We start from the raw sequence: 53,126 nt of genomic DNA on the forward strand, positions 1-53,126 counted from the left end.
TAAAATCACAAAAGCCATCAGAGTTAACTGATGGCATTCGCACAATAATTATTTATTTAATTACATCATGCCCATTCCTGGAGCTCCACCGCCCATTGGCATTGCTGGTTCATCTTCTTTTATATCTGCAACAACTGATTCTGTTGTAAGTAGAGTTGAAGCTACTGAAGTAGCATTTTGAAGAGCACTTCTAGTTACTTTTGTTGGGTCAATGATACCTGTTGCAACCATATCAACATATTCTTCAGTTAGAGCATTGAATCCAATATTATCATCTGCTTCTTTTACTTTATTTACAACTACAGATCCTTCAAGTCCTGCATTAGTAACAATTTGACGAAGTGGAGATTCTAGTGCTTTAAGGATAATATTGATACCTGTCTTTTCATCACCTTCAGCATTATCTAATAATTTAGCAACTTCTTTTGAAGCGTGGATATAAGAAGTTCCACCACCTGCAACGATACCTTCTTCTACTGCTGCTCTTGTAGCTGCTAAAGCATCTTCCATACGTAATTTCTTTTCTTGCATTTCTGTTTCTGTTGCTGCTCCAACTTTAATTACAGCAACTCCACCAGCCATCTTAGCTAATCTTTCTTGTAATTTCTCTTTATCAAACTCAGAAGTTGTTTCTTCTATTTGAGCTCTGATTTGGCTAACTCTAGCATTAATATCTTCTTTAGCGCCATCACCATCTACGATTATAGTGTTTTCTTTTTGAACTTTAACAGATTTTGCTTTACCAAGCATCTCAATTGTAGTTTCTTTAAGATCAAGACCTACTTCTTCTGAAATAACAGTACCACCTGTTAAGATTGCTATATCTTGAAGCATTGCTTTTCTTCTATCGCCAAAACCAGGAGCTTTAACAGCTACAACACTGAATGTTCCTCTTAAACGGTTAAGAACTAATGTAGCTAATGCTTCGCCTTCTACATCTTCGGCGATGATTAATAACTTAGATCCTGATTGGATTATTTGCTCAAGAATAGGTAATATCTCTTGAATATTACTGATTTTCTTATCTGTAATTAAGATATATGGATTATCTAAATCAGCAACCATCTTATCCATATCTGTTGCCATATAAGGTGATAAGTAACCTCTATCAAATTGCATACCTTCAACTAATTCAAGTTCAGTTTCCATTGTTTTTGATTCTTCAATCGTGATAACTCCATCATTAGAAACTTTTTCCATTGCATCAGCAATTAATTGTCCTACTTCTTCATCACCAGCTGAAATTGCAGCAACTTTTGCAATTTGGTCTTTACCAGTTAATGCACTGCTCATTTCTTTGATAGCTTCAACTGTTTTCTTAGTAGCTTCTTTCATACCTCTTCTAAGAATAATAGGATTAGCTCCTGCTGCTATATTCTTGATTCCTTCTTGAATCATTGATTGTGCTAATACTGTAGCAGTAGTAGTTCCATCACCTGCAACATCATTAGTTTTAGTGGCAACTTCTTTAACAAGTTGTGCACCCATGTTTTCAAAAGCATCTTCTAATTCAATTTCTTTTGCTATTGTAACACCATCATTAGTAATAAGTGGTGTACCGAATTTTTTATCTAAAACAACATTTCTTCCTTTTGGTCCTAGTGTTACTTTTACTGTATCTGCTAATTGGTTAACTCCTGCTTCTAAAGCAGTTCTTGCATTTGCACCAAATTTAATTTCTTTAGCCATTATGTAGCCCTCCTTGTTTTCTTTGTTTTTATTTTTATTTCAATTCAATGATTATTCAACTATTGCTAATATATCACTTTGCTTAACAATGATATACTCATTATCTTCTAGTTTAACTTCTGTACCAGCATATTTTGAATAGATAATCTTATCTCCTACTTTAACTTCCATCTTAACTTCTTTTCCTTCAACCATTCCACCTGGTCCTACAGCAACTACTTCTGCTTCTTGTGGCTTTTCTTTTGCTCCAGTAGGTAATACGATACCTGATTTAGTTACTTGTTCAGCCTCTAATTGTTTAATTACTACTCTGTCTCCTAAAGGTACTAATTTCATGTTTATTTACCTCCTTATAATTATCTTTCATATTTTCTTTTTCTGTTGTTAGCACTCTCTTCAATCGAGTGCTAATCTCAAGGTATATATTATTAAAATAGGCAATTAATTGCAAATGTTTATTTTAACCATTTTCATCCATTATATAATGTTAACTCTTCTTACCTTTCGCATACTCTTGTTTTCTTCAATTTGCTCCTATTTTCGTTATATTATAGTTTAGATTCATATATTCCTTGATTATAATAGCATGGGATATATTTATTTTATTTTTGTATTATAGTTTATAATTTGTTTATAGCTAATATATATTTTCACCATTAGTACTAAGGTTTATACAACTTGATTATCATTTTTTGCCAATCTTGAAATCCCTGGCATAATAAAATAGGAATTGCTGTGCAAATCCTGCTAAAGTTCCATAATGTTCTACCGCAAATTCATGTATAGCTTTTATTTTTGTATCCTTATTAAAATAATAATGCTCCATTATTCTTTTAACCCAAACATCAGTAGGGAATACTTCGTATCTCTTAGCTCCAAAGAGTAATACACAATCTGCTACTTTTGGGCCAACCCCTTTGATTTTCATCAACTCATTCTTTGCTTCTTCAATTTCCATGGAAGCTAAGCTAACCAAATCTACTTCCTTATTGATAACTTTTCTACACGCATCAACAATATATGGTGCTCTAAAACCAACTTTCAGATCTCTTAGGTCTTGTTCACTTGCAGCTGATAGTTGTTCTATAGTAGGAAAAGAATAGTATTTAACATTATCTTCTTCCCCAATGTAAGTACCGTATTTTTTAGAGAGCTCTTCTATTAATATTTTAATATGTGTAATGTTTTTATTTTGAGATATGATAAATGAGATAAGAGTTTCCCATGTATCCTGTTGTAAAATTCTTATACCACCTTTTTCTGAAACTGCCTTATGTAAATGTTCATCTATGTTACTAAGTACTTTCTTAATATTTCCATAATCTCTCCCCAAGTCAAAATAATTTGTCCATATTGTATCAAAATCATTTGTGTTTGTATTATGGAAAATGATTTTATTATCTCCTTGAGTGACTCTTAATATCTTGTCATAAGCAATTAACAGATAATCTTTATCCGATTGTTTATAGAATCTAAAACATTGACCACATTCTAAGATATGTTCAATATCAAAATCAATATAATCATTAACTAGTATATTATTATTTTCTACAATATATTCCATTATTTACCCTCCTAAGATAATCTATATATATTGAACTTAAACTTCTAACACCCATTTCAATAAGTTCAATATATTTCCTTAATTCAAATTATATATCTAATAAACTCTATCACTTATCCCTTATTTATGCTATACTCAATATATTCCATATGCTTATAAAGAAGTTCCAGCTTCTATATCATAGAATATATTATAAAACAAGTGGGTGTAAAAATGAAAGAAAAAATATATACAATTCCTGTAATCGATTCATTTAAAGAAGAAGGTGAATGTCCTTTTTGCAATATGTACAAGACTCTAGAGGAAAATACAATCCAATTTGTACTAGGTCCATCTTATATGGAAACAGATGTAAGGGAAAAAACTAATAATCTTGGATTTTGCAAAGAACATTTAACTAAAATGTACACTAACAAAAACAGATTAGGTCTTGCTCTTATGCTTAACAGTCATCTTGATAATTTACAAAAAGAAGTTGAAAGTCTTATTTCATCTGGCAATCCAAAATCAAAGAAAAAGCTATTCTCCAAAAATGATAAAAGTGATACAAAACTATTTACCTATCTAAAAGAAAAGGAATCAAGTTGTTACATATGCGATAGAATAGAATCTACCTTTCAGAAATATACTGATACGTTTTTCTATCTACTAAAAAAAGATAAATCTTTTATTGATTTACTCAAATCAAGTAAAGGATTCTGCCTAAACCATTTTGCATTACTTTATAATGAAGCACCAAAATATCTAAATGATTCTCAGCTTGAATCATTCATTGATATCATTGTATCTGTTGAAATTGATAATCTTAACCGTTTAAAAGAAGACTTAGATTGGTTTATTCAAAAAAATGATTACAGATTTGCAGATGAACCTTGGAAAAATTCTAAAGACGCTCTAATAAGGACTATGTTAAAAATAAACAGCCTCAATGTTAATTGATTCAACTATCTTAAAGTATTCTTGGATATATAGTTATAAAACTTTGGAAGATAGACTAGCTTTAGCCATTCATAGCTTTTAACCTTGTCTATCTTCCTTGATATTAACGTAAAATATATAATCCTATTTAATTTTCATATTTAAATTTAATCATCAATTTCAATATTATTTCTAGCATTTATCCTTTTCTGTTGTTTAACAAGATTTTTAATATTTCTAGCTTTATCTTTTAATCTTTCATTAGCTGTTTTTGATACTATCACTTTTGATACCCATTTAGTTGATTCATCCAATTTTCCTAATTTTCTAGCTAAATCACCAATTAAATACATTACTGTCATTTCCTGCATACCACATACTGGAAAGTCTTCATTTTCATATGTATTAATAAATCCTTCATATGCCTTTTCTATAAAAATCATTTCATATTTATGGTTTTCTTCTATCAATTCATGAGAAGGATTCTCATTTTGTAATAACTCCTCAGAATAACATCTGTATAGCCAAGCAATCTTAAGACATATATAAGCTTTTTCACTTGCTTTCACTTTTTTCACTACGGCATTCAGTAAAGCTAATTTGTACCTTTCAATAGCTACTTCGTATGTATATTCATCTGGATATTCTCTTCCTCTATAGGTGTTGGATATTTGTTTTTTAATCCAATCTGCTTGTGTGCCTGTTATTTTTTTAAAAAATTTACTTAGAGCTGCATACCCACAGCAATTACAAAGGATGACATCATACATATAAGGAGTAATAATATCATATTTAGGTCTTAGATCAGTATCAATAGACAATAATTTAGCTTTACCTGCTCTTACCGTTCTAGTAATAAATTTTTCACCACAAACGGGACATAATACTTTCCTATCATAAAGTAAATCTTTTGCTGAAATTTTAGACATTTTTTTTATTTTCATTTCCGCTCTCTTCTTCTTTTCATCTTCAAATATATCCATTGCTTTAATATTGTTAAATCCTAATTTCTCTAGTCCAGAAAATATATCACTCATAAAATTACACCTTTTCTATTGTGGTATATTAGAATCAATTGAGTATTTCTTATGTATAATCTTTTATTAAGATATGTTTTAATTATAATCATAAGAAAAAATACATTGCGAAATGTAATATTATATTTATTGTTCTACCTATTTTTTCCTATTATTAGTATATAATATCATAATATGTAAAAATTTCATAGACCTAGACATAATAATTTAATAGTATTTTAGAAAAAAAATATAAATAAATAAAATATTGTCTATTTATAAGGACTATCAATCAATCTGATACTAGCTTCTTGTGAATCTATTCTAATCTTACAACCTAAAGGTAATATTATTACCATAATATTCTGCATATTGAATCAAAGTTTCTTTTACTAACCAATTTTATAACCATGAAACCATTTTCCATAAGACATATATAAAACCTCCTATAAATGTGATTAGAAATATATTATCACTTTATAAGAGGTTCTACACCTGTATATATTATAAGTTATTTTATGTTTAAGATATTTAAACTAGTCTCTTTAGAAAAATTAAGTATATCATATAAAAATAGTGTTTCAGTTATATTGTTTTCACTGATGTAATCATATATATTCATTTTAGAAAATCTTAGATCCAAAATATGAATCTCTTCATAATGATTGACCAAGAAAGGTATTAAACAATGGGCATAGGAATTCTTGAAAATCATAAGCTTTCTACCATTAGAAACATCTGATTTTATAGTAACTATAGGATGGTTACCATCCAGGAAATATGAATATTTATCTTTTGTAACCAAATGTTTCTCTTCATATAAAGAATTAGAAGATTTGTTCTCACTTACATAATCAACTTGAACATTAGTATTATCAATAGGTGTAAAAACTTCTATATAATCAGGTTTAACATGATAGTTGTTAGCCTTAGAATATAATGTTCCATAGAATTCTTCTGTTACAATCTTAGAATGAAATTCATTTAAAGGAATAGGTGTTATACCCATCTCTTTTGCTAATACTTCATAGGCATAATAAGCACCTCTCATTGTCCAATGATGATCTGTTCTAAAGTATAGATACTCGTTATTTTTATCTTTGAGAGATTGATATACATCCACAAAATCTACATTCAACAGATTGTTATTCATTCTATTAATAGTCAATAGTTCATCATATGGTGTTGCAAAAGGTGGTAATCTACTCTCATTTACCTTAATCGAAGTTGGTGGAAATAATACATATGTTTTCATGTCTTTCAATTTACTTGCATAATAATTAATATTAGCGATATTTCTATCTATAATCTCTTCTTTGGGTTTATTAAAATCCTCTAATAAATAATCATCCTTACCAAAGAAAACATCATTATTGTCTTGCTTCAAAAGTAGCCTTTCACTATCTGATTTCAATCCAACCCAGAAATCCCTAAATATGAATTGATCAGTTACATAGTCTTCAAATCTTTGAGTAAATCGACCATTTTTTATAGATTTCCATGTTAAAGAAGGCTTTTTAGCAAGTATTCTGTTTTCAGCTTCTGAAAAATGTTTATCTTCTGTAACAAGATTCAATACATTGATTGTCACTACAAATACAATAAACATTACTATAATAATTATACTTGACTTTCTATTCACTACTGTCCACCTCCTGTAAGTTCATCAAAATCTAAAGTATAAAAATGGATTGTATGTTGAATCCACTAAGTAAGCAGTTGATATAAAAAGAATTAAAAATAATATACTTGGTACTACTATAGTCTGCAATTTTGAATTGGCATTCCCTTTAACTTGCATTTCATATTTCTTTTTAATGATAGGTGTTGATAAAAAAATTAGTGTAATAAACAATATCAGGTTAGTATACAAATAATATACAAATTGATTATTCAATATAGGAACACCACCCAAACCAAACATTATCTTTAAATATTGTATACTGTCAGTCAAATTATCAAAGGAAAATAGAACCCATCCAATTAATATTAACAGCAAAGCATATACATGTCTTATCGGTTTCCATAATCTATTAATAAACTTTAGTAGGAATGCTTTTTCTAGAGCAATTATCAAACCAAAATATAATCCCCATAATACAAAATTCCAACTGGCTCCATGCCATAAACCTGTTAAAAACCAAACAACAAATAGATTCCTGTATACTTTCAATTTACTTACCCTATTACCACCAATAGGTATATATACATAATCCCTGAACCAGCTGCCTAGAGATATATGCCACCTTCTCCAAAATTCAGTAATACTAGTTGATATATATGGATAATTAAAGTTCTCTAGGAAATCAAAACCAAACATCTTACCTAGTCCAATTGCCATATCCGAATACCCGCTGAAATCAAAATATATCTGAAATCCAAAAGCAATTATACCTAGCCAAGCAGTCAAGATAGTCAAGTCATCAAAACCAGTATTTTGAACTTGGTTCCACAATAAGCCAATGTTATTGGCTAATAGAACTTTTTTTCCTAGACCTAATATAAAACGTTCCAATCCTGCTGCAAACTTATCTACAGTTTCTTTACGATTGTTAATCTGATCGGCTATTGTTTGATACCTTACAATAGGTCCTGCTATTAGCTGGGGAAATAATGTAACATAAGTTGCAAGTGCGATAGGATTCTTCTGTACAGGAGCTTGTCTACGATAAACATCTATAGTATATGACATTGTTTGGAATGTATAAAAAGAAATACCTATAGGAAGAGGGAGATTCAATTCACTAAGAGTAGTACCAAATATATTATTTATATTCAGTATCATAAAATCAGCATATTTAAAAAACCCTAGTAAACTCAAATTGATAATTACAGATGATAAAACTACTAATTTTGCCTTCTTATCTTGCTCTCTAAACTTTTCAATTAACATACCATGAGTATAATCGACTATGGATGAAAATATCATAAGTATAATATAAATAGGTTCACCCCAAGCATAGAACACAAGACTAACTACTAGCAAAATAACATTTCTGATTTTTCTAGGAGCTAAAAAATATAATAATAAAGTTATTGGTAAAAATATAAATAAACAAACTAAACTGCTGAATACCATATGTTCTCTCCTATTAAGCCAATTTGTTAAAATTAAGGGACTACCCCTAATTCATTTTATATTACGCCTTAATGAGATAAACTCTATCTTACTAATGCCTAAAGTATTAAAATGCATCAAGAAAGCAGTCCCTTCTATTCTACTATTATTTTAATAAGTTATCAAAAATTTCTTCTATTTTTTCTGGATTATCATATGTTACATATAATAAGTATTTGCCATTAGTTTTGATAATATTATTTTTAACTTTTTCATATTGATCTGGTAAATATTGTTCCCATACACCTACTTGAGATTCTTTTACTGATTCTAGTACTGCTTGCAAATCACTTACTTTTGACTCTTCTGATGCCTTTAAAATAATTATCTGATTAGAATTAACATTAATCATTGGTGCAACCAATCTACCTTGTTCTATATCGTCTTTATTAATATCAATTGCTACCATAGGATTTTCTTCTTCTACCTTAAGATCTCCATCAATATATCCAGGTATAACTCCTTCTTCAGTGAAATCTTCTTCTGATCTACCCTGTTCAATCATATCATTCTTTATTTGCTCTTTAATTGCAGCAGCAATATCATCTATTGAAACATTAACTTCTTCTTCCTCTTTATCACCATCGCCATTGTTATCTCCTGAATCAGGATTTTCAATATTGCTTCCATTATCTTTGCCCACATCTTTACTACATCCTGCAAATACTACTGACATTGCCATTATTATTGTTATTATCGCTATTATTTTCTTCATTTTATTTACCTCCGTATAATTGTTTGTGTCATTTTTTATATAGTTAATAAGTTATAATTTTTGTTTTATCAATTCCTCCCTTATTTATTATTCCTTTATTAAACGAACTAACCCAAAAAAATGTTCCAATAAAATATAAATAATTTTTATTGAATATTTATTACAAAATATGGAACTTTTAAAAATTTAGTTCGTCTAATAAACGTACAAACAATGAAAAGAAGGGAAGATTATAATATGAAATACAAAAAAAATTATGTTGCATTGGCTTTGGCAGGAGTATTGACACTAGGAACAGGAATGACTTCACAAGCTATGACAGATCAAAAAATAATTTGCTATAATAATGAGGTGACACTGGAAAAACCTGTTCTAATTAATACTAATATAGGAGTAGAAGGATTATCATATCAAAAAGATGGTTATTTAATGTTACCACTTAGACTTACATGTGAAAGATTAGGCTATGATTTAAAATGGAATAGCAAGACACGTTCTGTAGAGGTTTCAAAAGATAATATATGGACATCTATATCAATAGGTAAAGATTTATATTTCAAAGGTAAAGTAGCTCCATTTCCACTAGGTATGGCTCCTGAAATAGTAAATGATTCAACTTATGTACCTGTAGAATTCTTTGAAGAAATATTTAACCAAGACGCTTTTGATATTTTTGAAAGAAATAAAGTAGATGGTAATGTGAGTAACATTCTAGAAACAAAAAATGGTCATATGATTACTGTTAAATATGGAGAAAACAGTATAATATTCCTTGTTAACAAAGATACTAAAATCGTTGATCCATCAACTGAAAAAGAAGTAAATGTTGAAGATATAAAAGAAGAAGACAGATTAGTAGTTTTACATGATTCAAAAATGACTAGGTCCTTACCTCCTCAAACATATGCTTATAGAATAAATGTAATGAAAACCGATCAAGCAGAAGAAACTAAAGTAGAAGGAAAAGTATCTGAAATAAAAGAAACTAAAAATGGTCATATGATTACTGTAGGATATGGAGAAGATGAAACTATTATCTTCCATATAAACGAAGAAACAAAAATAACTAATCAATCAACTGGAAAAAAAGCAAGTATAAAAGATATAGCTAAAGGAGATAAATTGCTTGTAAAACATAGTAATATTATGACTGCATCAATACCACCTCAAACAACTGCTTTTGAAATTGAAATTTGTTCATCAGATAATACTAAATAATAAACATATAAAATAAAAGGGGCTTTTATATCAATATAAAAATAGACTCAGTTTAGATCATGCAGTTTCTAAACTGAGTCTATTTCATTATATATACGTCTAAATATAAAGCCCTAATACAGGGCAAAAAAAAAGCTGAAGAGCAGACTTGAACTGCCGACTTCTTGCTTACCATGCAAGTACTCTACCTACTGAGTTACTCCAGCATACTGACTAATTTTATAACAAGTTATAAATTTTGTCAAGTATTATTATACTCCCTTTTCAACTAAAATAAGTTCAACTTTTTTCTTTATTCTCTGCAATGCATTATCTATTGATTTTACTGGTCTTTTTAGATTTACAGCAATCTCAACATAGCTTTTTCCATATATATAACTTTGCAAAACTTCTTTTTCCAGTTTACTAAGTCTCTCATTGAGTTCATGCTCAATAATGCTTAGATTCTCTTGTCCTATCAATAAATCTTCTGGATTGATTATTTTTCTAGAAGGCATCTTATCTATTAAAGTGGTTTTATCATTCTCTTCTTCATAAGAAGGTTTGTTCAATGATATATATGAATTCAATGGAAGATGTTTTTGTCTTGTTGATGCTTTTACAGCTGATATAATTTGTCTTGTTACGCATAAATCTGCAAAAGAATAAAAGGACGCAGTTTTTTCTTCTTTAAAATCACGAATTGCTTTAAAGAGTCCAATCATGCCTTCTTGAATAATATCATCTCTACTAGCACCTATCAAAAAATATGACTTCGCTTTTTTTTCAACTAAAATTTTGTACTTGTTCATTAAATAATCAAGTGCTTCATTATCCCCATCTCTCACTAATTCCACAAGTTGTTCATCTGAATACGTAACATATGAATCGTCGTACCAAGTAGCATAATCCAACTACATCAACCCCTCTATCATTTTCTACGCATCTTTTCCATCCACTCTAAAACTTTAGGGTCTAGGTGACCTTCTAAACGATTATTATCAATTTGAACTTTTTCAATGAAATTCTTACGAATATCACTTTCTATCATATTAACTTCATTATGTAATTCCCTAGCTGATATACGACTTGCACCTTTTCCTAGTATTATAGTTTGTTCGAGACCATCTGATGTAGCAACTCTTACTCGATAATCTCTGCCTATTGAATGAGCAACTTTTTCAATATAATGATCCGCTGTCTCAACTTCCTTTGTAAATACTACATCTATATTATTATATTTCTCTATATTCCTAGTTCCTTTTACTCTATGTGCGTCAAATACAACTATGACTTCAATTTTTTTATATCCCTGATAATTGGACATTATATCCAGTAATTTTTTTCTGGCAATTTCTAAGCTTTCTTCTTCTACTGCTTTTTTTAGCTTGTCCCAAGCATAAATAATATTGTAACCATCTACTAATAGAAATTCTCGTGTCAAAACATATCCGCCTTCCTTTAATTTGAAAGCATATTTAAGTATACTATATAATTTCTAGTTTGTAAATGTAATTACAATATTATTTCATGGCAATCATTTGAAAACTTTAAAATCTCTAATACTGGCCCACGCATTTTTTTCTAGACCAGTTATTGTAATTTTAACATAACGTACATCGTTACTTACAAAATCATCTTTCTGTATTTGATCACTAATGCTATTATCTGTTTTGTCAACTACAGTAATCCAATTATTCTTATCTGATGATATTTCAACCTTATATTTATAAACAGTATCACTTTTTTCCCAAGTTACCTCTGTCCCCTGAATATTGTAGGTATCTCCTAAATCAATTGTACACCAATGATTAGCATCCCAATCATTAGCACACCATCTTGTGTCAAAGCTATCATCATTTATATAATAAACTCTATTACCTGACTGCTCACTATCCGATGAGACAAATCTATTAAAGGCTATGTTCTCCCCTTCTTCAGGTATAACGCCATTACCATTGTCTGTTATTGGTACTACAGGCTCTGTCATATCTACAACAGAAAGACTGATATTTGATTCTATGAGTCCATCAGAAGTTGCTTTACAGGTTATTGTACCAGTTTCATTTAAAATAGTCTTAACAAAGAATCCCCCTTTGCCATCTTCCAATATAAAAGGTGATTCACCGAGAAAAGTTCCTGCTCCTGTCACCTGAAACTCTACTAAATTATTCGATAAAGGTACTATTTGATCATATTCATCCAGTGCCGTAACTGTCACCCTTGTCATATCACTACCATCTGCTATCAAGGTATAATCATCAGCCTTCAATAATAATTTTACAGGTTGACCTGGAGTATGTCTAACATGGCTAGCAACCACTTCTCCATTGATTCGTGCCTCTGCTCTTATTTCACCAGAAACGTAGTCTATATCCTTAAATTCAAATAGGGGATGGTTCAAGCTGGTATATAGATTTGGTTGCTTAATTCCCTGGGAAATACCATTGACAAACAATTCTACTTCATCACAATTACTGGCTACAGTTACTGTTGCTGGTGAATTTTCTTTCCAATAGTTAGCTATATATACTACAGGACCATAATGTTCTCTACTCTGTTGAGAAAGATAAAAATAGGCTACATGCTTAGGCATCCTGAACATATCAAAGGCACCATGATATCTAATATTATTATTGCTATAGGAATCTGCAAGAGGTGTATTATAATCAAATGCACACCATCCCAAAGCACCTGATACATTTTCTCTCATTTGAGCTTCATTCTGTACCTTAGCATGTCTTAATAGATTCTCTAGCAATCTGTCTTCGTTATCAAAAGACTTAACTGGAAACTTGTGTCCTTCATATTCGGTAACTAGCCAAGGTAATACTCTAGGTTCTTTTATTCCTTCAGTAAAATCATTATACCCAAATAAGTCTTCATAAAAAGCACTAAGATAATTAGCAACGAATCGAGAACCAGTTGTTGGTCTTGTAGGATCTAGTGAACGAGCTTTTGCATTAGTATTCTTGTAAAAACTATTATCATCAATAGATTCATTAATTCTCACTGCCCAAGCAATAATACTTGGATGATTTCTATCCCTTACTATCATCTCTTCAATATTGTCTAAAACAATATCTTTCCAGCTGGATAATCCTATATTGAACCAGCCTGGAGTCTCCTCCAGAACCAATAGACCTATTTCATCACACCTTTTCAAAAATTCAGGATCTTGTGGGTAATGAGAACATCTAACGATATTACATCCCATTTCATATTTTATGATATCCGCATCTCTAGCTTGAAGTCTATTAGCCGCAGCTCTTCCTATATATGGAAAAGTCTCATGTCTATTAGTACCTCTTAGCTTCATATATTCTCCATTAATATAAAACTTCCCATCATTCTTGTTGAAATTTATCCACCTAAGTCCTGTCTTGGTTATATATTCATCTACATAATCCGTATCATCAATCAAAACTCTAGTATATACCTTATATAGATTAGGGTCATCAGGATGCCATAAATCAGGTTCTAGGATTCTTGTAGTAAAATTATTGAACTCATGAGTTGAACCAGCCTCTATAGTATGACTGCTTTCCCCTATAGCTACTATATAATTATCTGCATCTACTATATTGGAAATAACTTTACATTGTTTTGGAACCATACTTTTATTATTGACTTTGGTCGTTGCTGCAACCATAACACTATCATCTTCTAAAGGTACTGTTCGAAGAAATGTCCAATCAACATATACTGGGTCTGTAATAATCATATTTACATCACGATAAATCCCACCAAACAAGAAAAAATCCACATCAATAAGTCCTTCTGGTGGTATATCCTTTCTCTCTGTAGAATCTACTCTTACAGCAATTACATTATCCACATTACCATAATCAATATAATCTGTTATATCATATGTAAAAGAAGTATAAGCACCTTTGTGTTCACCTACAAAACTTCCGTTAACATAAACTTCAGCTACTGTTGATACTCCTTGGAATTCTATTAGAACCCTTCGTTCCCTATATTCTTCAGGTACATTAAAATGTCTTCTATACCAAGAAATAAATTGGACTTGTGATATGTCTAGATCAAAATGCTTATTAAGTAATTTATTACAATGAGGTAGACAAACATCTGTAAATCTTGATTCATCACAAGTAATGGATTTATAGTTTTCATTATCTTGATTGGAATATAACCAATTTGTATTGAAATTTAGAAAAGAGCGATTAGAATTTACATTAGAATATGGTGTTGATTCTATAGGCTCTGAGAACTTATTAGTCCCAAAAACTTTGAAATCATAAAAACTTGCCCAACAACCATTTTCAGTTTCAGTAATAGTTATTCGTACATATCTTATACTATCAATATTAAAATCATTAGTTTGAATTTGCTTAGAAATAGTATTGTTGGTTTCATCTGCTACCATCAACCAATTAATATCATCAGGTGATACTTCTATCTTGTATTTATAGACTTTATTGAATTCCCATTTGATACTGCATCCATTAAGGGTATGACTTGCACCCAAGTCTACCTTCCACCAGTGTCCCCATTTCCCATCACTGGCACTCCAGCGAGTGGACTCGTCACCATCATTGCCTTTGTCTGCTGTTCTTCCTGATATGGGCTGCCAGCTATCTGCTGTAGCTGTTTTACCTTGAGCCACATCATTGTTCTCAACTGCAAATGCGTTATTTGACATGAAAATAACTGTCAAAAAGATTATAGATACTAAGACTACTCCATTAAGTTTATAAAACTTCTTCAACTTATTCATACCTATTCTTCCTCTCTTATTTTTATAGAATCTAGTTATACACTTAGTCAATTCTAGTCTATAATAATTAGAAAATAAGTATTATTAGAGTTAGTAATAGTATCCCAGGGGTTATAGTTTAGTCCATTCTAGTTATAATCTCTTTGCCTTAGGGCTTCATAAGTTAGTATTCCTGCTGCCACTGAAGCATTAAGAGAAGTTATCTCACCTTTCATTGGTACCTTAACTATAAAGTCACATTTTTCTTTTACATTCCTGGATACTCCTTCGCCTTCGTTACCAATTACTATAGCAAGAGAACCCTTCAAATCAACATTATACATAAGTTCTCCATCCATATCAGCACAAGCTATCCAAAAACCCTCTTTCTTTAGTTCATCAATAGTTCTAGCAACATTGGTTACTCTAGCTACTCTAGTATGCTCTATAGCACCAGCTGATGTTTTAGCAACAGTAGCTGTCAATCCTACCGCTCTTCTTTTAGGTATTATCACTCCGTGAACTCCCGCAATATTAGCAGTTCTTAGTATAGCTCCTAGATTATGGGGATCTTCTATGCTATCAAGTATCAATATAAAAGGTGCTTCACCTTTATCATTAGCATATTTTATCATATCTTTTACATCTACATAATCATATGCTGCGGCATAAGCTATGACTCCTTGGTGCTTTTTAGTTACCGAAATATCATTTAATTTATCTTTACTTACAAAATTCACGATGATGTTCTTTTTTCTAGCCTCAGAGACAATCTTTTTAATTGGTCCATCATGTTTCCCATCTATAATAAAAATCTTATCTATACTTCTATCAGCTTTTAATGCTTCTGTTACAGCATTTCTTCCTTCTAGAATCAATTCCGTATTATCCATTACTATTCCTCTCTTGTCATTTAATAAGTTTCATATTTTTTAGTTTTCGTGTTATTTTTTCATTGTTAGGTATAAATGCAAAATCTTCTTCCTGCAAAGTTCTAGTCAATATAAGCATAATTACATATATAATCATCCCAGATATAATTGCTAGAAGGGTTGATATTGTATTACTGTTAATAAGCTTATACATACCATGAAAAATTACATAAACACCTAATCCCATAATTCCTGCTGATAATATGGGCTTAATAATTATCTTGATAACATTAAGTTTCAGTTTAGTTTCTCTCTTTATCATCAAATAATTCAATAGGACGTATACAACATAATAGCATATTGAGCCTATGATTGCTCCTTTTAATTGTAGATCACTTGCTACTAGAGAATAGTTTATTATAATTTTTATAACTACACTTATTACAAGGGATGCTAATGGGAAAAAATATTTACCCATTCCTTGTAGTATACCTGCTAATGCCTGTCCTAAGATTATAAATATTAAGCAGACAGCATATAACATAAGATATTCATATCCTGCAGAAGTTGGATATAATAATTCCATTATGGGTTCAGCCAGTAAAAAGAGACCCACTGCTGCTGGTAAAGCAAGTAAAAGAGCAAATCTGATTGCTAATTTTATCTTAGCTACTAAATCAGCAGTATTATTCTTAGCTACAGCAACTGATACTGCAGGAACAATACTAATCATAAGAGCTAAACTTATTGTCAAAGGTACATTGACTATGGTAAAAGCATTACCCATTTGTCCATACATATCAACAGCTTGTTGCTTGTCAATAAATATTGCACCTAACCTTTTATATATAGTACTTGAATCTATTAAATTCATTAAAGAATACGCAGCCGAAACAATTGTAATAGGTATAGCAATCACAATGAGCTTTTTGGCAACTTCACCAAATTTTATATGATTCTTCCTTGCTGTTGCCATCACTTGTTTATTTATATCTTTTCTTTTCCTAATATAATACAAGATAATAAATAATGTGGATACTAAAAATCCAAGGGATGTTCCAAGTGCAGCTCCACCAACTGAATATGGTACACTATGATTCATTTGTATTAACATGTAAGTAATACCTATACCTAATATCACTTTTGTTATATTTTCTATTATCTGAGTCATAGCAGTAGGTACCATTATCTGCATACCTTGAAAATATCCTTTGAAAGCTCCTGTGATAGATATAAATATTGGCGATACAGCTAGTCCAAATATTACGTATCTAGATTCACTTGGCCAATCGCCCATATTAATAATCTGATCCACACCAAGTACCATGAACAATGATATAAATGCACCGAATATGCTAATTATTATCATTGAATATTTGTAAATATAATGTGCATTATAATAATCTTCCTTAGCTATTTTCTCTGATGTAAGTTTTGACAGGGCATTGGGTATTCCTACTAAAGATGCCGAAACCAATAATGAATATAATGGATATACAGTAGTATAATAGCCAATCCCTTCTGTTCCAACTAAGTAAGCTAAAGGAATTCTATATAGAGCGCTGAATATCTTTGCGATCAAACCTGCAAGTGAAAGAATCATTGCCCCTTTTACAAATGTTTTCGTTTGTGTAGTCATTATTTTACTCCTCTAACAATCAATTCAATGATTCTTTTGAATCTATTCTCTAAATATAGAAAACCAATTAATGCTTCAAGCCCAGTTGCAACTCTGTAGTCAATCAAATCAGCATTCTTGGGTACTGTACCCGACTTAGCATTTCTTCCTCTTTTATATATGTTAAATTCTTCCTCAGTCAACATGTCTTCGATTTCTCTAAACATTTTTGCTTGAGCTGACGCTTTTACATAATTACTTGTTTTTTTATGGAGTCTATTAACAGGTGAATTACCCTCTGCTATAACTTTTGATTTGATTATCAAATCATATACACTATCTCCAATATATGCAAGAACTAAAGGTGAATATTGCTTAGTATTTACGTCTTTTATATTAAGACTATCTTTAAAGTAGTCAATAAAATCTTGCATCAATTCCATTCCTTTCTCATAAGTAACCTATTATCCTCTATGCCAACGTACACCTTCACGTGTATCTTCAAGGATAATACCTTTGTCTTTTAAATCATCTCTTATTTTATCCGCTAATGCGAAATCTCTATCTTTACGAGCCTGTTGTCTTTTTTCAATTAGATCATTTATTTCCTCATCTAGTAGAATTTTCTTTTTCTTACTTACTATTCCTAGTATACCACATAGTTCGTCAATTAGTATAATAATATCTTCAATAAATTTATTAGAAGAATCTGAATCAGTATTTTTATTAGCGAATTTGACTAATTCAAATATAGCTGATATAGCATCTGCAGTATTGAAGTCATCCTCCATAGCAGTTTCGAATTTTGTTTTATATTTTTCTAATTCTTTTTCTTCATTCAACATGGATTCTTTTTCATTATAATCATCTTGTTGTGCATTCTTTAATAAATGCTCTAGATTATCTCTACTTGTTTGAATTCTTTCAAGTCCGTTAGCTGCAGCTTGTATTAGATCCCTACTGAAATTGATAGGACTTCTATAATGAACATTTAACATAAAGAATCTTATAACATCATAAGAAAATTCATCAACTATTTCTCTTACTGTAAAGAAATTACCTAGAGACTTTGACATTTTCTTATTATCTACATTGACAAATCTATTGTGCATCCAGTATTTAGAGAATTGCTTATCATTAACAGCTTCACTTTGTGCTATTTCATTTTCATGGTGTGGGAAAACAAGGTCTTCTCCACCAGCATGAATATCTATACTATCACCAAGATATTTTTTAGCCATTACTGAACACTCTATGTGCCATCCAGGTCTACCTTCACCCCAAGGTGATTTCCATGCAGGCTCTCCTTCTTTTTTGGGCTTCCATAAAACAAAGTCCATTGGATTTCTCTTTTCTGTATCAACAGCAATTCTAGCTCCTGCTTCCAAATCCTCTTGATTCTTATTAGATAACTTACCATATGGTTTGAATTTTTTTGTTTCAAAATAAACACTGCCATTAACTTCGTAAGCATAACCTTTTTCAATAAGCTGTTCAATCACCTTAATCATACCATCTATTTCTTCAGTTGCTTTTGGATAAATAGTGGCTGGTTTAACATTCAATCCCTCTGAATCAATTAAGAATTCTTTCATATATTTACTTGATATCTCCCTATAATCTACCCCTTCTTCATTGGCTTTCTTTATTATTTTATCATCAATATCAGTAAAATTAGATACGAATGTAACCTCATAATTTTTGTACTCTAAGTATTTCCTAACTGTATCAAACACTATTAATGGTCTAGCATTACCTATATGAATATAGTTATATACTGTTGGACCACAAACATACATTTTTACCTTACCTTCCTCTATGGATTCAAACGCCTCTTTTTTGTTAGTTAAAGTATTATATATCTTCATTTTATCCTTTCCTTTCTTTATTTAATATGTTTTATCTGCTAAATTTTTCACGGTTAAATAATTTGAAGTAATCTTCCGGTGGTATTGATGCTACCTTTTGTTCTAATCGTTCTATTCTTGTTAACAATTTGCACATTTCCATTCTAACAGGGTCTGGCAGATGTGTTTGGTCAAGAGTATCGCAAGGAGATACTTTTTCATTGTTTCTGCGAACAACCCTTGCAGGTATACCAACAACAGTACAGTTCGGCGGCACTTCATTAAGTACAACTGACCCTGCTCCTATTCTACAGTTGTCACCAATTTTGAATGAACCTAATACCTTAGCCCCTGCACTTATCATAACATTGTTCCCAATAGTTGGATGTCTCTTGCCATGTTCTTTTCCTGTTCCACCTAATGTAACTCCTTGATATATTGTTACATTATCGCCAATCTCACAAGTTTCACCTATGACCACTCCATGTCCATGGTCTATGAATAGATTTTTTCCAATTGTGGCTCCCGGGTGAATTTCTATTCCCGTTTTTCTTGCCGCTCTTTGAGAAACCCACCTAGCTAAAAAATAGTGTTTTTTTCTAAAAAGTGAATGAGCTAATCTGTAACTCATTATAGCTTTGAAACTACCATAAAGAAACACTTCTGATGTAGATTTTATAGCTGGATCTCTATCTTTAATTACATTTATCTCTTGTTTGATATATTTTATCAATCCCATATTATCACACTCCTTGTTGTACATATTAAGTCAAATGACTCAGTAACGTAACGAAATCAAAGAAACTTCTTAAATAAAGTTTTTCAATAATTTTGTAATAAAAAAACTCCATCTCTTAATTAAATAAGAGACGAAGTTATTCCGCGGTTCCACTCTTCTTGAATAAATATACTTATTCCAACTTCAGGCTGTATAACGGTCAGCACCGTACCCAGCTACTACTAATTCACTGGACAAGCTCAAGGATGCACTTCATTCAACTTCACTTAAGGAATGCTCTCAGCCGGTGACACTCCATCTCTTTTAAGATTCATTTAACTACTCTTCCTATCAAAGCTTCTAATATTATATGTTCTATATTCTTTTTTATGATTAACTAAACCTAGGTTGTCTATTAATTACTATTATTATATGTTGTGTTTTAATTTTTGTTAACTTAATAATATATTACCTTTATTAATTAGTCAAGCATAAATTTATTATCTTTTTATGGTAAGGGATAATTATAAATCTAAACCTTCCACCGCTTTTTTCATATCATTGATTACATCTTCAATAGAGATATCCTTAAGATTTTCTTTGTTTGAACCAGAGCATAGTGCACCTATTAATTTGCCATTTGATAAGAAAACAGGAACAGCAAATCTCCTGCCATTAAAAAACCAGCCTTTATCATCCACATGTTTTTCTAAATCAGCCTCAACAATTAATTTATCAATATCTTTTCTATCAACTACATTCATATTACGAGAGGGATCAGCATATGACTTTTCTATTAATTCTTCTTGTTTCTCTTTCTCCTGCTCAGCTATATATAAAATCCCCCATGGAAAGTTCATTAAGTCATAATGGGTATTTCCAACTTCCAGCATACCTAGATTTGATGACTCAATTATCTTATAGATTACGGTGGCTTTATCTTTGTCCAATGATGTCAACAATACAGTTATACCATACTTTTCATTTATCTCTTTCATACTATTATGCAATTTTTGTATTATTTTATTCCAAAAAGTTTCTTGGTTGGATAGATTTAAAAACTTTATACCAAGGGTATATTTACTATTTTGGTCTTTAGCAAGATATTCCTTGTCTATTAAGACTTTTATAAGCCGGTTGACTGTAGTGGCATGTAAATTCATCTTTTCTTTTAGCTCATTAAATCCTATGGCTCCTTCCCTTGCTATTATTTCAAGTATGGTTAAACCTCTTGTTAATGCTGGAGCTACACTCTTTTGTTCCATTATATAGTCACCTCTGATTATTTTTTCAATAGTACATATAGGATTATTATATAATAATTTTTATTTTTTTGCAGGTAAAATTACTGGTTCTTCTTCATTAGCCTCTTTCATCCTCTTAATCAATCTATTAGCCAATTCTTTTCTGACTTTAACATAAGCTGGGTCTTTAACAAGGTTTGTCAATTCACATGGGTCTTTTTCCAAATCATATAAAAAAGTTTCAACGTATGTATCACTATGGGAATCTAAATCTCCTGATTTATCTGGTGCAGTAATACAATATTTCCATTTATCTGTTCTTATTGCTCTGCCCAATTGACTCTCACTAATCTGTAAAAACACTTCTTGTTGCCACTTGACATCTTCGCCATCTACTATTTGTTGAATTGGGTATCCTTGTATATCATTAGGTCGTTCAATTCCTGCACACTTAAGGATTGTAGCTGGCAGATCAATTAAGCTTACCAGTTCTTTAATAACTTTGCCCCCTCTGAACCCTGGACCATTAAGAATCAATGGAATCCTTATTGCACTTTCATGACAACTTCGTTTATATTCCTTGTTTCTTGTTCTAAAATGTGAACCGTGGTCACTAGTATATATAATAAGAGTATCTTCTTCCAATTCTAACTCTCTTAATTTCTTCCGTATTCTTCCTACATTCTCATCAAGACTTGCACAACACCCTAGATAATCTGGATAATTCTCTTCCCAATCACCTTTTTCAGTATTACAAGCCAAGTCTTTTGGTGGTACATAATCTTTGAATCTTTCTTTGGATCCATCAGGACCTTCATATTGGTTACGATCATTCTGATGATGTGGTTCAATGTATGATGTAAATAAGAAAAATGGTTTTTCCCCAGTATAACCATCCAAATAGTCAAGTACAAAATCTGTCGTAGCATCTACTCTATAGCCTTTAAACTCTACTTTTTCCATATCTTTGAACATATAACCATCATAACCGTGTGAAGTAAATTCAAGTACATCTGCAGCTACCCAATAATCTTTATATCCCCCTCTTCTTTCAGGAGGGATAGCTGTTGTTTCATAATTACATACTTTACCAATATCCTCATTGGAATCATATCCAGTGGAAGCCAAATGCCACTTACCTACATATCCCACCTCATAACCAGATTGTGATAAGTATCTAGGAACTGTTTTTGCATCTAATGGTAAAGCTATAGCATTACGATAACAACCAGTTTCTGTGGCATATTTACCAGTTTGTAAACAGGCTCTTGCAGGACCACAAACAGGCTGACATGTAAAGGCATTTTCTATTCTTACTCCATCCTTAGCTAAATCATCCAGATTAGGGGTTATATTTAGTGGCTGTCCATAACATCCAACTGTATCCCATCTCTGTTGATCTGAAAAAATGAATAAAATATTTGGTTTTCTCTTCATAATATCGCTCCTTAGTATCATATATGTAACTATTAATAATTTATTTGTAACTTTATTATACTATACTATTATTTAATGTCAATAAGAGCATAAAAAAAAGAGGTATAATATCTACCTCTTAATTTTATAAATTAAACATATATTATTTTTTGATTCCTGTATTATAAGATACAAAAGTATCCAATGCTTTTACTGATGATCTTATATCATCGTATACAGCTACTTTACCTTCTTCCATGATTGATACGAAGTCACGATAAAACTTACCAGCATTAACAGATACTGTAATAGGTTTATTGTATTTTTTAACTAACCTTACAAGGGAATTAGCCAAACTGTCATCATCATAACATGCGTTAGGCAAAGCTCTCAAATCATTTGCATGGGGTACAATACTTACAAACATAGCATCTACAGCATCGTCTTGAATTATAGCTTCTATATATTTAGCGTATAAAACATCTTCTGTCATTGGAGTTACATCAATTATTGAAGAAGACGTATCTATAAGTCCATGATAGTTAAGCTGCTTTAATTTTTCGTTAGTTTCTTCACTAAGAGTTGCTAACTCCAAGTTACCTAATTCATCAGCTGCTATAGTAGCTTCAAAGCCTGCGTTAACCACACCTGCTACTTTTCTTCCTTTTACTTTTTTGTCAGCAAGTAAAGAAAAGGCTTTTATACAATCATAATATGTTTTTATATCATCAATTAGAATGACTCCTGCTTGCTCACATACAGCCTTAAACACATCGTAATCACCTGTCATAGCGGCAGTGTGAGAAGCTGCTGCCTTTGCTCCTGCATCTGTCTTACCAGATTTATATATGATGATTGGTTTATCTATGTCTTTTGCTAATTCATAGAATTTTCTTCCTTCACCTTGGTCAAAACCTTCAACATAAAGGGCTATATTGCTGATATCTTCTTTTGGAGCAAAATACTTGATTAGATCAACAATCTTGACATCATATTTATTACCGAAGCTGACTACTGATTTAAATATTTTCAAATGGCTAAATTTATCAATAAGAGTAAGAGCCATACCACCGCTTTGAGTTAAAAATACAGTATTACTTTCTTCACATGTATTTAATTCCAATCTTTCTTCATCAATGAATAATGTATTAACTCCTGGATTTTTGTCATCATCTCCATAGAAAACACCCATACAGTTTGGTCCAATGACCCTGACATCTTCTGGTATTACTTTTGACAGATTTTCCTTGAATTCATCATAGTTCATATCAGAAGGAATACCTGGGATGAGCACTACTGATTTTGGTATATTGGTCTTCATTTCTTCAAAGAATGAGAAAACATATTTTGCTTTAGCTACATAAACAGCTAATTCAGTTTCAACTGGTATTTCGTCTATACTTTTATATAGCCGATATTCTTTATCACCAATAACGGTTTTTCCACCTTTTATATTAACGAAATATATATCTTCTCTACCAAGATCATGTAAGAGTTTAGCTATTTCTCTACCCATGCTGTGTTTATCTGGATTTGCTGAAACACCAATAACAGCTATTCCTTTTGGATTAAAGAATGGTTCGATATTATTCACATTAGCTTCTTTCATTACCTCTTTATTGTCTTCCACTTTTTCAAATTGTGCAAATCCATCTACAGCTATAAATCTATTATCTTTTGTTATGACAAAAGGATTAATGTCAAGAGCTTTCACAATATACTTTGTCTTCTCTTTGCAAGCATTAGAATAGTGAAAAGCAAATGAACTTATTAAACTTGCTGCTTTTGCCATTAATTCTAGATATTCTTCATGACCAATATCTTTGAATTTATGACAAATGTTCAAATCATTAACAAGCTCTAAGGCTTTATTATACCTGAAAGGAGGAAGAAATAGATTAGCAGGATCATAATATTTAGCGAAAAATTCTGCATCATCTCCACCTTTTGTAAATGTTATTACTGGACCGAATGATGAATCATCTTTTGAACCAATAAGTACTTCATATCCTATACTTTGTGTATGAGGAATGAATTCTACAATTAAGAAGCCTTCAATATTTGGTTCTTGTTCAAAATGTGAAAGAACCTCTTTGCGCATTTTATCCAATACATAACCTACATATAATGTTTCATGATTCTTTACTACTTTTACCCCACCTAATTTTTGTTTATGGGAAATATCTGATGAAACAATTTTAACTACAATATCACGACCAAATTTTTCTAACATCTTTTCAGTCAAGTCATTTGAATTCTTTACAAATACGAATTTTGGAACATCAAGTCCTATGCTCTTTAAAATCATATATACTTCATGTTCGTATAGAGTCTTTCTTCCATTTTCATAAGCATTATCAAATATATTATTGATTATGCTCATTGATTCTACTGAAATATTCATTTAACCACCCCGCATAGTATTTATGGGGTTGTCTTAAAACACAGATATTATAATATATTTTAAGACAGCACCATATTCGTTTTTTACTATAATTTAGTAAGCATCCATTATATAAGACAGATTCACCTAAATCTTATCCATCATATATATCAAGTTCTATTTATGTTCATAGTAAGGTAAAATATTACATTGCTATTATATCAAAAAGCAATTTATAATAAAAGTGAAAGGGAAATTAATTTTATTTTATAAAGATTATTTTACGATTAATAAACTTTTTTAAGTGGTCGAAGCGGAAATTAGAGTTATTACGGTATTATTGGTGCAGAAAAAAGGAACTGTATTATTACAGTCCCTTAATATATATTTTAGGTGGTTGAATTATTGCTAGCATACTATTTGTTTATTCTGTTACATATTTGTTGCTTCTTTTTACAATATATGTTGGTTGATTTACATTTAGGGCATTGGGCTGATTTTGTAAAGTCAAACTCATATTCATGATTACAATCTTTACAGATCACTTTACATTTTTTAGTGCAATAAATGCCTCCAGTAATATTTATTGCCATACCACTAGTCAAAGCTTTAGTAACTTTTTGCCTAGCACTATCAATAATATTTTGGAAAGTTTGTCTTGAGACATGCATTTTTTCTGCACATTTTTCTTGATTTAATTTCTCGATATCCTTCAGTCTCATAGCCTCTAATTCTTCTATATTCAGAATAATTTCTTCCAACTCCTGGTCAGATTTGCCTCTAGGCTTAAAATAGGTATACTCAGGAAAAAAGTCTACTTTTCTACACTTTTTTGGTCTTGGCATACGATTATTCTTTAATTATTCCATCAGTTATTTTTTCGAACATCTTAGCTATTTCATCTGACTTATTAATACCATCTCTTGCAATTTCCTTAGTCATTGGTAGTTCACCTAATAATTTAATACCCATTTTATCTAAGAATTCCTCTGTATTACCTTCAAACATTTTAATTGTTTTACCACAATCTGGACATTTGATATAACTCATGTTTTCAATGACACCTATAACATCTACGTCCATTTTCTTAGTCATATTGATTGCTTTTTCTACAATCATAGATACCATATCATGAGGTACAGAAACCATTACAACACCTGTAATAGGCATTACCTGCATAACTGTAAGTGCTACATCACCAGTTCCTGGTGGCAAGTCAACTACTAGATAATCCAAGTCTTCCCATAGTACGTCTGTCCAAAATTGTTTTACTGTTCCAGAGATGATTGGACCTCTCCAGATAACAGGTGTATTTTCTTCATCAATCAAGAAGTTGAGTGACATAACTTTTAATCCATTTTCAGCAATAACTGGTAAAATACCTGTCTCAAGAACTGCTGCTCTTTTATCTTGTAGACCTAATAATCTAGGGATACTTGGTCCAGTTATATCTGCATCCAACAATCCTACTTTATATCCTTTTCTAACTAAGTCGTTAGCAAGCATTACAGATACTGTAGATTTACCTACTCCACCTTTTCCACTCATAACTCCTATAATATTTTTCACATTATTAATAGGATTATTTTCTACCATACAATTTTCTTTTTTGCTATCACTGCAATTACCTTTTGATGAGCATGTATCACATGATGCCACTTTAAATCACTCCTATCATTATATTTACTTTTATATTAAAAATTACAAATGTTCTGCTTTTGAACTCTTTTTGGCATTATATAACTATAAATATCTGTCTTTTTATAGCATATGCCAATAAAAATATACACCTTTTTTTGTCTATTGTCAATTAAATATTTTATGCCTTTAACCCTTCTAAAAACAAGGATAATTGGAGAGTAATCATTTTCCTGGATTCTTCTTTGGACATGTCCAGGCTTTTATGTCTTCTGAATACTCTTTGGGCTAGACTTAACCAAGAATCTCCTATTGTGTTAGCTGTCAAATGAGGGTCTATATAATCTTTTATGGACCCGTCTTCAATACCTTGTTTCAATATTTCAGTTAAATACCATGTTGCTTGTTTAATAGTGTCATAGAACTCATCTCTCAAGGATGAATTAATTTCATTAGTTTTGACATTGTAGTCATATATACCTGTAAAAATAATTGTATCTTTAAAATTATCAATGTTATTATCTATGATACTAAAATATTGTTTCAGCTTATTATAACCATTACCACATAATTTCGGCATTGCTTCTTCCATTATCCTATTATACTCTCTAATTAGACACATATCAATTATAGTTGTAATCTCTTCTTTATTTTTAAAGTACTCATATAATGTTTTTCTGCTTATGCCTGATTCCTTAGCTATCCTAGCCATAGTTGTATCTCTAAAACCTTCACTTAAAAATAATTCTAGTGATGCATTTACAATTCTATTTCTTGTCATATCTCTTTTATCTAATTTTTCATCGTTGTATAACTCATCAACTCTCATTAAAATTTCCCTTTCTGCCATATAAACTTATTGAATCAGCTTAAGTGGAGTGATAATAAAACCATAATAATATTTTTTATATGGTAATAATTTATAAGGCTCTTTTAGATATGCCATAGCAGGTATATCTCCTCCAACCCCTCTTTGACCATAATCAATATTTATTGTATTGAAATCTCTTCTAGGTAATTTATAGCTATGTGTTGTTTCCTCTAAATCCTTCATGGTATAAGGCCACATACTCATATTTATAAACTCTCCCGTTATATCCATAATCTTAATGCCTTCTTGATGTTTGTTAGTTATCTTAGCCCATCTTATATCAGTACGATTTCCATTTTCTTGTGGTACCAAATAGTCATGAATCAAAGCCTCGCAAGGTGCACTATAGACACCAACCATTGCACTTTCCTTCCTATCTACATATGATTCGTGAAAGCCTCTGCCATACCAAGTCATGATATTATAATCCCTTTTGACAGCCATCTGCATTCCAAATCTTACCATTCCCTTAAGAGGAATAATACTATTTTCTACTTTAACTGTTCCATCAGAATAAAAAGTATATGTAGTTGTTAATCCATCTTCAGTACTGAATACTCTTGACTTGACAATAACTCTTACATTATCATCTTCCTCATTAATAACAATATTTTCTACCTTCCTATTATCAGTAGCCTTTTTCCACCTCTGACCTATATTCATTCTTTTTAGGATTGGAAATATATCTTTTAATGTATAGAACATGTCATTATCAATTGGTGCTCTCCAAAAATTAGGTTTTAATTCTTCACATAATAATTCTTTATTATTATACATAAGTGAATTTATTCCACCACTTTTCTTATTTAAGATTGCATGGAATTTATCATTGTATAAAATTATTTCATTTATATTATTTTTAGTGACTATACTCTCACTGCTATTATTGATTTTATGGTTTTTAATAAGAGTTACATTGTTGAACCTTATTTGAGACCATGAAATAACCTCTTCAGCATCCATCCAAGCAGTTTTATCTTTTAATAGGAACCTTGCATTCATGTAATATTCCTTGTGTTTTTTGAATTCATGGTTATTGTAATTCAGTTGTATTTGTTTAATTTCATTAGGCAGAATATTATCTACGTTAACCTCACCTTTTAATATTACATAACCATCCTCTATTATTTCCCAGACTAATTTTACAAATGATAAATCAATGAAATTATATTTGTTTCTTATATTAACTACACCTTTTTGTACATCTACATCTTCTACATCAATATTTTGGTAAACTTTCTTTACTTCATAGAGAGCAGGATGAGGAGTCCTATCTGCTGCTACAATACCATTACCGCAGAAATTATAATCATTGGGATAGTCTCTGAAATCTCCTCCATATGTCCATATATCTTTACCCTCTATAGATTTTTTACGTATGCTTTGGTCAGAAAAATCCCAAATGAAACCTCCTATACATCTTTCATATTTCTCAAAAGCTTCCATATACTCTTTGAAATTCCCAAGACTGTTACCCATACAATGGGCATATTCACAAAGTAAGAATGGTTTGTTCTTATACATTTCTGGTGTTACTTTATGACCTAGCAAACCTGTGTTTTCACCTACTCCAACTCGTACACCCTTATTCTGTCCAATTTTATTGACCTGCTGTGTGGTAGCATACATCATACTAAATACATCAGTATATTCTAATTTATGATCCCCTTCATAGTGAATTGGTCTTGTAGTATCAATTTTCAGGGTAGCCTCTCTCATCTTTTTGAAGATGTTTCCTGTTCCAGCTTCATTTCCAAGAGACCAAAAAATTATGCAGGGATGATTCTTATCTCTTTCAACCATTCTTTCCATTCTATCAACACAGGGCTTAATCCATTCTCTTCTGCTACCTGGAATTTTATTTCGGATGCCATGGGTTTCTAAGTTGCATTCGTCCATAACATACATGCCATAGATATCACATAACTCATAGAACCATTGATTATTAGGGTAATGGGAAGTACGAATGGCATTGACATTATTGGCTTTCAATAGTCGTATATCTTCTTCAGTCCTAGCATATGGTACTGCGTGACCATAATCTGGATGAAATTCATGGCGATTAACTCCTTTAATAAGCACAGATTTTCCATTTATATATAGCCCATTATTTTTTATTTCGATTTTACGAAATCCAAATTGGCAATAACGAATATCTATCTGATTATGATTATTATCCAACAAACTTACAATAACCTTATATAGATTAGGTGTTTCTGCTGTCCATTTATGAGGATTGCTCAACTTACCTGTAAATCTAAGCAGGTCCCCATCAACATATTTTGTATCAAAATAAACTTCACGTTGTCCATTATCAAAAACTTTCACTTCAACCAGTTGTTGCTGATTATAATGCTCACATGCTACCTTAGTATCAATAATTATTGTAGCATCTTGATAATCATTATCCAAATCACAATGAACGTAAAAATCTTTTATTTCTTCTTTAGGTCTGCTTATCAAATCCACATCTCTAAATATACCTGATAACCGCCACATGTCTTGATCTTCTAAATAGCTCCCATCACACCATCTATAAACCTCTACAGCTAAATCATTTTCCCCAAGTTCTACATATGAGGTAATATTAAATTCAGCAGGCGTGAAAGACCCTTGGGAATAACCTACCTTCTGTCCATTGACCCAAAGATAAAAAGCTGAGTTAACACCTGAAAAGTTGATGAAAACATTTCTTTCCAACCATTCTTCATCAATGCTAAACTTTCTTTTATATGCTCCTACTGGGTTATATTCAGTACTTATATTTGGTATATTTTTTAATTTAATACTGGTAGGATATCTTGTATTGAGATACATGGGCTTTCCATACCCTTTTAATTGCCAATTTGAAGGCACTTCAATCTTTTCCCATTTATGTACATCATATTCACTTCTATAAAAATCAGCCTCACGGTCAGAAGGTTCGGCAACCCATTTAAAATACCATCTTCCATTTAAACTCTGCTTCCATCTGGATTCCTTATCATTCATAATTTCCTCAATATTGTCGTAAGGCAAGGCGACAATATGTGGTAGCTCTTTGTTAACCCCAATTACTTCTACATTATTCCATTCAACCTCCATTTTCCCTTTCATAAATACCTCCTAATTTGAAATAATCTATATTATTATAGCCTCCTTGGTACAAAGAAGGCTTAGTTTTCAATCATTCTATAAGACCATCATTAGGATAAGGTAACACTTGTTACCTTCATATAATAAATGTATAACTATCTAGGAAACTAGTCAAGGGAAATCAGTAAATTTCTAACTAAAATATTAAAAAAAAACACCATAACCAGCATTTGCCAGTTATAGTGTTTTAGTTTTAAATTATTCTAACGCTCCATCTATATTTACTGTATATGTTCCACTGTTACCAGTATGTTTATATACTTTCAAATAATATTTACCAGGGTCAGCTTCGTAAGAGCCTCTCAGTATATTTCCTCCAGTATCAGGATAGTCTACGTAATTATTTCGATCAGATTCTTTAAAAAGAAGCCAATTAAATCCCATATTACCATCCCCTGTCACAGTTATGTTGATTGTGTCATGAGATATGACGTCAAAATAGTAGTAATCTTCATTGTCTCCTTCTGAATATGCTGCTGATACCATTTGATTATTCCCAATTGGTCCATTTGCATCTGAAAAAGTATTATTTGGTTCAGTTTCATTAGTTATATGGACATTGCTGCTATCTGAAACTACCATTACTTTAAAACTGGTAGTTACTCCTCCTAATTTTGCTGTAATTGTTGCGTTGCCTTCTGTTATTCCAGTTACTGCACCTTGGCTGTCTACGTTTGCAATAGAATCATCTGAACTTGACCATTCCACCTTGTTCAGATCACCCTCTGAAGCATTATTTCCGTTATCAAGAGTACCTATCAATCCAAAACCTAGACTAGTATTTTCTTCAACTACAGCTATCATTTCTAAGCTTTTAACATATGATGTTGAACCTGATATGTTTCCAGAACTTAAATCAACTCCATAGTCATGTACTTCTGAATTATAGATTGCCTTCATACCACCTTGAGAATCTTCAAGAGCAATAAAGTTAACTCTCCAATCAAAATTATCAGCGAATATTTCATCACTAAGTGTTCCTACATACTTACCATCTTGAAGCTCCAACTGAACAACTTTTTCATCTTCATTCTCACCAATATATCCTATATATCCTTTAGTACCTAACTCTCCACTAGCTTCTACGATAACCAAATCATTTAATATCTCCACATCTGTTACTTGTTCTAATGCAATACGTACATTTTGTATTTTTATATCTTTAGGTTCAGCTCTTTGTGGCACTACATTATTAACATTCATAATATGGATCTTTGCTTCACTTCTATCTGCATTTTCTTCTGTTACTAGAATCTTGATGCCATGTTGTGGTAGAATCAAACCACCTGCAGGATTACCATGACTAGAATAATCTCTGCTATCATTAAATATAGGATATATGGTATTAGTATTTACATCTATGGTTTGAACTTCATTCCATTGAATAAAATACTCTGCTCCATTTCTCAAACTAAATGCTGCATCATGCATCTGATATTCTACTTTGTCAACATTCATTTCTGGCTTATTTGGATATTTCCATATGACAGGTTCTTGATCGGCATCAACTATCCCCACTGAAACATGCCCTGGGTTAGCTTCTCCATCTTGAGAAAGTCTGTCTAATGTACCGTAAGTTCTATCAATATACCATATGAGAAGTCCTGGATCGTATGGGGTGGTATCAGAATAATAATAAGATTGTTTTAATCCTTCATCTGAACCATCTTGATTACGCCATTCAATCAAGTAATAATTTTCCGCTATGAAAACACCATTACTCTCTTCAAATCCATCAAGTGCAAATCTTAACTCGCCCTCAGCATCATCAAAGAATACTTCTTCATCATTCACTGTGATTCTAATATCATCCACAAAGAGTCCAGTTCCTTGAGTATTTCCGTCTGTACCATAGCCTATTCTTAGATCTATTTTCTTTCCTGCATAGTCACTAATATCAAATATTCCATCTACCCAATTACCACCAGAGTTTCCTGTTATACCATGACCAGGATTTCTTAAGAAGTCACCCTCGTCTATGTTTGGATTCTCAGTAGTTGTTATATTACCCTCAATTGCTGTCCATTCTTCGGTACCTTCTTCTCTAACCTGTACATAGGCATAATCCCAATCTTCTTCAATATCATATTGCGTCTTGAATTTTAATTGTATATTTTTATTGGCATCTACAGTAAAATCTAAATTAGTTGTCATGTAATGGTAAGCAGCATCTTCTTTTCCACCATAATAAGTGTTATCTCCACTATATGGCTCTACTATAGTGGTCACCTTATCTGGCAAGTCTATTCTTACAGCATCTGTACCTGACTTTTGTGAACTGGCTGCTATTAATGTTACATCCATACCTTCAGAACCGACATCATCCAGGTCAATTCTATTTTGCCTTTGCCAATCTCCTCCATGATCTTTTTGAAGCTGTTCTCTACAATATGCACCATAACCCACTGTCATAGAACCTATTGGATATCCTGCATATGACCCTCCAGCCATAGTAGTCCAGTTTTGGACAGGTTCTGAATTACCATATAAATCTGGAAGTCCTAATGAATGCCCATATTCATGACTTATAAGTCCAACTGGTGCATCCTGTTCAACCATGACAAAATCTTCAAATTTATATGTGTTCCCGTTGGTATCAACTACTTCGTAAGGTGATTTATCTTCTCTATAACCAGATAAACTGGATTGAAAAGGCCATATTGCAGCTTCTGCACCAATTGATCCACCACTGAACCATTCTTCTCCTTTTCCTGCATGAACAAGAATAACTGTATCAATTAATCCATCTGGCTCATAATAATTTCCATCATTATCATAATCAGCTTTATCAATAACGTCATAATCAGCTAAGTTAATGCTAGTATCCTTAGAAACAGCATCTGCTCCCTCTTCCACCAACCAGCTTGCTTCTTTTTGGCTGTTTCCATAGTGAATTGCATTGTTTTTAGCTGTATACCATCCAGCTACACCTCCATTTACAGAATACTGCTCTCTTGACTCAAGCTTAAAATACTTATTCATTGTTATAAAATATTTATTATCCTTACCCTTATATGTTTCTGATCCAAATAACATGTCCTGATAATATGCTGCCTCATAATTATCACTGTAAGATAAAATGTCCCCTTCTACTTCTCTGTCTAGAAAGTCTGAATATCTGTAATCAGGAAAGTCAATAAGAATTACCAATGGTTTTGCCTCAACTGGTCCTTGATCCAAAAGTGCAGCATTAACATGAGATGCAAATAATCCCACCAATAAAACAGTTGTAAACATAAAACATAACAATTTTTTAATCATTAAATTTCTCCTTTATTTATTTAATATTAATTTTTGTAGATTAAAAATGTCTAAACTGTTCAGCATATATCAAGCCTGTTAAATGAATTCCTCCTTTCCTGAAAAGTAATAAATTACTTGTAACTACTCTAATATAAAAAAATCTGTGTAAGGATATATAAACTATTTGAGACAATATCTATTAGAGCAGTTCCCTCAAACAGAGTAATTTATCATTATCAAAATAATCAATACAATAATATATTCACTATCAATCTGATTCTTATCTTCCTTTTAATATTATTAAGTTTTATTTCACAAAAAATAATCATTTGTTATAATCAAGTTATATATGCAAATTTATCTAAATAATATACATTTCTGAATTATATCATAACAGAAAATTATATATTTTTATATGACCTATTTATACACTTATGGTACATATTTCTTTTTTATTATAAAACCGTTAGTATATTAAATATTTTTTTTTATTATTTGATTTAGTATCAATTATTTTTGGCATAAAAAAAGCTGATATAATATTTATACCAGCTAATCTATAATAAACTTTTATTATTAAATTTATTTCAGTAAACAAATAGCCTGTGAAGCTATCCCTAGTCCTTCTCCTGTAAATCCTAAGCCTTCTTCTGTAGTTGCTTTTATATTTATATTTTCTATTTCAATATCTAGAACATCTGCTATATTGGTCCTCATTTCATCTATATAATCAGCCATCTTAGGACGTTGAGCAATAATGGTTGAATCTATGTTTATTATACTATATCCTTCACTAGTAAGTAACTCTTTTACTTGTGCCATTAATTTTAGACTGGATATTGATTTGTATTTATTATCTGTATCAGGGAAATGCTTACCTATATCTCCCTTACCCATTGCTCCCAGCAAAGCGTCCATAATCGCATGAACCAGAACATCTGCATCAGAATGTCCAAGTAAACCTTTCTCGTATGGAATTTCAACACCTCCGAGAATCAATTTTCTATCTTCGACTAATCTATGTACATCATAACCCATGCCAATTTTCATTAGTAACACTCCTTTTGTCTATTTTTCTTTTATTATACCTTTATGATATGCTTGAAGAAGCATCTTCAATCCGATAATCTCCTTCTTCAATTCTTTACCTATATCCGTATTCTTTACTCTTAACCTTTTACTGTTCTTTTCTAATATCTGATACGAAGATACAATGTCTTTTTCATTATCAATTGCTTTTTTCTTAGATTCAAATTTCTCATGAGCAACCATAAGAAGACCATATGAATTATATATGAGTGTGTATCCTGCTATACCTGTTATATGTTGATAAGCTTCTGATAAACCTCCGTCTATAACTAATAATTTACCCTTTGCTTTTATTGGACTTTCGCCTTTTTTTACTTCCACAGGAACATGACCATTAATAATATGAGAATTATCTTCACTTATACCAAATTCCTGTAATATCTCTCTACATTTATCCTCACTGTCCCTATATCTATAATAACTATTTTTATCCTCTTTTTTGATAGCTTTGTCATTAAGGAAATATCTTTCAAAAGTAGCCATTTTATTTTTACCGAACAATGGTGAATTAGGTCCAGTCCATAGATACCAGAAATAATCAATATTGTTAAGTTCATTATTATCATTAAAATAATACTCTCTAATTAACATTTCAATCTTATCAATAAGTTCTTTACCACTATAGCTTTTACCATCTATGGTAACTTTATTGAATACTCCTTTTTTATCCATAGGAATGCAACCATGAAATAGTAAATTAGAGTTATATGTTAGGTACATACTACCCTTTGAGAACAAGAATCTTGTATGCTTCTGCAATTTTTCATTGTTTTTATAAGATAGTCTTAATTTTTCCATTACATCTTTTTCTTCAATAGTTAAATCATATGGATTTTTGGGATTAATAGTTGGAAAATAGTTATCTGAGAGTTTATAAGTCTTATCAGCTATTTTGATTATGCCTTTTTCAAAATCTATCATATTAAGTAATAGCCTGTCATTCATTATAAAATTAGGATTTCTTTGTATTATCTTGCCCTCTAATTTGAATTGTATTATAGATATTGCTTTATGGATTTTTTTAATAATATTGATTTCCTTACAGGTGTATGCACTTTTATCAGATACCACCAAATCAAAATTGTCACAAGTATCATCTTTATAATATTCCATGGCAAAAGTGGCCAGAGGTAATAGATTAATACCATAACCTTCTTCAATAGTATTCAGATTACCATATCTAGCTGATATCCTTATTGTACTAGCAATACAAGCTAACGAACCAGCTGCTGCTCCCATCCATAGAATATCATGATTACCCCACTGAATATCTATAGAATGATGCTTCATCAATTTGTCAAGTATTATATGTGCTCCAGGTCCTCTATCATATATATCACCAATTATATGAAGTCTATCAATAGCCAACCTTTGTATTACTCTACAAATAGCTATCATGAAATTATCTGCTCGGTTGATTTCAATTATTGTATTAATTATTCCATCATAATACTCCTGTTTATTGACTTCTCTTTGTTGTTCATGGAGCAATTCCTCAATGATATACTCAAAATCTTTTGGAAGGGCTTTTCTTACCTTTGACCTAGTATATTTTGAAGATATTTCTCTACATACCAAAACCAGCCTATGAAGTGTTATCTCATACCATTCAAGCAAGTTCTCTTCTTCGTTTTTTACTTTTTCTAGTATCTGTTCTGGATAATATATCAACATTGCCAACCGTCTTTTTTCATGCTCTCTAATGGTATTGTCGAATATATAATCGATTTTTCTTCTTATAACACCTGATGCATTATTAAGTACGTGTATAAAAGCTTCGTATTCTCCATGTATATCAGAAAGATAATGTTCTGTTCCTTTTGGTAAGTTAAGTATAGCTTCAAGATTAATAACTTCCGTACATGCTGAATTAATAGTGGGGTACTGTTTAGACAACTGTTTTATGTACTGTATGTTGTTGTTGATTTCTTGATCCCAATAATTATTCATAATACACCCTTCTTTATAATTTTTAATATATTTTTTTTAGCATATAATCAATTTTAATATTTACTGTCCATTTAATTACATACTTGATTATACAATAAAATTATTATTCAATCTATAAATATAGTAAAAGTATTGAAAAAAGAACAAAAAATAGGAATCAATTTATTAAAATAAAAAAATAAAACATATTATATACCTTAGTAAAGTATATAATATGTTTTACCACTTATATATATAAGTTGAATTAAATAATTGCTATAGCACCAGTAATTATTTAATTTGCTTTATCTGCATCTCTAGTCAGTACTATGTTAACTCCTTTTACTATATCTTTAATAGCGATATCCCCTACTTTCATAGGAGCCTCTAAAACAACTTTATTTATTTCTTTCATACAATCAAATAGTGATTCTTTTGGTAATGGCTTGTCAGACTTAACTGATACAAGAGGATTCTTGCCATTACGCATTCTCATAGTAGTTGTCAATATTCTAGTAGGATGAGTACATTCTGCTATAGCATATGCTTCTCCTCTTTTACAAGTGTTCCCTTCAACATTTATAATTTTACCTTCTTCCAATGTAACTGTTAAATTACAACCAATTGGACAGGCAATACATACCAACTTTCTCTCTTCACTCATGCTAATACCTCCATTTCAATAATAAAGAATTACTGTTTTTCCAACATAACTACTAAATCTTCGCCTTCTGCCATGGCATCTAATATTTTATTAGTTAATTTTATACTTTCCATTTCTCCAGGAGCTACCTTAGGTCTTTTTTTAGAATAGATAACCTTACCTTTTGATTTTAATACTATATTAACATTCTTCTTAACATCTACTACTCTAAAATAGAGCTTATTCTCATCTTGAACTAATTCTTTATTAATTAAATGTGGAACTACATATCTAATACCCTCACCAGCAATTGTCTTGATTGTATCTTCTTGTTTTATTTTTTTGTTATCGCTAATATATCTAGCGGCACATCTTCCTGCTAATCTACTTTCAGCAGTAACAAAATCCACTAAGTCATGAACATGAACTACATTACCACAAGCAAATACACCTTCTACAGATGTTTCCATAGATTCTGTAACAACAGGACCTGATGTGACTCTATCCATTTTTATACCTAATTCATGTGAAAGCTCATTTTCAGGAATTAGTCCAACTGATAACAATAGAGTATCACAGGATACGTACTCATATGTTTCTTTTATCGGCTTTCTATTTTGATCAACCTTAGCTATGGTTATACCCTCTAAGCGTTCTTTTCCATGAATATTAATAACTGTATGACTTAATTTGAGAGGAATATCATAATCATCAAGACATTGTACAATATTTCTTGTCAAACCTCCTGAATAAGGAAGCAACTCACATACCATCTTGACTTTGGCACCCTCTAAAGTCATTCTTCTAGCCATAATAAGTCCAATATCTCCTGAACCTAATATTACTACTTCTTTTCCAGGAAGGTATCCTTCCATATTAACGAAACGTTGTGCAGCTCCTGCTGTATATATACCAGCTGGTCTTAGACCAGGTATATTAAGTGCTCCCCTTGTTCTCTCTCTACATCCCATAGCAAGTACAATAGCTTTGGCCTTTATATTAAGAAGTCCGTCTGAAGAATTTACTACTGTAACAACTTTATCTTTACTAATATTTAATACCATGGTTTTTAGTTTGAAATGAATTCCTAACTTTCCTACTTCTTTTGCAAATCTATCTGCATATTCTGGTCCAGTTAGCTCTTCTCCAAATATATGAAGACCAAACCCATTATGAATACATTGTTGTAAAATTCCACCTAACTCATTATCTCTTTCAATAATCAGAATGTCATTAATACCATTCTTATATGCCTCAATTGCAGCAGCCATACCTGCTGGTCCTCCACCAATTACAACTAAATCAACTGTGTTCATATGTTATTCACCTCATTTTAGTATTATTATTCATTATTTACTTATTATATCTATAAATCTATTTTGTCTTACCTACAAGTACTTTAGATTTTCCACCCATTTTCGTTACTTGCTCTTTAGGTATATTAAGTTCTCTTGCAATAATATCTACAACCCTTGGAGTACAGAAACCGCCTTGACATCTACCCATACCTGCTCTTGTTCTTCTTTTTACAGCATCTAAATTCGAAGCTCCAATAGAACGGTGAATACAATCAACTATTTCACCTTCGGTGATAGTCTCACAACGGCATATTATATTTCCATATAGAGGATTTTTCTTAATTAATTCATCTCTTTCACTTTCATCCATTTCACGGAATCTATAAACAGGCTTTCTAGTACTAATGTAATCATCTTTTTCCTTTAACTCGATATCCATAGACTTAAGAATTTCCATAACATATTCACTTATGGCTGGAGCAGCTGACAGTCCTGGGGACTCTATACCAGCCACATTAATAAGCCCATCTATTTTTTCTGATTTTTCAATAACAAAGTCTCCTACAGATGATGAAGCTCTAAGACCTGCAAAAGATGTTATCACATCCCTAGTATTAACTGATGGTATAGACTTAACTGCTCCTTTAATAACTTTATCTAAACCTATACTAGTTGTAGAAATGTCGTCTTTATCTAAGATATTTTCAGCTGTTGGTCCAAGTAGTAAGTTTCCATCAACAGTTGGTGTAACCAATATACCTTTACCCATTACAGTAGGTGGCTGAAAAATAACTTTGTACACTACATTTCCTTGTCTCTTATCAAGTAATAGATATTCCCCTTTTCTAGGATTAATCTTAAAACTGTCATCTCCTGCCATAGCTGAAATATCATCACTGAAAAGACCTGCTGCATTTATTACATACTTGCTTACTATTTTACCTCTAGTAGTATCAAGTTCAAAATTATCATCTACTTTATTAATATCTTTTATGGCACAGTCTAAAATTAATTCAACTCCATTGTCAACAGCATTTTCAGCTACTGCAAGGGTTAATTCATAAGGACATACAATACCAGCAGTAGGAGCATGTAATGCACCAATTACCTTATCTGACATATTAGGTTCCATTTCCCTAACTTCTTCTTTAGTTAATATCTTCAAATCAGGCACATTGTTTTTGATACCATAATCATATAAGGTATTAATCTGTTCCATATCATTTTCATCAAAAGCTATTACAAAAGAACCGATTCTTTTAAAAGGCACATATAATTCTTTTGCAATGTCACCCATCATTTCATTCCCTCTTACATTGAGCTTAGCCTTTAAACTACCAGGTTTTGCGTCATAACCTGCATGAACAATTGCACTATTTGCTTTACTAGTACCCATAGCAACGTCTGATTCCTTATCCAGTAGACATACCTTTAAATTATACTTAGATAATTGTCGTGCTATTAGCGAACCAGTAACTCCTGCACCTATAATACTAATATCATAAATCATATCAAGACCTCCATTATATTATTAATGTAATTAAATAATAAGAAACACACAAAAAAAGCCACGCATAAATAGAGCTAACTCTATTTAAATGTGACTCCTATTCTCCTACATTTAAACTTAACTAATTGTATGGAACTTATTTAATTAATTTAATATCTGATTTCATTATACTACAAATGCTGATAAAATGGAAGAGCAAAATAAAAAATCCTACTACAAATCCCACAAATCAGTCTTTCCTACAGATACACCTAATGCTCCTACTTTTAGAACAGATATTATATCCTCTTTTGTATCTATTAACCCTCCCGCAATAATAGGAACAGATAGTTTATTACTTAATTTTTGGATTGTAGCAGGTATAGTACCTGGCATAACTTCAATCATATGAGGTCTAACAGCTTTTACTGTTTTAACTGTTGTTTTAAAGGATAAACTGTCTATCAAAAAAAATCTTTGAATGGTGAATAATCCTTTATCTCTTGCATACTTTATGTGATTGCTTCTAGTACTGATTATACCGTCGGGCTTTATTATCTGTGATATGTAATCTATAGCTTTGTTGTCTTTACCCATTCCTTCAATCATATCCATATGAACAAATACCGTTTTATTACTTAATTTTATTTTATGTACCAGCTCCTTAAGATTAAAGATATCTGAATATAATAAAAAAATAGTAGAAACCGAAGATTCTAGAGCTTTTTCAATATCATCTCTGTCTCTTATAGCTGCTATAATAGGATTTTCTTCAATTGAACTAATAATATTATTCATCTTAACCACCAATCGTATGCGTATTAAATATAATTATAATTTTTCTCAATATAACACATTAATATTATTATGTAAAGTTTTCAGCGATGATAGCTAAAATATATAATTTATATATTTTAATTAGCTAAAAAATAAAAGTGAATAATTATTATAATTTTTTAAATTATATTGTAAATGATAATGCTTTTTGTTATTATAATAGTATCTTAAATGAAGGAGGAATAGTTTGAAATATATTATCAACCACAAAATCTTTATTTTATTTCTTACAGTAATTTGGTGCATTCTATGTGGCAGTTTTTCAATACTTACAGTAGCTCAAGGGTTTCTTTTTTCATCTTTTGCTGTTTTTATAAGTTGTCATATACCAGGAGGTGCACAATTTCTCCACAGTATAAATATATCTTTTTTTATGTTCATTAGATTTATCTTTATACTATTCATTGATATTTATTCATCAACATTTAGTATATTCAAGTTAATATTTACTTCAAATATTAGTCCTAGACTAGTACCTATTAAGACAACGTTAAACAACGAATGGTCAATATTTTTTTTAGCTAATGCAATAACTCTAACTCCGGGGACTGTTACGGTTAACAGAAAAGGTAATAAGCTATTGATATTAACTACATATCCTGAAAAATCTGATAAAATTATAAATAAGGAACTTGTGAAAGCACTAAGAAAAGGAGTGAAACATTGATTTATTATTTATTTTCGTTTTTGTTAGTATTATCTATATTAAGTATAGTAATAATAATTAAAGGTCCAACTATTTGGGATAGACTTTTGGGACTTAATCTGTTTTCAGCAAAAATAATACTATTGATACTTCTCTTTTCAATTTTATTTAATCTACCGTATTTACTTGATATCGCTATAGTATATACATTACTAGGTTTTATCGGCATAATATTCATTTCAAGATTTGTAAAAGGAAAGGGGAAAATTTAATGCTTATTACTATTGGATATATTATTATATCTATTGGTCTTATATTCATGCTAATAGGATTTATAGGACTTTTTAAATACAAGAATTTTTATTCCAGGGTATTAGTATCTTCTGTTATTGATACCGCTTCATTCATAACTATTACTATAGGTATTATTTTCATAAAAGGCTTTAGCTTCTTCAGCCTCAAAACAGTACTTATACTTTTGCTTATGCTTTTTTTGAACCCTTTAGCGACACATACTATTGCTAGAGGAGCATATACTAGCGGCCTGCGGATAGGAGATGATGACTAATGCTAGAAGTTACATTGATACTATTAGTGGTATTAGCTGTTCTCTCTGTTCAAACTAATACACTTAGAAGAGCAATTGTATATTTATGTGTTTTTTCATTACTCTGTTCTTTTTGCTATCTATTATACCAAGCACCAGATGTTGCTATTGCCGAAGCTGTTATAGGTTGTACACTATCAACTATCATATATCTGGTTGCATTAAATAAATATAAAGTTTTCAGAGTATATTATATTATTGAAAAACCCAAAGATACTATTTCCATCATACAAAAAAATGCTTTGTGTAAAACATTAGGTAACTACTCCTATGAAAAAGAACTTGAACTTGATATTGTCATATCAGATAAAAGCATTGAAGAAATAGTTAATGATTACCCCTACGATGTAATTGTACAGCATAATGTAACCAGCACAACTATTTATGGTGATAAATCAAATTATCATTTTGATGATTTAATTAGCTATATTGATATAAACAGCAGCATTAATGTTAATCATGATTACATTGTTGAAGATGAAGGAGATTCGTTATTATGAGAAGAAAATCAATAGCTATATATTTGATATTACTTTTTTTCCTGTGTATATCTTTTGATATCATACCCATAGATAACGCCACTGATGTACTCCACTATTACATTAAAAATAGCTATAGAGAGACTGGCAGTATTAATGTCGTTACATCAATATACTTGAATTATAGAGTATTCGATACAATATTTGAAACTTTACTATTATTGATAAGTATTATAGGTATAATCTACTTCTCTAGACATGAAGGAGATTATTAAGGAGGTAGGTTATGAGAAGCAGATCTGAACTTCTTATGAAATCGTTGGGAGTATTGTACCCCATCATATTTTTATTTGGTATATATATTACAATAAATGGTCATAGCACTCCTGGTGGTGGTTTTCAAGGTGGTGCAATTATCAGCTCAACATTTATAATTCAATATATTATAAATCCTGAATTAGAAGTGTCATTATCAAGATTACAAAAAATCGAGAAAATCCTTTTTCTCTGTATCATATTAATCGTAACCATATTTGTAATTCATTTAAATGGAAGCTCTATTCTACTAGTCAACGAAATATATCTTATAGTCATGAACATCTTGATTGCGACTAAAGTTTATTGTGGTCTAAGTATAATTTTCTTTAGATTTGTACTTTTTGAAAGTAGATAATATGGAAAAAGGAGGTTTGTGATATGAATAATATAATAAATGGTGAAACTATAGGTATAGCATTATTTTTTATAGGTATGTACGGTCTTTTGGCTCGACGTAATATAATAAAGACAATTATTTCTATGGGAATTATTCAATCTGGCATAATTCTATTTTTTCTAACAATAAATTATACAAATAATTCTATCCCACCTATTGGTGAAAATATAGAAAAAGTTACTTCTGACCCATTACCTCAAGCTTTGATGATTACAGCAGTTGTAATAGGTATTTCTATAACAGCAGTTAGTCTCACTATGTTCATCACACTATATCACCGTTATGGTACAACCAACTGGTACAAAGCTACTAAAAAAAGAGGAGAGAATATATGATACAACTATATTTTTTTATTTTACTACCAATTATAATTGCATCAATATCCTATCTATTCAAAACTAAATACAATAAGCTTTTGATACTAATATCTCAACTAATTCTTTTTGTATGTAGTGTTATTAATTTTACCTATATAAAAAGTAATAGTCCAATAACCAGTATTATAGGCAACTATAAAGCTGGTGTAGGTATTGCACTAAAGGCTGATATTATATCTTCTGTTTTTGTTATGCTTACAATATTCCTCTTCACATGTATGATAATATATAATTTTAGAAAGCACTATATGAATAATTTGTTTTTATTTTTATTTTTGATACTTCAAGGTTTGATAAATGGTATTTTCCTATCAATGGATCTATTTAATCTATATGTTCTTATAGAAGTATCAACTATTGTTGTTAGTATCCTTATTATGTTCAAAAAAGATAGTAGGTCAATATATGACGGCATGCTGTATCTACTTATAAATATCGTAGCTATGACTTTTTTTCTCATAGGTACTGGATACATATACAAAATTTTTGGTTCTCTGGATATTACAATCATCCAGGATAGAATGGTTAAAGTTACCGATATAAAATCATTGATACTACCTTATAGCTTAATCATAACTGCTATAAGCCTAAAATCAGCAGTTATGCCATTATTCAGCTGGCTGCCTAGAGCTCATGGAACCCACTCATCCCCTTCAATTGTTTCAGCTATATTATCAGGGTTATATGTTAAATGTGGAGTTTATCTATTTTTTAGAATTCAGGATATGTTTTCTCCTGCATTTGATACAAGTACCATATTCCTTATTATGGGATTTTTGACTGCTGTAGTCGGATTTATTTTTGCATTATCTCAAATAGACATAAAACTAATTCTTTCTTATCATACTATAAGTCAAATTGGTCTCATTATTTTTGGTTTGAGTCTTAATAACACATATAGTTACTGGGGCAGTATTTATCATATCATTAACCATGCGATTTTTAAATCGGTATTATTTTTAACAGCAGGTATTATTATTGAAGAATATGAAACTAGGGATATACGTCAGATTAGAGGCGTCTTCAAGCGGATGCCTTTTGTTAGTATTTTTACTTTTATGGCTATACTAGGTATAACTGGAGCTCCTTTTTTCAACGGTAGTATCTCTAAATATCTAATCCAAAAAGGTAGTTACAGCGGTTTACTGGATTATGGATTAATACTTATTAATCTTGGTACTATTTTATCTTTTGTAAAGTATCTTAGCATGTTCAAGGGTTCTTATGATGGTAAAAAATATTCACCATCTTTCAATCAAAAAATAGCAATATCCCTACTAGGAACTTTATGTTTCTTAGGAGGTATACTGGGTATTAGGTTAATAAAATTCCTTTTTAATGTAAATCTACATATAACAGTAGATGGATATTTCATAAAAAGCTTACTATATATAGTTAGTATTATAATTGGTTTATTGTTCTACCGTTTCTTGTATAAAAAAATAAAGTTATTCAGTAATATTAGAGAAATCAACTTAACTTTTAATCAAATTTGCTTAACTATAACCATTTATTTCTCAATAATTTTAACTACTATGTTAATACTTCAAAAATGTAATTATATATGATTAAAAGGCGGATAAACATATCCACCTTTTAATCATAACCATATAAAATATATAAATAAAAATATAAGGAGAATTCCTGCAGCATAAATCATAATAATAGGCAATATAGCTTCAAAAACACCTATCATAGCAGCCCATCTTTCTCTTCTATTAAGTGAAACTCTTACTTTACTTGATACTTTGCTCCTTTTCCTATACCATGGCATACCAGGAACATTCATATCAGCAATAGTAATATCATTGTCATTAAACTGCTCTTTCATATGTATCACCTACCTAATCATAAAGATGACAGGCAACATAATGGTTATTACCAATATCTTTATACTCAGGAGCTTCTTCTCTACAGATTTTTTCTACACAAGAACATCTTGTACAGAATTTACATCCTTTTGGAGGATTTGCTGGAGAAGGTATTTCACCTTGTAGTATAATCCTTTTTTTCTTAAGAGTAGGATCAGGTACAGGTACAGCACTGAATAACGCTTTAGTATAAGGATGTAATGGATTCTTAAATATTTCATCCCTATCTGATTTCTCTACCAAGTTACCTAGATACATAACTCCTACTTCATCAGCGATATGTTCAACTACTGATAAATCGTGAGAAATAAATACATATGCCAATCCTCTCTCTTCTTGAATATCCTTCAACAAATTGATAATCTGAGCCTGGATAGAGACGTCTAATGCTGATACAGGCTCATCAGCTATAATCACTTTTGGATTAAGTGCCAATGCTCTGGCAATACAGATTCTCTGACGTTGTCCACCAGAAAATTCATGTGGATATCTATCAATGTGATAACTCTGCAAACCACATTCTTCAATTATTTTTATTATGTAGTCTTTATACTCTTCTTTCAAAACGACATTATGTTCTTTTACACCTTCACCAACAATTTCACCTATTGGTAATCTAGGGCTAAGAGAACTATATGGATCTTGGAATATTATCTGCAATTCTGGTCTTAACTTTCGCATTTGTTTCTGCTTCAACTTAAAAATGTTTTCTCCATTGTATATGACTTCTCCGTCTGTAGGTTCAGTTAATCTTAATAAAGTTCTACCAACGGTAGTTTTACCACAACCTGATTCTCCTACTAAGCCAAAAGTTTTACCCTCTTTTAATTCAAATGATACTCCATCAACAGCTTTTACATGGCCTACCACTTTTTGCAATAATCCAGCTTTAATAGGAAAATATTTTACCAGATTATTGACTTCCAGTATTGTATCTGTCATTTTTTCCTCCCCCTCTCATATAGCCAACATGCCACTTTATGTGTATCACTTACATTATTATAGGAAGGATACTCACCTTCACATTTATTGATGCATGAATTACATCTATCCTTGAAGAAGCAATGATTTGGCATAGCTATTGGGTTAGGTACAGATCCTGGTATAGTATACAAACGGTCCACATATTTATTTACTACTGGCTTACTTTTTAACAATCCAATTGTATAAGGATGTTTTGGATTCAGGTATATATCTTCAGCAGTACCTTGTTCTACAATACGACCAGCATACATAACTATTACATAATCAGCCATTTCAGCAACAACACCTAGATCATGAGTAATCAATAGAATACTGGCATCAATTTTATCTTTTAGATCTCTTAATAAGTCAAGTATTTGAGCTTGAATAGTTACATCCAAAGCAGTCGTTGGTTCATCAGCAATTATCATCTTTGGATCACATGCCAACGCCATTGCAATCATGACTCTTTGACGCATTCCTCCAGACAATTCATGGGGATATGAATCGTATATTCCCTCTGCTCTAGGTATTCCAACTAACTTTAACATATTAATTGATTTCTCTTTTACTTCTTTCTTATCCATATCACTGTTATGCAGTTCTATGACTTCATTGATCTGATTACCAATTCTGAATACAGGATTCAAACTAGTCATTGGCTCTTGAAAAATCATAGCTATATCATTGCCACGAATACTTTGCATTTTCTTAATAGGAGTTTTAGTTAAATCAATAGCATGATCTCCTATATTGAATCTTATTTCACCTTCTACAATTTGACCAACAGATCCTTGAATTAGGCGCATAAGTGATAGACTACTTACTGATTTTCCACAACCTGACTCACCTACAATAGCAACTGTCTTGCCTCTTGGAATGTTATAGCTTATTCCATTAACAGCTTTAACTGTTCCCATATCAGTATAGAAAAAAGTCTTTAGATTATCAATTTCAATCAGGTTATTCTTATCTCTCATGCTGGTACTGTACTGACTAAGGGGTATATTCTTTTTCTTTTTATTTTTATTATATTTTTTTATAACACTTTTATTGGTTTTTGATACTTGTTTGAAATATTTTTTACTCTCAGTTTTACTATCCACTTTGTCACCACCTACCTTCTCATTTTAGGATCAAATGCATCTCTCAATCCATCACCAACAAAGTTAAATCCCATAACTGTAGTTAATATACAGATTCCAGGTGGAATCCAAATATATAAATATCCTTTCAAAATGATAGGGTCTGTTACTGCACTAACCATATTACCCCAAGACGCAAAAGGAAATGGAACACCAAATCCCAAGAAACTTAATCCCGATTCTGTAAGTATTATTCCACCAACTCCTAGTGTAGCTATAACGATTAGTTGAGGCATTACATTAGGAATAAGATGTTTAAAAATTCTTTTTCTTGGCTTTAATCCAATAGCTTCAGTAGCAATCATGAACTCTTGTTCCCTGAGACTTAGAATCTGTCCACGAACCAACCTAGCTACTCCTGCCCATCCCAAAATTCCTAATACTAACATTAGATAATATATTTTTTTTGACCCATCCACATCTAAAGTAATTAATGCTGAACTTAAAATAAGTACGATAGGTAGAAAAGGTATACAGAAGAATATATCAACTATACGCATTATGATATTATCTGTAACTCCTCCAAAATATCCTGCAATACCTCCTAAAATAATACCAAAGAACAACTCAATTGCTACAACTACAAATCCTATAACTAATGAAATTCTTCCTCCATACATCAACCTGGTAAAAGTATCACGACCATCTCTATCAGTACCTAGCCAATGTTTACTTGAAGGTGGTGCTTTAATCAATACTTTTATATTTTCATCCTCATAATTTACAATGTCCTCTGTTAATTCAGCACCGTCCTTTTGAAAAAATATTTGATATTCACCATATGGCGAAAAAAAAGGACCTATAAAACTTATTAAAAACATAGAAACAAGTATAACCATACCTATAATGGCTAATTTATTTCTTACAAAACGTTTCATTACCAGCTGCCCTGGTGTAATTATTTTGTCAACAACGATTTCTCTATCATTATTAGTAATTTGTTCATTTTCAATATCTATTTTTGATTTTTCTAACATGATTTTCTCCCCTCTCCAATTATTTTAATCTTACCCTAGGATCTGCAACACCATATAAAATATCTGCTAGCAGGGTTCCCAGAAGTGTTAAAATAGCAGAGAATGTAAGAAATCCCATCATGTAATTTATATCTCCTGATTTTAGAGCTTTAAAAGCTGTAAAACCTAATCCATCAATAGCAAAAATCTGTTCTGTAATAATAGCACCTGAGAATAATGATGGTAATAAACCACCTAGCATAGTTACAATAGGTATTAAAGTATTTCTGAAAGCATGTTTATATATAACTTTCCTTTCACTTAATCCTTTTGCCCTAGCTGTTCTTATATAATCAGCATTTAATACTTCAAGCATGTTTGTTCTTGCATATCTCATAAGACTTCCTATGCTTAAGAATGCTAATACCACAATAGGTAGTATAAAATGCCATGCCTTGTCCTTAATCAGTGCCCAACCGGTATAATCCATTCTAGCCGTTATCATACCTTGTAATGGTACCCATCCCAATCCAAAAGCAAAAATTCTTTGAAGTATAGCTGCAAAGAAGAAACTTGGTAATGAAATACCAATGAATGCAAATATTGTTACACCATAATCCAATTTTGAATATTGTTTTGTTGCGGATATTATACCAAGGGGTATGGCTATTATCATTTGTAATATGTAAGCAATGAATGCAATTGTAAAGGATGTCCACATTTTACTTTTTATTACTTCGCTGACTGGTTGTTTATATAAGAAAGACTCTCCGAAATCTCCCTTAATAGCTTTACCTAACCAACCTATGTACCCTTTAACTATATTTGTTTCTGTCCCATATAATTTCCTAAGGGATATTTTCATTTCTTCTGTAACATTTGGATTTCCTGCAGTTATAGTTTGAACATAATCACCTGGCATTACTCTTATTAAAGTATAGATTAGTATAGAAACTCCTAGTAAAATAAATATACAAACGAATAATCTTCGTATAATATATTGTCTCAAAATTATTCCACCATCCTTTCAACTTATATTATAATTAAGATATGATTTGCAGCCCGAAGGCTGCAAATGTATAATTTATTATTTTAATTCTAAAGTCTCTATTTCTCTGAAATATGCATAGAATGGTGTCATATCTTTAGGTAATGTTTCAATGTCAATTACTTCTGGATTGAATATAAACATATTCTTACGTTGATAAACTGGCATTTCTACTGCTTCATCCATGATGATATCAAGAGCTTTTGAATAGTACTCTTTTCTTTTCTCAATATCATTTGTTGATCTTGCATCAAGAATTATTTGATCTAATTCTTCATCTTTTATGCAATAATGGTTACTAGGTCCACCACTATGATAAGTTTGATACATATCAGGATCAATAGTTGCATCCCATGCAGCTACCCACATATCCCATTCTTTAGCATCCAGTCTTTCAAATAGTATAGAACCATCAACATCAGATATATCTAATACAGCACCTAATTTTTCCATTTCCTCTTTCATTTGAGTCAAGATAGGAGCTGATGGATGGTCCATGATACCATCTCCACTTATACCAATTTCAACCCTTAATTGTTTACCATCTTTTTCTAATACTTTACTACCGCTTTTATCTACTTGTTTATAACCAGCTGCTTCAAAACATTCAAGAGCTTTATCAGCGCTGAATTCATAATAAGGTTCTGCATTTTCTGGATAAGCCCATGAAACCCTGGACATAGGTCTTTCTATTATACTAGCTAACTCGCCATAATAAGTATTAATTGCTGGTTCTCTATTCATAAGATGCATTAAGCCTTTTCTTACATTTTTATCTGTAATCCTTTCAGCATTAATACCGATATATCCATAACCTAGATTTTCTATTAATTCATAATGAATTCCTGCATCTTTAACATTTTGTACCATTTCAGGACTTGCTGTTGGATCAGAAATATCAACTTCTCCTAGAGTTACAGTTTCAAGCTTATTAGAACTTGATACAACTTGGTATTTTATGTTTTTGATTTTTGGTTCACCTTTAAAATAATTTTTATTAGCTCTAAAGGTTACAACATTATTTTCAAACTTTTCAAATGTGTATGCACCAGCACCCATTGGCTTATCATTTTTCTCTTTTACTTTTGTTAAATCACCTTTTTTATATCCTTCGCCATAATAATGTTCTGGAGTAACTTCAATGGCACCAAGATTCCAGATGGCTTTTGGATCTACTCCTTCAATAGTGACTTCAACAGTTAACTCATCAACTTTTTTAATACCTTCAATATCAGGAACCTTAATATTTCCACTAGCTAAATTCTCTTCAATGTATCCTTTTTCAAGCTCTTTGAATTTCATTTCTATAGCTTCTTCTTCATAATCACCATAACAACAACCTGTTTCTACTTCAATAAATTTAGCTATAGATGCTTTTTTCAAGTCATCTCCTTCTAAACCATCAGGATTATCAAAACCTGTATATCCATCAATAACTTCTGCTCCATAAGATTCATATGCAGATATCATACGTGCTTCAACTTCTTCTTTAGTTACATCTTTTGAGCTAGCTTTAAATCCTTCTATAACTTCTGCATAATTAGGATCATCATAACGATATTCATTTATTCCTAGAATTGGAGTTGTATATATAGTTGAAGCTCCATCATATTTAGGATCACATAATATTTTATATGTAAATATAATATCATCAGCTGTTATTGGTTCTCCATCGCTAAACTTTAAGTTATCTTGAAGTTTAAATCTATATACTGTCATTATATTACCATCATCATCTTTGATTTCTTTTGGTGTTTCATATATAGCTAAATTAGAATCAGGCTCACCAAGACGATTATTGGATATTAATCTTTCCTGTGTACGTTCTGTTATCGTACTGTCATATGCAGTTGTAGAAAAGTATGGGCTAAAAACAGCATTAAAATCTGATGAACCCAAAACTAATGTATCATATTTAGTTTTCTTTTCTTTTGGTTCTTTCTCTTTATCATTATCTTCAGTAACTGTTGCATCTCCCCCATCGTTTTCTTTTATTGTTGTTTTTTCTTCCCCCTTACAAGCAGTTAAGCTTAGCGTCAAACATAAAATAAGAAAACAAATTGAAACTATCTTTGTAATATTCTTCATATTACTCCTCCTTTTTATATATTCCAGCTAAGATTTTATGTTTTAGTTATTATCATCTTTTACGATTAGACCGGTTCTTAAGATAATAATATAGGCTCTTAGCCAACCTATTATATATATATCTGTTATAAATTTATGTAATTATAATGCATATTAAAAAGTATTTATGATAATACATGAATATAAGTATTATCATATATTAATTATATTGTTTTTTTTTGCAATTGTAAAGCTAATTAGTGAATATTTTGTATTTAAAACATTATTGTTTTTATTTTTGTTTTTATGTTGTATTACGTAGTATTATTTAGATAATTAATGTGGTTTGTTCCAATTTGTTTGATTATGTATGTATTTTTAGTCGTATAATGGGAGTATTTGGTAATCATGAAAATGATCTAATAGATGATATATATTGTTTGTACTATAATAATATTATATTAAAAATATAATATACTATGAAACTAAATTATTTATAGTTTTCTTAGATGTACTCTTATTATTATAAGAAATATTTTTACACTAAAAAAACTTATAACTATATGTTATAAGTTTTTTTAGTAGCGGAGAACGGAGTCGAACCGTTGACACTACGGGTATGAACCGTATGCTCTAGCCATCTGAGCTACTCCGCCATATTATTAAATTGTAAAATATAATGGGCGCAACAGGGCTCGAACCTGTGACCCCCTGCTTGTAAGGCAGGTGCTCTCCCAGCTGAGCTATGCGCCCTGGGAATATTAAAAAAAAATTAGTTTTGCAACTAACGACCCAGAAGGGACTCGAACCCTCGACCTCCGGCGTGACAGGCCGGCGTTCTAACCAACTGAACCACTAGGCCAGATAAAATTGATTCTATATATTGAATAACTTATCTGTATATAACAGGGGCAGCAGGACTTGAACCCACGACATTCGGTTTTGGAGACCGACGTTCTACCAACTGAACTATGCCCCTAAATAATAAACGCTCAAAACAACACATTGAACAACATCTTAAATCATCTTATCAACCTTTGCAAAG

45 protein-coding genes, 5 tRNA genes and 1 other annotated feature are annotated in these 53,126 nt (G+C 31.0%); of the genes, 10 read left to right on the forward strand and 40 right to left on the reverse strand.

The features are described 5' to 3' along the window. Positions 1-60: 60 nt before the first annotated feature. The 3 genes from groL to AACQ14_RS21915 form a co-directional block, all read right to left on the reverse strand. Positions 61-1,689, reverse strand: coding sequence for a chaperonin GroEL (groL, locus tag AACQ14_RS21905; RefSeq protein ID WP_339365700.1), 1,629 nt, complete (start codon positions 1,687-1,689; stop codon positions 61-63). 51 nt (positions 1,690-1,740) lie between these two features. Continuing rightward, positions 1,741-2,025: a co-chaperone GroES gene (gene groES / locus AACQ14_RS21910; RefSeq protein WP_113674600.1), complete on the reverse strand. Its 285-nt coding sequence runs from the start codon at positions 2,023-2,025 to the stop codon at positions 1,741-1,743. 349 nt (positions 2,026-2,374) lie between these two features. Next, on the reverse strand, positions 2,375-3,253 hold the full coding sequence (locus AACQ14_RS21915) for a DNA-3-methyladenine glycosylase family protein (protein ID WP_339365701.1): 879 nt from the start codon (positions 3,251-3,253) through the stop codon (positions 2,375-2,377). A 213-nt stretch (positions 3,254-3,466) separates the two neighbouring features. Here AACQ14_RS21915 and AACQ14_RS21920 point away from each other — a divergent pair, with 213 nt between their 5' ends. Next, entirely contained in the window at positions 3,467-4,192 is a 726-nt protein-coding gene (locus AACQ14_RS21920) for a DUF6062 family protein (protein WP_339365702.1), read from the forward strand. Between the two features lie 146 nt (positions 4,193-4,338). Here AACQ14_RS21920 and AACQ14_RS21925 read toward each other — a convergent pair whose 3' ends face one another. From AACQ14_RS21925 to AACQ14_RS21940, 4 genes are all read right to left on the reverse strand, one after another. Continuing rightward, positions 4,339-5,208, reverse strand: a complete 870-nt coding sequence (locus AACQ14_RS21925; RefSeq protein WP_339365703.1) for a DUF2225 domain-containing protein — start codon at positions 5,206-5,208, stop codon at positions 4,339-4,341. Between the two features lie 490 nt (positions 5,209-5,698). Then, positions 5,699-6,829 carry a DHHW family protein gene (locus AACQ14_RS21930; RefSeq protein WP_339365704.1) on the reverse strand — a complete coding sequence of 377 codons (1,131 nt, stop codon included), beginning with the start codon at positions 6,827-6,829 and terminating at the stop codon, positions 5,699-5,701. Between the two features lie 24 nt (positions 6,830-6,853). Further along, the gene (locus AACQ14_RS21935; RefSeq protein WP_339365705.1) at positions 6,854-8,266 is read right to left on the reverse strand and encodes an MBOAT family O-acyltransferase; all 1,413 of its coding nucleotides are present in this window, start codon (positions 8,264-8,266) and stop codon (positions 6,854-6,856) included. 145 nt (positions 8,267-8,411) lie between these two features. After that, positions 8,412-9,020, reverse strand: coding sequence for a DUF4358 domain-containing protein (locus AACQ14_RS21940; RefSeq protein ID WP_339365706.1), 609 nt, complete (start codon positions 9,018-9,020; stop codon positions 8,412-8,414). Positions 9,021-9,257: 237 nt separating this feature from the next. Between AACQ14_RS21940 and AACQ14_RS21945 the strand changes: the two genes are divergently transcribed. Further along, a complete protein-coding gene (locus AACQ14_RS21945; protein ID WP_339365707.1) occupies positions 9,258-10,238 on the forward strand; it encodes a copper amine oxidase N-terminal domain-containing protein in 981 nt (326 codons plus the stop codon). A 133-nt stretch (positions 10,239-10,371) separates the two neighbouring features. Here the strand turns inward: AACQ14_RS21945 and AACQ14_RS21950 are convergent. The 23 genes from AACQ14_RS21950 to AACQ14_RS22060 all read right to left on the reverse strand — a co-directional run bounded on the left by AACQ14_RS21950 (position 10,372) and on the right by AACQ14_RS22060 (position 41,168). Continuing rightward, positions 10,372-10,444 (reverse strand) — tRNA-Thr (locus AACQ14_RS21950). 45 nt (positions 10,445-10,489) lie between these two features. Next, positions 10,490-11,131, reverse strand: coding sequence for an RNA polymerase sporulation sigma factor SigH (sigH, locus tag AACQ14_RS21955; protein WP_339365708.1), 642 nt, complete (start codon positions 11,129-11,131; stop codon positions 10,490-10,492). A 17-nt stretch (positions 11,132-11,148) separates the two neighbouring features. Continuing rightward, positions 11,149-11,661 (reverse strand): NYN domain-containing protein, encoded by a 513-nt coding sequence (locus AACQ14_RS21960; RefSeq protein WP_113674591.1) that lies wholly within the window; start codon positions 11,659-11,661, stop codon positions 11,149-11,151. 93 nt (positions 11,662-11,754) lie between these two features. After that, the gene (locus tag AACQ14_RS21965; protein WP_339365709.1) at positions 11,755-14,958 is read right to left on the reverse strand and encodes a discoidin domain-containing protein; all 3,204 of its coding nucleotides are present in this window, start codon (positions 14,956-14,958) and stop codon (positions 11,755-11,757) included. Between the two features lie 128 nt (positions 14,959-15,086). After that, positions 15,087-15,830, reverse strand: a complete 744-nt coding sequence (gene rlmB, locus AACQ14_RS21970; RefSeq protein WP_339365710.1) for a 23S rRNA (guanosine(2251)-2'-O)-methyltransferase RlmB — start codon at positions 15,828-15,830, stop codon at positions 15,087-15,089. Positions 15,831-15,846: 16 nt separating this feature from the next. Next, the gene (locus tag AACQ14_RS21975; protein WP_339365711.1) at positions 15,847-17,448 is read right to left on the reverse strand and encodes a putative polysaccharide biosynthesis protein; all 1,602 of its coding nucleotides are present in this window, start codon (positions 17,446-17,448) and stop codon (positions 15,847-15,849) included. Next, entirely contained in the window at positions 17,448-17,861 is a 414-nt protein-coding gene (locus tag AACQ14_RS21980) for a Mini-ribonuclease 3 (protein WP_423248004.1), read from the reverse strand. The genes AACQ14_RS21975 and AACQ14_RS21980 overlap by 1 nt, the downstream gene beginning before the upstream one ends. 30 nt (positions 17,862-17,891) lie before the next feature. Then, on the reverse strand, positions 17,892-19,295 hold the full coding sequence (cysS, locus tag AACQ14_RS21985) for a cysteine--tRNA ligase (RefSeq protein WP_339365713.1): 1,404 nt from the start codon (positions 19,293-19,295) through the stop codon (positions 17,892-17,894). A gap of 31 nt (positions 19,296-19,326) precedes the next feature. Further along, a complete protein-coding gene (epsC, locus tag AACQ14_RS21990; protein WP_339365714.1) occupies positions 19,327-20,013 on the reverse strand; it encodes a serine O-acetyltransferase EpsC in 687 nt (228 codons plus the stop codon). Between the two features lie 123 nt (positions 20,014-20,136). Next, positions 20,137-20,356: a binding site (T-box leader), on the reverse strand. A 160-nt stretch (positions 20,357-20,516) separates the two neighbouring features. Continuing rightward, the gene (locus AACQ14_RS21995) at positions 20,517-21,257 is read right to left on the reverse strand and encodes a MarR family transcriptional regulator (RefSeq protein ID WP_339365715.1); all 741 of its coding nucleotides are present in this window, start codon (positions 21,255-21,257) and stop codon (positions 20,517-20,519) included. Between the two features lie 60 nt (positions 21,258-21,317). Next, entirely contained in the window at positions 21,318-22,673 is a 1,356-nt protein-coding gene (locus tag AACQ14_RS22000; protein WP_339365716.1) for a sulfatase-like hydrolase/transferase, read from the reverse strand. 142 nt (positions 22,674-22,815) lie between these two features. Next, on the reverse strand, positions 22,816-25,056 hold the full coding sequence (locus AACQ14_RS22005) for an acetate--CoA ligase family protein (protein ID WP_339365717.1): 2,241 nt from the start codon (positions 25,054-25,056) through the stop codon (positions 22,816-22,818). A gap of 395 nt (positions 25,057-25,451) precedes the next feature. Beyond that, positions 25,452-25,880 carry a DUF134 domain-containing protein gene (locus AACQ14_RS22010; protein WP_339365718.1) on the reverse strand — a complete coding sequence of 143 codons (429 nt, stop codon included), beginning with the start codon at positions 25,878-25,880 and terminating at the stop codon, positions 25,452-25,454. Positions 25,881-25,884: 4 nt separating this feature from the next. Further along, a complete protein-coding gene (locus AACQ14_RS22015) occupies positions 25,885-26,694 on the reverse strand; it encodes an Mrp/NBP35 family ATP-binding protein (RefSeq protein ID WP_339365719.1) in 810 nt (269 codons plus the stop codon). A 160-nt stretch (positions 26,695-26,854) separates the two neighbouring features. After that, positions 26,855-27,523: a TetR/AcrR family transcriptional regulator gene (locus AACQ14_RS22020; RefSeq protein WP_339365720.1), complete on the reverse strand. Its 669-nt coding sequence runs from the start codon at positions 27,521-27,523 to the stop codon at positions 26,855-26,857. Between the two features lie 6 nt (positions 27,524-27,529). Beyond that, positions 27,530-30,640, reverse strand: coding sequence for a beta-galactosidase, LacZ type (gene lacZ / locus AACQ14_RS22025; protein ID WP_339365721.1), 3,111 nt, complete (start codon positions 30,638-30,640; stop codon positions 27,530-27,532). A gap of 237 nt (positions 30,641-30,877) precedes the next feature. Beyond that, complete coding sequence (locus AACQ14_RS22030) at positions 30,878-33,940, reverse strand: immune inhibitor A domain-containing protein (RefSeq protein ID WP_339365722.1); 3,063 nt, start codon at positions 33,938-33,940, stop codon at positions 30,878-30,880. A 564-nt stretch (positions 33,941-34,504) separates the two neighbouring features. Continuing rightward, positions 34,505-34,972 carry a 2-C-methyl-D-erythritol 2,4-cyclodiphosphate synthase gene (ispF, locus tag AACQ14_RS22035; protein WP_339365723.1) on the reverse strand — a complete coding sequence of 156 codons (468 nt, stop codon included), beginning with the start codon at positions 34,970-34,972 and terminating at the stop codon, positions 34,505-34,507. Between the two features lie 18 nt (positions 34,973-34,990). Further along, positions 34,991-36,961, reverse strand: a complete 1,971-nt coding sequence (locus tag AACQ14_RS22040; RefSeq protein WP_339365724.1) for a fructose-1,6-bisphosphatase — start codon at positions 36,959-36,961, stop codon at positions 34,991-34,993. A 274-nt stretch (positions 36,962-37,235) separates the two neighbouring features. Next, on the reverse strand, positions 37,236-37,604 hold the full coding sequence (locus AACQ14_RS22045; protein WP_339365725.1) for a DUF1667 domain-containing protein: 369 nt from the start codon (positions 37,602-37,604) through the stop codon (positions 37,236-37,238). Between the two features lie 29 nt (positions 37,605-37,633). Beyond that, on the reverse strand, positions 37,634-38,899 hold the full coding sequence (locus AACQ14_RS22050) for an NAD(P)/FAD-dependent oxidoreductase (RefSeq protein ID WP_339365726.1): 1,266 nt from the start codon (positions 38,897-38,899) through the stop codon (positions 37,634-37,636). Between the two features lie 58 nt (positions 38,900-38,957). Next, a complete protein-coding gene (locus AACQ14_RS22055) occupies positions 38,958-40,391 on the reverse strand; it encodes an NAD(P)/FAD-dependent oxidoreductase (RefSeq protein WP_339365727.1) in 1,434 nt (477 codons plus the stop codon). 213 nt (positions 40,392-40,604) lie between these two features. Next, complete coding sequence (locus AACQ14_RS22060; RefSeq protein ID WP_339365728.1) at positions 40,605-41,168, reverse strand: glycerol-3-phosphate responsive antiterminator; 564 nt, start codon at positions 41,166-41,168, stop codon at positions 40,605-40,607. 226 nt (positions 41,169-41,394) lie between these two features. On the opposite strand from AACQ14_RS22060, the gene AACQ14_RS22065 reads away from it, so the two are divergent. The 8 genes from AACQ14_RS22065 to AACQ14_RS22100 all read left to right on the forward strand — a co-directional run bounded on the left by AACQ14_RS22065 (position 41,395) and on the right by AACQ14_RS22100 (position 45,599). Further along, positions 41,395-41,874, forward strand: coding sequence for a Na+/H+ antiporter subunit E (locus tag AACQ14_RS22065; protein WP_339365729.1), 480 nt, complete (start codon positions 41,395-41,397; stop codon positions 41,872-41,874). 122 nt (positions 41,875-41,996) lie between these two features. Further along, on the forward strand, positions 41,997-42,125 hold the full coding sequence (locus tag AACQ14_RS24780) for an MrpF/PhaF family protein (protein WP_353514030.1): 129 nt from the start codon (positions 41,997-41,999) through the stop codon (positions 42,123-42,125). After that, positions 42,125-42,421, forward strand: a complete 297-nt coding sequence (locus tag AACQ14_RS22075; protein ID WP_339365731.1) for a monovalent cation/H(+) antiporter subunit G — start codon at positions 42,125-42,127, stop codon at positions 42,419-42,421. The genes AACQ14_RS24780 and AACQ14_RS22075 overlap by 1 nt, the downstream gene beginning before the upstream one ends. After that, complete coding sequence (locus AACQ14_RS22080) at positions 42,421-42,960, forward strand: DUF4040 domain-containing protein (protein ID WP_339365732.1); 540 nt, start codon at positions 42,421-42,423, stop codon at positions 42,958-42,960. Before AACQ14_RS22075 ends, AACQ14_RS22080 begins: the two co-directional genes overlap by 1 nt. Further along, a complete protein-coding gene (gene mbhE, locus AACQ14_RS22085; protein ID WP_339365733.1) occupies positions 42,957-43,214 on the forward strand; it encodes a hydrogen gas-evolving membrane-bound hydrogenase subunit E in 258 nt (85 codons plus the stop codon). Before AACQ14_RS22080 ends, mbhE begins: the two co-directional genes overlap by 4 nt. 11 nt (positions 43,215-43,225) lie before the next feature. Then, positions 43,226-43,612 (forward strand): MnhB domain-containing protein, encoded by a 387-nt coding sequence (locus AACQ14_RS22090; protein ID WP_339365734.1) that lies wholly within the window; start codon positions 43,226-43,228, stop codon positions 43,610-43,612. A 23-nt stretch (positions 43,613-43,635) separates the two neighbouring features. Beyond that, a complete protein-coding gene (locus tag AACQ14_RS22095; RefSeq protein WP_339365735.1) occupies positions 43,636-43,989 on the forward strand; it encodes a cation:proton antiporter subunit C in 354 nt (117 codons plus the stop codon). Then, a complete protein-coding gene (locus tag AACQ14_RS22100; protein ID WP_339365736.1) occupies positions 43,986-45,599 on the forward strand; it encodes a complex I subunit 5 family protein in 1,614 nt (537 codons plus the stop codon). The genes AACQ14_RS22095 and AACQ14_RS22100 overlap by 4 nt, the downstream gene beginning before the upstream one ends. A 32-nt stretch (positions 45,600-45,631) precedes the next feature. Here the strand turns inward: AACQ14_RS22100 and AACQ14_RS22105 are convergent, their stop codons facing one another. The 10 genes from AACQ14_RS22105 to AACQ14_RS22150 form a co-directional block, all read right to left on the reverse strand. Next, positions 45,632-45,862, reverse strand: a complete 231-nt coding sequence (locus AACQ14_RS22105) for a hypothetical protein (protein ID WP_339365737.1) — start codon at positions 45,860-45,862, stop codon at positions 45,632-45,634. 13 nt (positions 45,863-45,875) lie between these two features. Next, complete coding sequence (locus AACQ14_RS22110) at positions 45,876-46,844, reverse strand: ABC transporter ATP-binding protein (protein WP_339365738.1); 969 nt, start codon at positions 46,842-46,844, stop codon at positions 45,876-45,878. After that, positions 46,841-47,971, reverse strand: a complete 1,131-nt coding sequence (locus tag AACQ14_RS22115; protein WP_339365739.1) for an ABC transporter ATP-binding protein — start codon at positions 47,969-47,971, stop codon at positions 46,841-46,843. Before AACQ14_RS22115 ends, AACQ14_RS22110 begins: the two co-directional genes overlap by 4 nt. An 11-nt stretch (positions 47,972-47,982) precedes the next feature. Further along, positions 47,983-48,987 (reverse strand): oligopeptide ABC transporter permease, encoded by a 1,005-nt coding sequence (gene opp4C / locus AACQ14_RS22120; protein ID WP_339365740.1) that lies wholly within the window; start codon positions 48,985-48,987, stop codon positions 47,983-47,985. Positions 48,988-49,006: 19 nt separating this feature from the next. Beyond that, positions 49,007-49,975, reverse strand: coding sequence for an ABC transporter permease (locus AACQ14_RS22125; protein WP_339365741.1), 969 nt, complete (start codon positions 49,973-49,975; stop codon positions 49,007-49,009). 78 nt (positions 49,976-50,053) lie between these two features. Next, positions 50,054-52,102: an ABC transporter substrate-binding protein gene (locus tag AACQ14_RS22130; protein WP_339365742.1), complete on the reverse strand. Its 2,049-nt coding sequence runs from the start codon at positions 52,100-52,102 to the stop codon at positions 50,054-50,056. A gap of 561 nt (positions 52,103-52,663) precedes the next feature. Beyond that, positions 52,664-52,737 (reverse strand) — tRNA-Met (locus tag AACQ14_RS22135). A 24-nt stretch (positions 52,738-52,761) separates the two neighbouring features. Beyond that, positions 52,762-52,834: transfer RNA gene (locus tag AACQ14_RS22140), tRNA-Val, on the reverse strand. Positions 52,835-52,869: 35 nt separating this feature from the next. Beyond that, a tRNA-Asp gene (locus tag AACQ14_RS22145) sits at positions 52,870-52,943 on the reverse strand. Between the two features lie 44 nt (positions 52,944-52,987). Continuing rightward, positions 52,988-53,060 (reverse strand) — tRNA-Trp (locus AACQ14_RS22150). Positions 53,061-53,126: the final 66 nt, after the last annotated feature.

Origin of the sequence: Vallitalea maricola (genome assembly GCF_036985595.1) — a bacterium.
GTDB classification, from domain to species: Bacteria; Bacillota; Clostridia; order Lachnospirales; family Vallitaleaceae; genus Vallitalea; species Vallitalea maricola.

Coding starts and splice junctions, on each gene's coding strand:
- groL (WP_339365700.1), bottom strand. CDS start 1,689: ATGGCTAAAGAAATTAAATTTGGTGCAAATGCAAGAACTGCTTTAGAA.
- groES (WP_113674600.1), bottom strand. CDS start 2,025: ATGAAATTAGTACCTTTAGGAGACAGAGTAGTAATTAAACAATTAGAG.
- AACQ14_RS21915 (WP_339365701.1), bottom strand. CDS start 3,253: ATGGAATATATTGTAGAAAATAATAATATACTAGTTAATGATTATATT.
- AACQ14_RS21920 (WP_339365702.1), top strand. CDS start 3,467: ATGAAAGAAAAAATATATACAATTCCTGTAATCGATTCATTTAAAGAA.
- AACQ14_RS21925 (WP_339365703.1), bottom strand. CDS start 5,208: ATGAGTGATATATTTTCTGGACTAGAGAAATTAGGATTTAACAATATT.
- AACQ14_RS21935 (WP_339365705.1), bottom strand. CDS start 8,266: ATGGTATTCAGCAGTTTAGTTTGTTTATTTATATTTTTACCAATAACT.
- AACQ14_RS21940 (WP_339365706.1), bottom strand. CDS start 9,020: ATGAAGAAAATAATAGCGATAATAACAATAATAATGGCAATGTCAGTA.
- AACQ14_RS21945 (WP_339365707.1), top strand. CDS start 9,258: ATGAAATACAAAAAAAATTATGTTGCATTGGCTTTGGCAGGAGTATTG.
- AACQ14_RS21965 (WP_339365709.1), bottom strand. CDS start 14,958: ATGAATAAGTTGAAGAAGTTTTATAAACTTAATGGAGTAGTCTTAGTA.
- rlmB (WP_339365710.1), bottom strand. CDS start 15,830: ATGGATAATACGGAATTGATTCTAGAAGGAAGAAATGCTGTAACAGAA.
- AACQ14_RS21975 (WP_339365711.1), bottom strand. CDS start 17,448: ATGACTACACAAACGAAAACATTTGTAAAAGGGGCAATGATTCTTTCA.
- AACQ14_RS21980 (WP_423248004.1), bottom strand. CDS start 17,861: ATGCAAGATTTTATTGACTACTTTAAAGATAGTCTTAATATAAAAGAC.
- cysS (WP_339365713.1), bottom strand. CDS start 19,295: ATGAAGATATATAATACTTTAACTAACAAAAAAGAGGCGTTTGAATCC.
- epsC (WP_339365714.1), bottom strand. CDS start 20,013: ATGGGATTGATAAAATATATCAAACAAGAGATAAATGTAATTAAAGAT.
- AACQ14_RS21995 (WP_339365715.1), bottom strand. CDS start 21,257: ATGGAACAAAAGAGTGTAGCTCCAGCATTAACAAGAGGTTTAACCATA.
- AACQ14_RS22000 (WP_339365716.1), bottom strand. CDS start 22,673: ATGAAGAGAAAACCAAATATTTTATTCATTTTTTCAGATCAACAGAGA.
- AACQ14_RS22005 (WP_339365717.1), bottom strand. CDS start 25,056: ATGAATATTTCAGTAGAATCAATGAGCATAATCAATAATATATTTGAT.
- AACQ14_RS22010 (WP_339365718.1), bottom strand. CDS start 25,880: ATGCCAAGACCAAAAAAGTGTAGAAAAGTAGACTTTTTTCCTGAGTAT.
- AACQ14_RS22020 (WP_339365720.1), bottom strand. CDS start 27,523: ATGGCAGAAAGGGAAATTTTAATGAGAGTTGATGAGTTATACAACGAT.
- lacZ (WP_339365721.1), bottom strand. CDS start 30,640: ATGAAAGGGAAAATGGAGGTTGAATGGAATAATGTAGAAGTAATTGGG.
- AACQ14_RS22030 (WP_339365722.1), bottom strand. CDS start 33,940: ATGATTAAAAAATTGTTATGTTTTATGTTTACAACTGTTTTATTGGTG.
- ispF (WP_339365723.1), bottom strand. CDS start 34,972: ATGAAAATTGGCATGGGTTATGATGTACATAGATTAGTCGAAGATAGA.
- AACQ14_RS22040 (WP_339365724.1), bottom strand. CDS start 36,961: ATGAATAATTATTGGGATCAAGAAATCAACAACAACATACAGTACATA.
- AACQ14_RS22045 (WP_339365725.1), bottom strand. CDS start 37,604: ATGAGTGAAGAGAGAAAGTTGGTATGTATTGCCTGTCCAATTGGTTGT.
- AACQ14_RS22050 (WP_339365726.1), bottom strand. CDS start 38,899: ATGAACACAGTTGATTTAGTTGTAATTGGTGGAGGACCAGCAGGTATG.
- AACQ14_RS22055 (WP_339365727.1), bottom strand. CDS start 40,391: ATGATTTATGATATTAGTATTATAGGTGCAGGAGTTACTGGTTCGCTA.
- AACQ14_RS22060 (WP_339365728.1), bottom strand. CDS start 41,168: ATGAATAATATTATTAGTTCAATTGAAGAAAATCCTATTATAGCAGCT.
- AACQ14_RS22075 (WP_339365731.1), top strand. CDS start 42,125: ATGCTTATTACTATTGGATATATTATTATATCTATTGGTCTTATATTC.
- AACQ14_RS22080 (WP_339365732.1), top strand. CDS start 42,421: ATGCTAGAAGTTACATTGATACTATTAGTGGTATTAGCTGTTCTCTCT.
- mbhE (WP_339365733.1), top strand. CDS start 42,957: ATGAGAAGAAAATCAATAGCTATATATTTGATATTACTTTTTTTCCTG.
- AACQ14_RS22090 (WP_339365734.1), top strand. CDS start 43,226: ATGAGAAGCAGATCTGAACTTCTTATGAAATCGTTGGGAGTATTGTAC.
- AACQ14_RS22095 (WP_339365735.1), top strand. CDS start 43,636: ATGAATAATATAATAAATGGTGAAACTATAGGTATAGCATTATTTTTT.
- AACQ14_RS22100 (WP_339365736.1), top strand. CDS start 43,986: ATGATACAACTATATTTTTTTATTTTACTACCAATTATAATTGCATCA.
- AACQ14_RS22105 (WP_339365737.1), bottom strand. CDS start 45,862: ATGAAAGAGCAGTTTAATGACAATGATATTACTATTGCTGATATGAAT.
- AACQ14_RS22110 (WP_339365738.1), bottom strand. CDS start 46,844: ATGACAGATACAATACTGGAAGTCAATAATCTGGTAAAATATTTTCCT.
- opp4C (WP_339365740.1), bottom strand. CDS start 48,987: ATGTTAGAAAAATCAAAAATAGATATTGAAAATGAACAAATTACTAAT.
- AACQ14_RS22130 (WP_339365742.1), bottom strand. CDS start 52,102: ATGAAGAATATTACAAAGATAGTTTCAATTTGTTTTCTTATTTTATGT.